Origin of the sequence: Nocardioides sp. GCM10027114, from assembly GCF_042659625.1 — a bacterium.
In the GTDB taxonomy this organism is placed as follows: Bacteria; Actinomycetota; Actinomycetes; order Propionibacteriales; family Nocardioidaceae; genus Nocardioides.
This window is the reverse complement of the sequence record NZ_JBHSSS010000010.1, coordinates 1-54,637: the sequence shown is the minus strand read 5'-3', so window position 1 is coordinate 54,637 and position 54,637 is coordinate 1. Positions and strand designations below refer to the sequence as shown.

Annotated in this window: 58 protein-coding genes and 1 pseudogene (1 of these 59 cut by a window edge); 28 read left to right on the top strand and 31 right to left on the bottom strand. The window is 74.2% G+C overall.

Features of this window, described 5'->3' with window-relative positions:
• Both ACFP2E_RS06130 and ACFP2E_RS06125 read left to right on the top strand, forming a co-directional pair.
• On the top strand, positions 1-427 hold the 3' portion of the coding sequence (locus ACFP2E_RS06130; RefSeq protein ID WP_378522557.1) for a GSU2403 family nucleotidyltransferase fold protein. 389 nt of this gene lie to the left of the window's left edge; the window shows 427 of its 816 coding nt (coding positions 390-816); its start codon lies off the left edge, out of view; it ends in the stop codon at positions 425-427.
• 19 nt (positions 428-446) lie between these two features.
• Positions 447-707, top strand: a complete 261-nt coding sequence (locus ACFP2E_RS06125; protein WP_378522558.1) for a Wadjet anti-phage system protein JetD domain-containing protein — start codon at positions 447-449, stop codon at positions 705-707.
• Positions 708-755: 48 nt separating this feature from the next.
• On the opposite strand, the pseudogene ACFP2E_RS06120 reads toward ACFP2E_RS06125, so the two are convergent.
• Both ACFP2E_RS06120 and ACFP2E_RS06115 read right to left on the bottom strand, forming a co-directional pair.
• Positions 756-917 (bottom strand): annotated as a pseudogene (locus tag ACFP2E_RS06120) (DUF255 domain-containing protein); the annotation flags it as partial.
• An 89-nt stretch (positions 918-1,006) separates the two neighbouring features.
• Complete coding sequence (locus ACFP2E_RS06115; protein ID WP_378522559.1) at positions 1,007-1,504, bottom strand: hypothetical protein; 498 nt, start codon at positions 1,502-1,504, stop codon at positions 1,007-1,009.
• Between the two features lie 328 nt (positions 1,505-1,832).
• Between ACFP2E_RS06115 and ACFP2E_RS06110 the strand changes: the two genes are divergently transcribed.
• Positions 1,833-2,915, top strand: coding sequence for a hypothetical protein (locus tag ACFP2E_RS06110; protein ID WP_378522560.1), 1,083 nt, complete (start codon positions 1,833-1,835; stop codon positions 2,913-2,915).
• A 40-nt stretch (positions 2,916-2,955) separates the two neighbouring features.
• Here the strand turns inward: ACFP2E_RS06110 and ACFP2E_RS06105 are convergent, their stop codons facing one another.
• From ACFP2E_RS06105 to ACFP2E_RS06085, 5 genes are all read right to left on the bottom strand, one after another.
• The gene (locus ACFP2E_RS06105) at positions 2,956-4,266 is read right to left on the bottom strand and encodes a hemolysin family protein (RefSeq protein ID WP_378522561.1); all 1,311 of its coding nucleotides are present in this window, start codon (positions 4,264-4,266) and stop codon (positions 2,956-2,958) included.
• Positions 4,267-4,335: 69 nt separating this feature from the next.
• Positions 4,336-5,610, bottom strand: coding sequence for an MFS transporter (locus ACFP2E_RS06100; protein ID WP_378522562.1), 1,275 nt, complete (start codon positions 5,608-5,610; stop codon positions 4,336-4,338).
• Between the two features lie 60 nt (positions 5,611-5,670).
• Positions 5,671-5,943 carry a Rho termination factor N-terminal domain-containing protein gene (locus ACFP2E_RS06095; RefSeq protein WP_378522563.1) on the bottom strand — a complete coding sequence of 91 codons (273 nt, stop codon included), beginning with the start codon at positions 5,941-5,943 and terminating at the stop codon, positions 5,671-5,673.
• Positions 5,944-6,065: 122 nt separating this feature from the next.
• Complete coding sequence (locus ACFP2E_RS06090; RefSeq protein ID WP_378522564.1) at positions 6,066-7,961, bottom strand: YhgE/Pip family protein; 1,896 nt, start codon at positions 7,959-7,961, stop codon at positions 6,066-6,068.
• On the bottom strand, positions 7,958-8,635 hold the full coding sequence (locus ACFP2E_RS06085; RefSeq protein ID WP_378522565.1) for a hypothetical protein: 678 nt from the start codon (positions 8,633-8,635) through the stop codon (positions 7,958-7,960). Before ACFP2E_RS06085 ends, ACFP2E_RS06090 begins: the two co-directional genes overlap by 4 nt.
• A 196-nt stretch (positions 8,636-8,831) precedes the next feature.
• Between ACFP2E_RS06085 and ACFP2E_RS06080 the strand changes: the two genes are divergently transcribed.
• Positions 8,832-9,371, top strand: coding sequence for a carboxymuconolactone decarboxylase family protein (locus tag ACFP2E_RS06080; protein ID WP_378522566.1), 540 nt, complete (start codon positions 8,832-8,834; stop codon positions 9,369-9,371).
• 27 nt (positions 9,372-9,398) lie between these two features.
• Here ACFP2E_RS06080 and ACFP2E_RS06075 read toward each other — a convergent pair whose 3' ends face one another.
• A complete protein-coding gene (locus tag ACFP2E_RS06075) occupies positions 9,399-10,049 on the bottom strand; it encodes a class I SAM-dependent methyltransferase (RefSeq protein ID WP_378522567.1) in 651 nt (216 codons plus the stop codon).
• A gap of 51 nt (positions 10,050-10,100) precedes the next feature.
• Between ACFP2E_RS06075 and ACFP2E_RS06070 the strand changes: the two genes are divergently transcribed.
• From ACFP2E_RS06070 to ACFP2E_RS06060, 3 genes are read left to right on the top strand one after another with little or no spacing between them, the layout of a single operon-like run.
• On the top strand, positions 10,101-10,730 hold the full coding sequence (locus tag ACFP2E_RS06070) for an RNA polymerase sigma factor (RefSeq protein WP_378522568.1): 630 nt from the start codon (positions 10,101-10,103) through the stop codon (positions 10,728-10,730).
• Complete coding sequence (locus ACFP2E_RS06065) at positions 10,727-10,996, top strand: zf-HC2 domain-containing protein (RefSeq protein WP_378522569.1); 270 nt, start codon at positions 10,727-10,729, stop codon at positions 10,994-10,996. The genes ACFP2E_RS06070 and ACFP2E_RS06065 overlap by 4 nt, the downstream gene beginning before the upstream one ends.
• The gene (locus ACFP2E_RS06060; RefSeq protein ID WP_378522570.1) at positions 10,993-12,528 is read left to right on the top strand and encodes a dihydrolipoyl dehydrogenase family protein; all 1,536 of its coding nucleotides are present in this window, start codon (positions 10,993-10,995) and stop codon (positions 12,526-12,528) included. Before ACFP2E_RS06065 ends, ACFP2E_RS06060 begins: the two co-directional genes overlap by 4 nt.
• Here the strand turns inward: ACFP2E_RS06060 and ACFP2E_RS06055 are convergent.
• Positions 12,525-13,193 (bottom strand): CDP-alcohol phosphatidyltransferase family protein, encoded by a 669-nt coding sequence (locus tag ACFP2E_RS06055; protein WP_378522571.1) that lies wholly within the window; start codon positions 13,191-13,193, stop codon positions 12,525-12,527. The genes ACFP2E_RS06060 and ACFP2E_RS06055 overlap by 4 nt on opposite strands.
• Before the next feature lie 215 nt (positions 13,194-13,408).
• Between ACFP2E_RS06055 and ACFP2E_RS06050 the strand changes: the two genes are divergently transcribed.
• From ACFP2E_RS06050 to ACFP2E_RS06025, 6 genes are read left to right on the top strand one after another with little or no spacing between them, the layout of a single operon-like run.
• A complete protein-coding gene (locus ACFP2E_RS06050; protein WP_378522572.1) occupies positions 13,409-14,617 on the top strand; it encodes an ABC transporter substrate-binding protein in 1,209 nt (402 codons plus the stop codon).
• Positions 14,614-15,522, top strand: a complete 909-nt coding sequence (locus ACFP2E_RS06045; RefSeq protein WP_378522573.1) for an ABC transporter permease subunit — start codon at positions 14,614-14,616, stop codon at positions 15,520-15,522. The genes ACFP2E_RS06050 and ACFP2E_RS06045 overlap by 4 nt, the downstream gene beginning before the upstream one ends.
• Positions 15,519-16,325: an ABC transporter permease gene (locus tag ACFP2E_RS06040; protein ID WP_378522574.1), complete on the top strand. Its 807-nt coding sequence runs from the start codon at positions 15,519-15,521 to the stop codon at positions 16,323-16,325. Before ACFP2E_RS06045 ends, ACFP2E_RS06040 begins: the two co-directional genes overlap by 4 nt.
• Entirely contained in the window at positions 16,322-17,497 is a 1,176-nt protein-coding gene (locus tag ACFP2E_RS06035; RefSeq protein WP_378522575.1) for an ABC transporter ATP-binding protein, read from the top strand. Before ACFP2E_RS06040 ends, ACFP2E_RS06035 begins: the two co-directional genes overlap by 4 nt.
• Positions 17,494-18,912, top strand: coding sequence for a dihydrolipoyl dehydrogenase family protein (locus ACFP2E_RS06030; RefSeq protein WP_378522576.1), 1,419 nt, complete (start codon positions 17,494-17,496; stop codon positions 18,910-18,912). The genes ACFP2E_RS06035 and ACFP2E_RS06030 overlap by 4 nt, the downstream gene beginning before the upstream one ends.
• A 30-nt stretch (positions 18,913-18,942) precedes the next feature.
• Positions 18,943-19,506: a carboxymuconolactone decarboxylase family protein gene (locus ACFP2E_RS06025; protein ID WP_378522577.1), complete on the top strand. Its 564-nt coding sequence runs from the start codon at positions 18,943-18,945 to the stop codon at positions 19,504-19,506.
• Here the strand turns inward: ACFP2E_RS06025 and ACFP2E_RS06020 are convergent.
• From ACFP2E_RS06020 to ACFP2E_RS06000, 5 genes are read right to left on the bottom strand one after another with little or no spacing between them, the layout of a single operon-like run.
• Positions 19,490-20,965 carry a radical SAM domain-containing protein gene (locus ACFP2E_RS06020; RefSeq protein WP_378522578.1) on the bottom strand — a complete coding sequence of 492 codons (1,476 nt, stop codon included), beginning with the start codon at positions 20,963-20,965 and terminating at the stop codon, positions 19,490-19,492. The genes ACFP2E_RS06025 and ACFP2E_RS06020 overlap by 17 nt on opposite strands.
• Before the next feature lie 27 nt (positions 20,966-20,992).
• Entirely contained in the window at positions 20,993-22,933 is a 1,941-nt protein-coding gene (locus tag ACFP2E_RS06015) for an ABC transporter permease subunit (protein ID WP_378522579.1), read from the bottom strand.
• Positions 22,934-22,964: 31 nt separating this feature from the next.
• Positions 22,965-24,488, bottom strand: a complete 1,524-nt coding sequence (locus ACFP2E_RS06010; protein ID WP_378522580.1) for an ABC transporter substrate-binding protein — start codon at positions 24,486-24,488, stop codon at positions 22,965-22,967.
• 34 nt (positions 24,489-24,522) lie between these two features.
• Complete coding sequence (locus tag ACFP2E_RS06005; RefSeq protein ID WP_378522581.1) at positions 24,523-25,815, bottom strand: MFS transporter; 1,293 nt, start codon at positions 25,813-25,815, stop codon at positions 24,523-24,525.
• Positions 25,812-26,714: a nicotianamine synthase family protein gene (locus tag ACFP2E_RS06000; RefSeq protein ID WP_378522582.1), complete on the bottom strand. Its 903-nt coding sequence runs from the start codon at positions 26,712-26,714 to the stop codon at positions 25,812-25,814. The genes ACFP2E_RS06005 and ACFP2E_RS06000 overlap by 4 nt, the downstream gene beginning before the upstream one ends.
• A gap of 107 nt (positions 26,715-26,821) precedes the next feature.
• On the opposite strand from ACFP2E_RS06000, the gene ACFP2E_RS05995 reads away from it, so the two are divergent.
• The 3 genes from ACFP2E_RS05995 to ACFP2E_RS05985 are packed head-to-tail and all read left to right on the top strand — an operon-like array spanning position 26,822 to position 29,478.
• Entirely contained in the window at positions 26,822-27,364 is a 543-nt protein-coding gene (locus ACFP2E_RS05995; RefSeq protein ID WP_378522583.1) for a TlpA family protein disulfide reductase, read from the top strand.
• 3 nt (positions 27,365-27,367) lie between these two features.
• On the top strand, positions 27,368-28,288 hold the full coding sequence (locus tag ACFP2E_RS05990) for a cytochrome c biogenesis CcdA family protein (protein ID WP_378522584.1): 921 nt from the start codon (positions 27,368-27,370) through the stop codon (positions 28,286-28,288).
• On the top strand, positions 28,285-29,478 hold the full coding sequence (locus ACFP2E_RS05985; RefSeq protein ID WP_378522585.1) for a DUF3179 domain-containing protein: 1,194 nt from the start codon (positions 28,285-28,287) through the stop codon (positions 29,476-29,478). The genes ACFP2E_RS05990 and ACFP2E_RS05985 overlap by 4 nt, the downstream gene beginning before the upstream one ends.
• 28 nt (positions 29,479-29,506) lie before the next feature.
• On the opposite strand, the gene ACFP2E_RS05980 is transcribed toward ACFP2E_RS05985, so the two are convergent.
• Entirely contained in the window at positions 29,507-29,896 is a 390-nt protein-coding gene (locus tag ACFP2E_RS05980) for a hypothetical protein (RefSeq protein ID WP_378522586.1), read from the bottom strand.
• Between the two features lie 137 nt (positions 29,897-30,033).
• Here ACFP2E_RS05980 and ACFP2E_RS05975 point away from each other — a divergent pair, with 137 nt between their 5' ends.
• Complete coding sequence (locus ACFP2E_RS05975; RefSeq protein WP_378522587.1) at positions 30,034-30,864, top strand: Crp/Fnr family transcriptional regulator; 831 nt, start codon at positions 30,034-30,036, stop codon at positions 30,862-30,864.
• A 25-nt stretch (positions 30,865-30,889) separates the two neighbouring features.
• Here the strand turns inward: ACFP2E_RS05975 and ACFP2E_RS05970 are convergent, their stop codons facing one another.
• The 3 genes from ACFP2E_RS05970 to ACFP2E_RS05960 form a co-directional block, all read right to left on the bottom strand.
• Entirely contained in the window at positions 30,890-32,077 is a 1,188-nt protein-coding gene (locus ACFP2E_RS05970; RefSeq protein WP_378522588.1) for a cysteine--tRNA ligase, read from the bottom strand.
• A 63-nt stretch (positions 32,078-32,140) separates the two neighbouring features.
• Positions 32,141-33,250: a hypothetical protein gene (locus tag ACFP2E_RS05965; RefSeq protein WP_378522589.1), complete on the bottom strand. Its 1,110-nt coding sequence runs from the start codon at positions 33,248-33,250 to the stop codon at positions 32,141-32,143.
• A 71-nt stretch (positions 33,251-33,321) separates the two neighbouring features.
• Positions 33,322-35,523: a multicopper oxidase family protein gene (locus tag ACFP2E_RS05960; protein WP_378522590.1), complete on the bottom strand. Its 2,202-nt coding sequence runs from the start codon at positions 35,521-35,523 to the stop codon at positions 33,322-33,324.
• A 186-nt stretch (positions 35,524-35,709) separates the two neighbouring features.
• Between ACFP2E_RS05960 and ACFP2E_RS05955 the strand changes: the two genes are divergently transcribed.
• Entirely contained in the window at positions 35,710-36,327 is a 618-nt protein-coding gene (locus ACFP2E_RS05955; protein WP_378522591.1) for a class I SAM-dependent methyltransferase, read from the top strand.
• 30 nt (positions 36,328-36,357) lie between these two features.
• Here ACFP2E_RS05955 and ACFP2E_RS05950 read toward each other — a convergent pair whose 3' ends face one another.
• Both ACFP2E_RS05950 and mca read right to left on the bottom strand, forming a co-directional pair.
• A complete protein-coding gene (locus ACFP2E_RS05950) occupies positions 36,358-36,624 on the bottom strand; it encodes a hypothetical protein (protein WP_378522592.1) in 267 nt (88 codons plus the stop codon).
• A gap of 12 nt (positions 36,625-36,636) precedes the next feature.
• Entirely contained in the window at positions 36,637-37,521 is an 885-nt protein-coding gene (gene mca, locus ACFP2E_RS05945) for a mycothiol conjugate amidase Mca (protein WP_378522593.1), read from the bottom strand.
• Between the two features lie 45 nt (positions 37,522-37,566).
• Here mca and ACFP2E_RS05940 point away from each other — a divergent pair, with 45 nt between their 5' ends.
• Both ACFP2E_RS05940 and greA read left to right on the top strand, forming a co-directional pair.
• Positions 37,567-37,980 carry a DUF4307 domain-containing protein gene (locus ACFP2E_RS05940; RefSeq protein ID WP_378522594.1) on the top strand — a complete coding sequence of 138 codons (414 nt, stop codon included), beginning with the start codon at positions 37,567-37,569 and terminating at the stop codon, positions 37,978-37,980.
• Between the two features lie 198 nt (positions 37,981-38,178).
• On the top strand, positions 38,179-38,682 hold the full coding sequence (gene greA, locus ACFP2E_RS05935; RefSeq protein WP_378522595.1) for a transcription elongation factor GreA: 504 nt from the start codon (positions 38,179-38,181) through the stop codon (positions 38,680-38,682).
• Positions 38,683-38,898: 216 nt separating this feature from the next.
• Here the strand turns inward: greA and ilvA are convergent, their stop codons facing one another.
• Genes ilvA through ACFP2E_RS05915 form a run of 4 tightly spaced genes read right to left on the bottom strand, consistent with a single transcriptional unit; the run spans position 38,899 to position 44,087 of the window.
• Positions 38,899-40,113 (bottom strand): threonine ammonia-lyase, encoded by a 1,215-nt coding sequence (gene ilvA, locus ACFP2E_RS05930; protein ID WP_378522596.1) that lies wholly within the window; start codon positions 40,111-40,113, stop codon positions 38,899-38,901.
• A complete protein-coding gene (locus tag ACFP2E_RS05925; protein WP_378522597.1) occupies positions 40,106-41,476 on the bottom strand; it encodes an AI-2E family transporter in 1,371 nt (456 codons plus the stop codon). The genes ilvA and ACFP2E_RS05925 overlap by 8 nt, the downstream gene beginning before the upstream one ends.
• A 9-nt stretch (positions 41,477-41,485) precedes the next feature.
• Entirely contained in the window at positions 41,486-42,928 is a 1,443-nt protein-coding gene (locus ACFP2E_RS05920) for a glutamate mutase L (protein WP_378522598.1), read from the bottom strand.
• Positions 42,921-44,087: a cystathionine gamma-synthase gene (locus tag ACFP2E_RS05915; protein WP_378522599.1), complete on the bottom strand. Its 1,167-nt coding sequence runs from the start codon at positions 44,085-44,087 to the stop codon at positions 42,921-42,923. The genes ACFP2E_RS05920 and ACFP2E_RS05915 overlap by 8 nt, the downstream gene beginning before the upstream one ends.
• A gap of 127 nt (positions 44,088-44,214) precedes the next feature.
• Between ACFP2E_RS05915 and msrA the strand changes: the two genes are divergently transcribed.
• Positions 44,215-44,865: a peptide-methionine (S)-S-oxide reductase MsrA gene (gene msrA, locus ACFP2E_RS05910; RefSeq protein ID WP_378522600.1), complete on the top strand. Its 651-nt coding sequence runs from the start codon at positions 44,215-44,217 to the stop codon at positions 44,863-44,865.
• 115 nt (positions 44,866-44,980) lie between these two features.
• Complete coding sequence (locus tag ACFP2E_RS05905) at positions 44,981-45,400, top strand: hypothetical protein (protein ID WP_378522601.1); 420 nt, start codon at positions 44,981-44,983, stop codon at positions 45,398-45,400.
• A 352-nt stretch (positions 45,401-45,752) separates the two neighbouring features.
• Here the strand turns inward: ACFP2E_RS05905 and ACFP2E_RS05900 are convergent, their stop codons facing one another.
• A complete protein-coding gene (locus ACFP2E_RS05900) occupies positions 45,753-46,046 on the bottom strand; it encodes a DUF1905 domain-containing protein (RefSeq protein WP_378522602.1) in 294 nt (97 codons plus the stop codon).
• A 129-nt stretch (positions 46,047-46,175) separates the two neighbouring features.
• Between ACFP2E_RS05900 and ACFP2E_RS05895 the strand changes: the two genes are divergently transcribed.
• From ACFP2E_RS05895 to ACFP2E_RS05875, 5 genes are all read left to right on the top strand, one after another.
• Positions 46,176-46,808 (top strand): DedA family protein, encoded by a 633-nt coding sequence (locus tag ACFP2E_RS05895; protein WP_378522603.1) that lies wholly within the window; start codon positions 46,176-46,178, stop codon positions 46,806-46,808.
• Positions 46,809-46,839: 31 nt separating this feature from the next.
• Complete coding sequence (locus ACFP2E_RS05890) at positions 46,840-47,190, top strand: cupin domain-containing protein (RefSeq protein ID WP_378522604.1); 351 nt, start codon at positions 46,840-46,842, stop codon at positions 47,188-47,190.
• A gap of 146 nt (positions 47,191-47,336) precedes the next feature.
• Positions 47,337-47,597 (top strand): GlsB/YeaQ/YmgE family stress response membrane protein, encoded by a 261-nt coding sequence (locus ACFP2E_RS05885; RefSeq protein ID WP_378522605.1) that lies wholly within the window; start codon positions 47,337-47,339, stop codon positions 47,595-47,597.
• Between the two features lie 133 nt (positions 47,598-47,730).
• Positions 47,731-48,150 (top strand): VOC family protein, encoded by a 420-nt coding sequence (locus tag ACFP2E_RS05880; protein ID WP_378522606.1) that lies wholly within the window; start codon positions 47,731-47,733, stop codon positions 48,148-48,150.
• Positions 48,151-48,226: 76 nt separating this feature from the next.
• Positions 48,227-49,564, top strand: a complete 1,338-nt coding sequence (locus ACFP2E_RS05875; protein ID WP_378522607.1) for an ABC1 kinase family protein — start codon at positions 48,227-48,229, stop codon at positions 49,562-49,564.
• 19 nt (positions 49,565-49,583) lie between these two features.
• Here ACFP2E_RS05875 and ACFP2E_RS05870 read toward each other — a convergent pair whose 3' ends face one another.
• Genes ACFP2E_RS05870 through ACFP2E_RS05845 form a run of 6 tightly spaced genes read right to left on the bottom strand, consistent with a single transcriptional unit; the run spans position 49,584 to position 53,203 of the window.
• Positions 49,584-50,102, bottom strand: coding sequence for a GNAT family N-acetyltransferase (locus tag ACFP2E_RS05870; protein WP_378522608.1), 519 nt, complete (start codon positions 50,100-50,102; stop codon positions 49,584-49,586).
• Positions 50,095-50,628 carry a DinB family protein gene (locus ACFP2E_RS05865; RefSeq protein ID WP_378522609.1) on the bottom strand — a complete coding sequence of 178 codons (534 nt, stop codon included), beginning with the start codon at positions 50,626-50,628 and terminating at the stop codon, positions 50,095-50,097. Before ACFP2E_RS05865 ends, ACFP2E_RS05870 begins: the two co-directional genes overlap by 8 nt.
• Positions 50,629-50,639: 11 nt before the next feature.
• On the bottom strand, positions 50,640-51,419 hold the full coding sequence (locus ACFP2E_RS05860) for a VOC family protein (RefSeq protein WP_378522610.1): 780 nt from the start codon (positions 51,417-51,419) through the stop codon (positions 50,640-50,642).
• Positions 51,416-51,790: a pyridoxamine 5'-phosphate oxidase family protein gene (locus ACFP2E_RS05855; RefSeq protein ID WP_378522611.1), complete on the bottom strand. Its 375-nt coding sequence runs from the start codon at positions 51,788-51,790 to the stop codon at positions 51,416-51,418. Before ACFP2E_RS05855 ends, ACFP2E_RS05860 begins: the two co-directional genes overlap by 4 nt.
• 10 nt (positions 51,791-51,800) lie before the next feature.
• The gene (locus tag ACFP2E_RS05850) at positions 51,801-52,430 is read right to left on the bottom strand and encodes a YigZ family protein (protein WP_378522612.1); all 630 of its coding nucleotides are present in this window, start codon (positions 52,428-52,430) and stop codon (positions 51,801-51,803) included.
• The gene (locus ACFP2E_RS05845; RefSeq protein WP_378522613.1) at positions 52,421-53,203 is read right to left on the bottom strand and encodes a TSUP family transporter; all 783 of its coding nucleotides are present in this window, start codon (positions 53,201-53,203) and stop codon (positions 52,421-52,423) included. The genes ACFP2E_RS05850 and ACFP2E_RS05845 overlap by 10 nt, the downstream gene beginning before the upstream one ends.
• Positions 53,204-53,620: 417 nt before the next feature.
• On the opposite strand from ACFP2E_RS05845, the gene ACFP2E_RS05840 reads away from it, so the two are divergent.
• Positions 53,621-54,637 (top strand): DUF222 domain-containing protein (locus tag ACFP2E_RS05840; RefSeq protein ID WP_378539291.1); only part of this gene is annotated, 1,017 nt, incomplete at its 3' end.

The following is a 54,637-nucleotide window of genomic DNA, read 5'->3' as shown; positions in this document are numbered from 1 at the left end:
CGGACTCGAAGCGGCAATCATCGACCAGTCCCCCATGAGGGTCGAATCCCTGGACGGCGACGGCCGCAGCGCCGTCATCAATGTGGCCGGACCCGCCGCGCTCGTGGTGGCAAAGCTCCACAAGCTCGGCGAGCGCGTCGACAAACCCGACCGCCTCAACGACAAGGACGCGCACGACATCTACCGCCTGCTCGTCGCGACCGAGACCTCCGAGCTCGCCGATACCATTCGGCAACTTCTCGCGGAGGAGCTTTCGCAGCGGGCCACGGCCCGGGCACTCGAGTTCGTCCAGCAGCTCTTTGCCGCGGGACCAGATGCGCTCGGATCGACAATGGCGGGGCGAGCCGAGGAGGGTGTCGGCCAGCCGGACACCGTCTCGGCCGCAGTCAGCTTCCTGGCCCAGGATCTGCTGTCGACGCTGGCTTGATCAGTCAAGCTGCTGAATCGTGTCGGACCTGATCCGGAGGCTTCGCGGGTGGACTACGAGGCGATCGACGCTCTGCGGGGAACTCGACCTCTACACCGATCTCGTCACCGACCGACTGGGCCGACGGGTTCGCCTTGAGCAAGAGCGAGTCGACTGGGCGGCTGCGACAACCGCCCTCGAGCAGGCCCAGCAAACGAGCCCGAGTGATGCACGAAGCCCCGGAGACGGTGTCCAACGGCGGCACTCGCCGATTCGGCACGAACCGCCACTAGGCCGCTGACATGCGGTTTCGCAGATCTCCGTCGACAGTCGCCAATCGAAGAGCCTCGTGGCACGAGTGGCACGCGGCGTAGCCAACGCTGAGCAGGACCGGGACGTTGCGCCGCCGCGCCTCGTCGAACGCGTCGGCCCCCCACTCCCACCAGTCGACGGGGTTGTCGGCGTGCTGGAGCAGGTACGGCGACGTCGCGGACGCCAGGCGGTTGGGCATGCGACTCCTTCGGTCTCGCTCGGGCCGGGTCGGCGCCGCCCCTGGTTGCCACCCCATCACAGGAGCCCAACCCGGGCGCCTAGGTGGGATCATGAGTCGCCGTAGCCCGAGGGCGCGTCCTGAGGGAATGGACAACGTCCGCGGATCTCGAGCCCGGCGTCGGTGCAGACGGCGATCGACGCCGGGAAGTCCACCTCGTAGACCGTCTCGCCGACGCGGTAGGTGACAGTCACCGACTCGCGCACCAGGTAGCCTTCGTCGGCGACGCGGAGGCCGAGCAGCAGCTCGTAGCCCATCGGGGCGCGGGAGAGCGGCTCGATCCGGGCGCCGACGGCCTCGACGAACGAGTCCTCGTCCAGAGCCTCGTCCCGGGGTGGCCAGCTCCGCATCAGCTGCACGGCGGCATTCAGACGTGGCGGTGGTGCGAGCAGTGCCCCGACCAGCTCGAGCCCGTCGTCGCCGGCGATGGTCACGTCCTCGATGACCGCCGGCTCGTCACCCGCAAGCTTGAGGATCTCGTACCCGTCGGTGAAGGTCGTGCCGGCCGGCAGGGTGATCGCGTAGCCGTGCTCGTCCGGAACCGACATGGGGCCGTCGGACTGTGCATCACCCGACACGGAGTCCCAGCTCAGCAGGACGAGCGCCGACGCGGCCACGGCCACCGCGGCACCCGTGATGACCTGAGGGGACCGTCCCGTGATCCACCTGAGCAAGGTCGTCGCCCCCTCGATGCACGACGCGACACCGTGTCGCCGCCTGGGGCGCGACCCTAGCGATCACTTCGCCCGGCCGTGACCAACGCGCCCACATCCGCCGCGTGTCCCGGGCCCGGCCGGCCCCGCCGGTGTCATCCTCGGACCGTCCGCGGGCCGCGATCCCGCCGGGCGTCGCGATCTCGGGAAGGGGCGGCAGGAGATGGTCGACCGGGTGGTCCTGCACATCGGCACCATGAAGACGGGGACGTCCTACCTCCAGCGGGTGCTGGACACCGGGATCCTCGAGAGCGTCGGCGGGTTCTACGCCGGCGGGTCGTTCCGCGGCCAGGCCAGGGCGGTCGACAGCCTGTTCCACGAGAAGCGTCGCGAGCCGAGACCCTGGCTCGCCCTCGCGGAGCGGGTGCGCGGCCGGGAGGGAACGGCCGTCTACTCCCACGAGTTCCTGTCCTTCGCCTCCGAGGAGAAGGTGCGCTGGATCGTCGAGTCGTTCGGCGGGGTGCCGGTCGAGGTCCTGCTCACCGTGCGCGACCAGCGGACGGCGATCCCCGCGCAGTGGCAGAGCTACGTGCGGAACCGGGGCACCGACTCCTGGGACTCCTACGTGCGCGCCCTCGACAGCCTGCGCGGCCGCCGGCGGGGCAGGCGGGCCGACCACTCGCAGGCCGCCCGCACCTTCCGCCGGAGCCAGGGCGTGCCCGGCATCATCCGTCGCTGGGCCGCCCAGCCCTCGGTGTCCGCCGTCGGCGTGGTGGTGATGCCCGTCCCGGGCTCTCCTCCCGAGCTGCTGTGGCAGCGATTCTGCGAGGCGGCGGACCTGCCGGCGCCCGCTCCGCCCGCGACGCTGGAACGACAGAACGAGTCGCTCGGCTACGCCTCCTGCGAGTTCCTGCGCCGGCTCAACCCGTGGCTGGCGGACCTGGGACGTCTGGAGTACGAACGGAGCCGGCGCGCACCGGTCCAGACGCTGCTCACGCTGCGCCACCGGGAAGCACGACCGGTGCTGGACCGGCACGGGAGCGCGCTGGCCGGTGAGCTCAACGCGAGGATCCTTCAGGCCGTCGACCGCCACGCCGCCCGCCTGGTCGGCTCGCCCACCGAGCTGCCCGCGGCCGACGACGGCGGAGAGCCCGCGACGATCCCCCCGGCCGACCCGGACCAGCTGCGGCGCGCCGCGCAGCTCGTCTGGGAGACCTGCGTCCCCGGGTCCGCAGCACCGTCGGGCGACGTCGAGGACCTGGTGCCCGAGCTGGGGCGCCGGCTCGCAGCACGCTTCGGACCCTGACCGTGCACAACCGCGGCTGACGCCCCCGACCCGGACAGGACTAGCCCTCGTCGGGCTCGTCCGTGGCGCCTCCATGGGGCCGGACGCAGAGCCAGGTCACCCGCATCCCGGTCATCTCGGTGACCTCGATCTCGCGGTCCTCCACCTGCACCCGGTCGCCCACCTCGGGGATGCGGCCGAGGTGCGCGATCACGTAGCCCGCCACGGTCTCGTAGCTGCCGTCCTCGAGCTCGAGCCCGGTGCGCTCGGCGAACTCCTCGATGGTGATGCCGGCGTCCACGAACGTCTCGCCGACCTCCGCGGGACGGTTCGGCTCCTTGGCCACCTCGTCGTACTCGTCGCGGATCTCGCCGACCAGCTCCTCCACGAGGTCCTCGAGGGTCACGATGCCGTCGGTGCCGCCGTACTCGTCGACGACGACGGCGAGGTGGACGCCGTCCTCACGCATGGTGGTCACCGTCGGCAGCACCCGGTTGGTGCTCGGCAGCATCGGCACCTCGCGGGCGATCTGGCCGACCTTGCGGGGGTCGCCGTTGGGGACCTCGAGCAGGTCGCGCACGTGGATGAAGCCGAGGACGTCGTCGAAGCCCTCGCCGATGACGGGGTACCGCGAGAAGGGGCGGGAGCGGACCTGCCGGGCGGCCTCGGCGAGCGGCAGGTCGGCCTGGAGGAACTCGACCTCGCCGCGCGGCTTCATGACCTCCTTGAGGCTGGTCCGGGAGGCGGCGAAGACGTCGCGCAGGATGCGCCGTTCCTGCTCACCGAGGCTCTCGTGGGTCTCGACGATGTCGCGGAGCTCCTCCTCGGTCAGCTCGTCCCCGGTCGCCGACGGGTCGCCGCCCAGCAGCCGGACCACGGCGTTCGTCGACACCGAAAGCAACCGGATGACCGGCCGCATGAGCGTGGCGAAGCGGTCCAGCGGCGGCGCCACCGCGAGCGAGAACGACGCCGACCGCTGCAGTGCGAGCCGCTTCGGCACCAGCTCACCGAGGACGAGCGAGAGGTAGGCGATCACCAGCGTCAGCGCCACCAGTGCCGTGGTGTCGGCGGCGCCGCCGGGGAGCCCCAGCCGCACGAGGTACGGCGCCAGGTCGGGCGCCAGCGTCGAGCCGCCGTACGCGGCGGAGAAGAAGCCGGCGACCGTGACGCCGATCTGCACCGCCGCGAGGAACCGGTTGGGGTCGCGGGCGACGGCGGCGACGCGCGCCCCGCGGGGGCCGGTGGCCTCGATCCGGACCAGCTGGCTGTCCCGCAGGGAGACCAGGGCGATCTCGGTCGCGGCGAAGACGCCGCCCACGAGGACGAACAGGACGACGAGACCGAAGTTCAGGAGGGTCTGCACGTCCATCATGCCCGTTCACCTCCGACCCGGGTCGCAGGCGAACGGCTGGTACTTCGGGACTCGTCCATGGCCGAGATCCTAGTGACGCGCCCCCAGCCCACGACGGGCTCCCGGCACCGAGGCACGCAGGGTCCACCAGAGCAGGCCGAGCGCAACCGCCTGCAGGCCCGCGACGATCACGGCGAGCAGGCCCGCGTGCCGGCCCGAGAGCCCGCCGGCCAGGGCCCCGCCCGCCAGCGCCCCGAGGCCCTGGAGCGCCGCGAAGACGCCGTACGCCGTGGCGCGCCGCCCGGCCGGGACGATGTGGGCGACGTAGGCCTTGACCGTGGAGTCCTGCAGTCCGGTCGCGGCACCCCAGACCACGACGCCCGCGAGCACGGGGGCGAGGCGGTCGGCGAACACCGCGAAGGGCACGACGGCGACGAGGACGGGCACCAGCAGCAGGGTCCCGGGCCCCCAGCGGTCGTAGGCGTCACCGGCGGCGAGGGCGGCGACGGCGCCGGCCGCCATCGCGAGGGCGTACACCAGGGGCACGACCGGCGCGGTGACCACGCCCGCCTCGACGAGGCGGTAGGAGATGATGCCGAACGTCATCAGCCCGACGGTGGACAGGGTGACCGCCCCCGAGAACAGGAAGAAGGCCCTGGGCAGCCCGACGCCGAGGGCCGCCACGACGCCGCGGGCGCCACGGCCACCCGGTGCCGGGTACGCCTCCTCCTGCTCCTCCTCGGGGTCCGGCTCGGCGACAGACGGCACGCGCCGGCGCAGCCGCGCGAGCAGCAGCAGCGACACGGCCCCCGGGACGGCGAGCAGCAGGAAGCCTGGCCAGTAGGCGCCCGTCAGGGCGAGCATCCCGGCGAGCAGCAGCGGCCCCGAGAACGCCCCCACCTGGTCGAGGGCCTTGTGGACGCCGAAGCCGCGTCCCCGGCCGGTGCCCGCCGCCATGCGGGCCAGCAACGTTGACTTCGCCGGGCTCCGGACGGCCTTGCCGGTCCGCTCGGCCAGGATCAGCGTCGTCGCGACGGCCACGCCTGCGACCCCGACGAAGGGGGCGACGGCCAGCAGCGGGACGCAGCCCGCGGTGAGCGCGTACCCCACCACCGTCAGGCGCCAGTGGAGGTGCCGCCGGTCCGCCCACGGGCCGGTGACCAGCCGGAGGACGAGGGCCACGGCCTCGCCGGCCCCGGTGACGAGGCCGACCGTGAGGGCGGACGCGCCGAGGGAGCCGAGGAAAGGTCCCGAGACCGCGCGCATGCCCTCGTAGACCATGTCCGCGGCCAGGCTGACGTAGCCGAACGTCAGCACCGCACGCCACGGCGACCACGAGGGCGGTTGGGGCCGCGACTCCGTCACGCCGACGATCCTGACAGGCCCGACCTGCCGCCGGTCATGATCTCCCCGTCGGCATGTTCCTCAGTGGTTGCGGAGCGCCTCGATGAGCTCGTCCTTGGTCATCGACGAGCGACCCTCCACGTCGAGCTCGGCGGCGCGGTCGCGCAGCTCGTCGACAGTCCAGTCCTCGTAGGAGCCGGACGAGCCGCCCCTGCTGCCGACGTCCTCGCGCGAGCTGTTGGCCGCGGCGTTGGCGATGCGGGCGGACTTCTCCTTGGAGTTGCCCTCGTCGCGGAGCCTCTCGTAGAGCTCGTCGTCCTTGACGCTGGGGCCGGGCTTGTCACTGCCGGGCATCTGCCTCTCCTCTCGTGAGTGCGGAGACCTGACCCCGGCGCCGTACCCACCGGGGGCAGGTGCATTCCGCCCGGGCCCGGCAGGTGACGATCGCCGGCCGCCGAAGAACCTTTCCGGGCCGGTCAGGCCGGCAGCTCGGGACGGACCGTCCGCAGCGTCCAGACCCGCTGGCGCCGCGCCGCGAGCGAGGTCGCCAGCAGGGCGGCCGCCAGCCACCCGAGCAGCACGGCCATGTCGTCGAAGGCGCGGGTCGGCTGGCCGCCGTACATCAGCTGCCGGAGGCCGTCGACGGCGTACGACATCGGCAGCACCCGGTGCAGCGGCAGGAGCGCCGAGGGCAGCGTCTGCCACGGGAACGTGCCTCCTGCGGTCACCAGCTGGGCGACCATCAGGACGAGGCCGAGGAACTGCCCGGCCCTGCCGAACCACGCCACGAGCGCATGGACGATCGCGACGAAGGTCCCCGAGGCGAGCATCAGGAACCCGACGGACGCGGGGATGTCGGACGGCACGATCCCGAGGCCCACGAAGACCACACCGGACAGCGCGGCCATCTGCAGCATCCCCAGCAGCGCGGGCGCGAGCCAGCCGCCCAGCGCGAGCCGGAACGGGTGCTGGTCGGCCACCAGGGCCCGCCGGGACAGGGGGCGCAGCACGAGGAACATGACGTAGCCGCCGATCCAGGCGGCGAGGCTGAGGAAGAAGGGGGCGAGGCCGGCACCGTAGCTGTCGGCCCGGGCCTCGGAGTGCGACGCCACGTGCAGCGGGTCCCCGATCATCTCGGCGAGCCGGTTGCGCGTGCCCGCGTCGACGTCGGGGACGTGCCGCGCGCCGGCGGCCAGGCCGTGCGCGAGGTCGTCGGCCCCGCGCTCCACCGTGCCCAGGCCCGCCTCGAGCTCCGCGGAGCCGTCGTCGAGGTCGCCGGCGCCGGAGGCGAGGCGGGACGCCCCGTCGTGCGCGTCGCGGGTGGCGTCGGCGAGGGCCGGCATGGCGTCGGCCAGCCGCCGGGTGCCGTCGGCGACCTGCTCCGCCCCGTCCGCGAGTTGGTCCAGCTCGTCGGCCCGTTGCTGCACCCGACTGTCCCCCAGGTCGATCCGCTGCCCGAGCTGGTCGTAGACCTCCAGCACGGCGTGGCGCTCGTCCGCCGTGACCCCCTCGGCGCGCATCCGCTCGACGAGCTCCTCGCGGAGCTCTGAGTGGTCCTGGCCCAGCAGACCGGTGGTCGACGCGACCTCGGCGGCGAGGTCGGCGACCTCCCGGTTGCCCTCGGCCACCCGGCGCGCCCCGTCGGCGAGGAGCCGCGTCTGCTCCGGCAGCGGCGCCGTCCGCCCGGCCAGCGTCGCCAGCCCCGACTCGAGCCGACCGGCCCCCGCCGCGAGGTCCGTCGCTCCCCGGTGCAGCCGGCCGGCACCGTCGTGGACGCGCCCGGCTCCCTCGGCCAGGCCGCTCGCACCCTCCCCGGCGTGGCCGAGCTGGGTCCGCACGTCGGCGAAGCCGGTGAGGAAGGTCCGCGCCGCCTCGGTGCCGACGCGGCGGGCGAGGGCGTCGCGGACCCCGTCGGTCAACCGGTCCGCGATCGTGGTCGAGACGGCCGAGTTCGCGTCATTGGTCAGCAGACTCAGCCGCGCCCGCTCCGGATCGAGGTCGGCGTTGCTGGCCAGCGAGGCCGAGAAGTCGGCCGGGATCCGCAGCGCGAAGGCGTAGCTGCCGTCGTCGACGCCGCGCCGGGCCTCCGCCATGTCCACGGAGTGCCAGTCGAAGCCGTGCTCCGCGACCAGGTCGTCGGCCACGTCGCGGCCAGCCGCCAGCTCCGTGCCGTCCGGCATCACGGCGCCGGTGTCCTCCACGACGAGGGCCGCGGGCAGCTGGTCCAGGTGGTCGTAGGGGTCGAGGTTGGCCCAGAGGTACAGGCCGCCGTAGATCGTCGGCACGAGCACGAGGGCCACCACGGCAGCGCGGCTGACCCGGTTCGCGGTGACGCGGCGCAGCTCGGTGAGCGCCATTCTCACGATGGTCACGGGGAGACCTCCGGTCTCGAGGGGTCGTCGTTGCCGAGGTGGACCGCGGCGGTGGGAAGGTGGGCGGCCACGGAGTGGCTCGCGGTGACCAGGACGCCGGCGCCGGAGTTGGCCGCGTCCTCGGCGACGGCCCACCAGGTCGCGGGATCACCGCCGTGCCGCTCGGGGAGCACGAGGAGCACGAAGCCGGGGTGACGGTGCAGCGCGAGCCGCGACAGCAGCCGCAGCCGGTCCGGTGTGGTGAGGTCCTCGACCCGCAGCCGTGCCACGCCCGCCAGCCCGCCACGGTCGAGCCAGCCGGCGACCCGGCGGCGACCTGCCGGCTCACCCATCAGGGCCAGGCCCTCCGCCACCACTGTCGCGACGCGCAGCTGCGGGTCCGGTTCGGTGACCCCCGGCACGTCCACGAGGGCAACCTCGCGCCGCAGGCCGGCCGGGTCCTCGTGCCCGCGCAGCAGGACGCGCCCGCCGTGGGCCCCGAACCGGCCGGCCAGCGCCAGGGCCAGGAGCGTGTGCCCGAGCTCGGGCTCCCCTGCGGCCAGCGTCACCTCGCCGGGAGCCAGCCCGAGCGTGGTCGCAGGCAGCGGGAGGCGGCGTCCCTCACGAACCTCGACGCCATGCCCGACGAGAACCGGGACCCGGGGTCCCGGGGCGGGCGCGCGACGGGCGCTCATCCGCCCACCTCCCGGTGTGGGACTGGGAACGAGAAGTTCACATACCGACGGTATGTGAAATCGCCTGATCCTCCCAACCGGCACGGCCAGAGGCTCGTCAGGCGCCCGCGTGAGCCCGCTCACGTCCGGAATGACACGCCGGGGCGGACGCCTTGCCCACCCGTACGCCACAACCGACCCACCAGGAGGCAGCTCCATGCCCCGCATCCCCGTCCACACCGTGAACAGTGCGCCCGGGGCCAGCCGCGACGCGCTGAAGGCGCTGGAGGAGAAGTACGGCAAGGTCCTGAACATCCACGGCGAGATGGCGCACTCCCCCGCCGTGCTGCACGCGTACGTCGCGCTGCAGGACGTGCTGCGCGAGCACAGCACCCTCGACGCCCCGACCCGCGAGGCGATCGCGCTCGCCGTCGGCAACGAGGACGACTGCACCTACTGCCAGTCCGCCCACACCGGCGGCGGCAAGGCCGTCGGCCTCACCGACGACCAGATGATCGCGATCCGCCGCGGCCGGGCCGAGGACCCCGAGCTCGACGCGCTGCTCCGCCTGGCCCGCGAGTTCACCGCGAAGGTCGGCAACACCTCCGACGAGGCGTGGCAGGCGGCGCTGGACGCCGGCTGGAGCGACGTGCAGCTGACCGAGCTGACGACCCACGTGACGCTCAACCTGCTGACCAACTACTTCAACCACCACGTCCACACCGAGCTGGACGTGCCCGAGGCACCCGAGGTCTGACGCGCGACGCGGCGCCCTCCTCCCCGGTCAGTCCCGGCGGGCGAGGGCGCCGACGCGCACCTGGACGTGCCCGCCGCGGCGGCTCCACGCCCGTACGCCGGTCAGGTCGCGCTCGACCGCCTCCCACGGCCGGGCGTGGATGTCGGCGCCCCCGAGCCGGCAGGCGAGGTGGGCAAGCGGCGAGGTGAGGGTGGCGAGCCCGGTGGGCGGCTGCATGTCGACCACGGCGACGGCCGCACCCTCGCGGAGCAGCCCCCGGACCCGTCGCCAGGCCTCGGTCGGGTCGGGCATGAGGGAGAGTGCGTACGTGAAGATCGCGCCGTCGAAGCCGCGTTCGGACGCGGCGCTCGTCCCCGACCCGGACCGCGCCAGGTCGGCCCGCGACAGCCGCATCACGTCGACCTCGAGGAACGCCGCCTGGCCCAGCCCGCGCCGCTCCGCCTTGCCGCGGGCCACGTCGAGCATGTCGCCGCTGCGGTCGAGGCCGAGCACCAGGCCGTCCGCCCCCACGGCGGCGGCCAGGCCGGGCAGGTTCAGCCCGGTGCCACAGCCGACGTCGAGGACCCGGTCGCCCGGTCGCAGCCCCATCGCCGGGATCGCCACCTGCCGGCCGGCGCGGTACACCGGCTCGGCCGAGATCAGGTCGTACCACCGGGCGGACGTCGTGTACTTCTCCACCAGGCCCATCCTGCCGGGAACACGGGGACGGGGTGAGGGGGTTTCCCCGGCATGAGCGCACCGCGAGGCCCTCGGGAGGCCGGCGAGCCCGGCCTCGGCCCGGTCGGCCGGGACGGGGTGGACGAGCAGGCCCAGCAGGCCGAGCAGCTCCGGGCCCACTCGTTCCGTGAGTTCGTCGAGCCCGAGATCGAGGTGATGCTGCGGGTCGCCCACAGCCTGACCGCGAGCGCAGCCGACGCCGAGGACCTGGTCCAGGAGGCGCTGCTGCGGGCGTACCGCGGCCTGCACCGGTTCGATGGCCGCCACCCGCGCGCCTGGCTGCTCACGATCCTGCGCAACACCAACGCCAACCTGCACCGCCGGCAGCGGCCCGTGGTCGTCGAGGACGCGGAGGTGCTGCGCTCCTCCAGGCCGGCGTTCGGCGGGGCCGAGCTGCCCAGCGCCGAGCAGGCCTTCCTCGACGAGGAGCTCGACGAGGAGCTGCACACCGCGGTCCACGCGCTCGACCCCCGCTTCCGCGAGGCGCTGGTCCTGGTCGACGTCCACGACCTGAGCTACGCGGAGGCCGCCGCCGTGATGGGCGTCCCCGTCGGCACCGTCATGTCGAGGCTCAGCCGCGCCCGCGAGCGCGTGCGCAAGGCGCTCGGCCCCCACTACCTGTCCCGAGGAGGGCTCTCATGATGCGGCAGATGCTGAGGTGCCACTGGTCCGCGCGACGGATCCAGCGCTACCTCGACCGCGACCCCGCCGCGCCCCTCACCCCCGGCGAGGTCGCCCGGCTGGAGGAGCACCTGGCCACCTGCGTGAAGTGCAGCCAGGTGGTGCGGGAGCACCGCGCGCTCCACCGCGCACTGACCCTGTGGTCGGGCCGCCCCGACGTGGACCCGGCGTCCGTCGCCCGGCTGCGCCGGTTCGTCGACGGCCTGACCGAGGAGCCTCGCGGATGAGCAGGGACACCTGGGACCCCTGGGACCTCGTGGTCGTCGGCGGCGGCACCGCCGGGATCGTCGGCGCCAAGACCGCGGCCCGGCTCGGCGCACGGGTGCTGCTCGTCGAGCGCGAGCGGACCGGCGGCGACTGCCTGTGGACCGGCTGCGTCCCGTCGAAGTCGCTGCTCGCCGCGGCCTCCGCCGCTGCCACGGCCCGCGGCAGCGCCCACCTGGGCGTCCGCACCGACGCCGTGTCGGTCGACTTCGGCGCGGTGATGCGCCACGTGCGCGGCGCCATCGAGCACATCGCCCCTGTCGACTCGCCGGAGGCGCTCGAGGACGAGGGCGTGACCGTGTGGCGCGGCGAGGCCCGCTTCCTCGACCGGCACCGGCTCGTCGTCAGTGCGCACGAGCGTGACCACCGCGAGGTGCGCTTCCACCAGGCGCTGCTCGCCACCGGGGCCGCGCCCGCCGTGCCCGCCATCCCGGGTCTCCACGAGGTCGACCACCTCACCACCGAGACCGTCTGGGACCTCACCGAGCTCCCGTCCCGGCTGGTCGTCCTCGGCGGCGGCAGCGTCGGCTGCGAGCTCGGCCAGGCCTTCGCGCGGCTGGGCGGCCCCGACGACCCCGACCACACCGTGGCCGTCGTCGAGGGCGCGGCGCGCCTCCTGCCCCGGGAGGAGGCCGACGCGGCCCGCGCCGTCACCGCCTCGCTCGAGGCCGACGGGGTCGACGTCGTCGTGGGTGCCGAGGTCACCAAGGTCGTGCCCGACGCCCCGGGGGCCGGGACCGGCGGCTGCCTCCAGCTCGCCGACGGCAGCACCGTCCCGTTCAGCCACCTGCTGGTGGCCGTGGGCCGCAGCCCGCGCACCTCGGACCTCGGGCTCGAGGCCGCGGGGGTCGAGGTCGACGAGCGCGGCTTCGTCCGGGTCGACGACCGGCTGCGCACCACCAACCCGCTCATCACGGCGGCCGGCGACCTGACCGGCCACCCGCAGTTCACCCACACGGCCGGCGTGCACGGCAGCCTCGCCGCCAGCAACGCCGTCCTCGGCGTGGCTCGCAAGGTCGACCTCACCGCGGTCCCGCGGGTCACCTACACCGACCCGGAGGTGGCGGCGGTCGGCGTCGACCGGGTCAGCGACCCGGGTGGCTCGGGTGGCCCGAGGGGCACGGACGGCGACGGGGACGCGCTGCGCGAGATCACCTGGCACCACGACCACGTGGACCGGGCCGTCGCGGAGGGCCGCACCGGCGGCTACACGCGGATCCGGATCGACAGGAGGGGCCGGGTCCTCGGCGCGACCGTCGTCGGGCCGCGGGCCGGGGAGACGATCGGCGAGCTGACGCTGGCGGTCAGCCAGGGGCTGCGCACCCGCGACCTCGCCGGGGTGATCCACCCCTACCCGACGTGGAACGACGGCGCCTGGAACGCCGCGATCTCCGACGTGCGCGACAGCCTCACCCGTCCCACCACCCGTCGTGCCCTCGGCGCCCTGGCCGCCGGCCGGCGCTGGTGGGTCGGCCGGCGCAGTGACCTGTCCTAGGGAGCGGCCTCCGGCGGCCGCGCGGGCGTCCGCAGGGTCCGGTAGCCGCCCACCATCCGCTGCAGCGCGCTGATCCCGACGACGACCGCCCACACCCAGGCGATGCCGCCGGCCCACACGGGCAGCAGCAGCCACAGCGAGTGGACTGCCACCGTCTCGGTGCCCTCGGCGAGGCCGCCGAGGAAGCTGAGCGAGCGGCCGTCGTCGATCCGGTGGCCGGTCCGCTCGGCGATCGAAGAGAACGCCAGGAACGCCGTGCCGTTGACGTAGTAGGCCAGCAGCACGGCGACGAACGGCGCCCACCCGGCGTACCCGGCCGACGTCACGCCCACGGCCACGCCCACCACGGTGGCGCCGTAGACGAGGAAGTCGGCGGTGATGTCGAGGAAGCCTCCGGCCTCGCTCGCGACGCCGCGGCCGGTGCGGGCCCGGCGGCGGGCCCGACGACGAGCAAGGGTGCCGTCGAGCCCGTCGAGGACGCGCGAGACCAGCCACAGCACCAGCGCCCAGGCCCACCACTGCGCCGCGGCCAGGCCGGCGCTGCAGAGCCCGGTGGCGAGCCCGGCCACCGTCAACCCGTCGGGGCTGACCCAGCGACGGTCGAGCAGCGCGGCCAGCCGGTCGAGGGGGCCGCTGATGACCGGACGCAGGACGCCGTCAAGCACCGTCGCCTCCTCCCGGCCGTAGCAATCCGTGGGCCTGCTCCGCGCCGAACGACGGGCCGAACAACAAGATGTCCAACGGGCGGTCGTCCACGGTCCGGGAAGTCCCGGCGGCGGTCGCCGTGTTCCCGGACTGGGCGCCGGTCGCCGCCGCGCCGCCAGCAGAGTCCCTCGATCCCTCCGGAGGCCCCGTGCGTCGTCCCACCCCCGCAACCTACGTGGCGACCGCAGCGGCACTGCTCGCGACAGCGTGCGCCGCGCCGGCGACAACCACCTCCGCCCCGGAGGACCGGCCGTGGGACGAGGTGCTCGCCGAGGCGCAGGGACAGACCGTCGACCTGTGGATGTGGGGTGGCGACGAGCGCGGCAACGCCTACGTCGACGACGTGCTGGCGCCCGCGGCCGCCGACCTGGGCGTGACCCTGCGCCGGGTGCCGGTCGCGGACACCCGCGACGCGCTGCGCCGGATGCTCGCCGAGCGCGCCGCCGGCGAGACCGAGGGCGACGTCGACCTCGTGTGGGTCAACGGCGACAACTTCGCGACCGGCCGGCAGGCCGACGCGTGGCTCTGCGGCTGGGCCGGCGACCTGCCGAGCATGCAGTACGTCGCCGAGGACGACCCGCTGGTCACCGAGGACTTCGGCGTCGCCGTCGACGGGTGCGAGGCGCCGTGGCACAAGGCGCAGTTCACTCTGGTGTACGACGCCGAGCGGGTGCCGGACCCGCCGACGACGTTCGACGGCCTGCTCGACTGGATCGAGGAGAACCCCGGTCGCTTCACCTACCCGGCGCCGCCCGACTTCACCGGCTCGGTCTTCGTCCGGCAGCTGCTGTACGCCGTCTCCGGCGGCCCCGACGAGGTGCCGGCGGAGTTCGACCAGGCGGCGTTCGACGAGCTCACCCCCGCCCTGTGGCGGACGCTCGAGGGCATCGAGCCGTCGCTGTGGCGCGGCGGGCAGACCTACCCGCGCGACGTCGGCTCGCTCGACCGGCTCTTCGCCGACGGGGAGGTCGACATGACCATGACCTACGGCCCGGCGACCCTCACCGATCTCGTCGCCGACGGCACGTTCCCGCGCACCACGCGCGTGCTGCAGCTGGAGGAGGGGACGGTCGGCAACGCCAGCTTCCTCGGCATCCCGGTGACCTCCCCCGACTCCCCCGGCGCGATGGTGGTCGCCGACCTGGCGCTCTCCCCCGAGCAGCAGGCCGCCAAGGCCGACCCCGACATGTGGGGGCAGTTCACGGTCCTCGACCTCGACCTGCTGCCCGACGCCGACCGCGATCGCTTCGACCGGCTCCCGGAGTCGCCCGTGGTCCCGCCGTACGACGTGCTGTCGCGCGGCGCCGACCCGGAGCTCTCCTCGGCCTGGGTCGGCCCACTGGACGACGGGTGGCGCCGCCAGGTCCTCGGGGCGGGCACGTGACCCCGTTCTCCCTGATGGTGGCCCGCCGTCTGCCCCGACCGCGTCGTCCGGGGCGGGCGACCCCCGCGGTGCTGCTGGTGCTGCTCGTCACCGGCACCGGCCTCGGTGCCGTGGTCGCGACCAGCGTCGGCCTGATGCCGCTCTTCGGGCAGCCGACGCCGGGGGTGGCGGGCTACGTCGACGCCTCCGCGGACCTGCTGCCGGCCGTCCGCGAGACCCTGCTCATCGCGACCGCCTCCACCGTGCTCGCGGCGGCGGTCGGCCTGGTCGTGGGGACCGCGCTGCTGGCGGAGGGACGGGGCAGCACGGTGGTCCGCGCCGCGGCGGTCTCCGTCGTCGCCGTCCCCCACCTCGTCGGGGCCGCCGCTGTCGGGCAGTGGCTCTCCGGCGCCGGACTGGGGTCGCGGCTGCTGTCGGTCGAGGGCGACGCGTGGCCGCGGCTCGTGGCCGGCCCGCTGCCGGTGGCGACGGTCCTGGAGTTCGCGTGGAAGGAGTCGGCGTTCGTGGCGCTGGTCGTGGCCGCGGCGCTGTCGCGCAGCCAGCGCGAGCGCACCGAGACCGCCTCGGTGCTGGGCGCCGGGCCCTGGCAGCGGTGGTCGCGGGTCTACCTGCCCAGCGCCGCCGTCCCGGCGGCCGCCGCCTCGCTGATCGTGTTCGTCTACACGGTCGGGTCCTACGAGGTCGCCTGGCTGCTCGGCCGCGCCTACCCCGAGCCGCTGCCGGTGATGGCCTACCGGCTCTTCGGCTCGACGGATCTGGAGGCCCGGCCCGCGGCCGCCGCCGCGGCGACCGTGGCGGCGGGCATCGCCGTGCTGGCCGCCGGCCTCGCCCTGCTGCTGGCGCACCGTGCCCGCCACCGGGGCGGGCTCGACGTCGACGCGGCTGTGCCGGGAGCGGTCCCGTGACCGCCCCGGTCGCCCGGGTCGCCCCCACCGGCCGCGCACCGCGCAGCCTGTCGGCGGTCGTGCTGCTGTGGCTGCTCCTGCCGGTGGTGCCGCTGGTCGTGTGGGCCGTCGCGGACCGCTGGTCCGCGCCCGCCGTGCTCCCGCAGGACTGGGGCCTCCGCGGCTGGGACGCCGCCGCGGACGCCGGCGTCGTCGGCGCGCTGGCCCGCTCCACGGCCCTCGGCCTCGTCGTGGCCGCGATTGCGACGCCGCTGGGCGCCATGGCCGGCCGCGCGCTCGGCTGGCGCGAGCTGCGCCACCCGGGACCGGTCGCGTGGGTGCTCGTGGCGCCGGTGGTCCTCCCGCCCTTCGCAGTCGCGATGGGGCTCGACGTGGTGCTGCTGCGCCTCGGCGTCCCCGAGCTCGTCGGCGTCGTGCTCGTGCTGGTGACGCTGGCGGTGCCGTACACCGCCTACACCCTCGGGGCGGCGTACGCCGCGCTCGACCCGCAGCTCGAGGAGCAGGCCCGCACCCTGGGCGCGACGGCGCGCCAGGCTCGACGGCGGGCGACGCTGCCGGCGGTCGCGCCCGGCCTGCTGACCGCGGCCGGGCTGGCCTTCCTCGTCGGCTGGAGCGACTACGTCGTCACGCTGCTGATCGGCGGCGGCCGGCTGGTCACAGCCCCGATCCTGCTCGGGTCGGCCGCCGCCGGCGCCGGGAACGAGCCGACGACCGCCGCGCTGGCGGTCGCCTCGACCCTGCCGCTGGCGCTCGCCGTCGCCACCGTCCTCCTCGTCCGCCACCGATACGGAGGCCGCCCATGAGCACGCTCGAGCTGAGCGGGATCGCCCACCGCTACCCGGGCGCCGCCCGGGACACCCTCACCGGCGTCGACCTCCGGGTGCCCGAGGGCGAGATGCTCGCCGTGGTCGGCCCGTCCGGCTCGGGCAAGACGACGCTGCTGCGGGTCGCCGCCGGGCTCGAGCCGGCGACGGCCGGGACGGTCTCGATCGACGGCCGCGAGGTCGGTCACCTGCCGCCCGAGGAGCGGGGGCTGACCGTGATGTTCCAGCAGCCGCACCTGTTCCGGCACCTCGACGTGCTCGACAACGTGGCGTTCGGGCAGCGGGTCCGCGGCCGGCCCCGGCGCGAGGCCCGCGAGGCCGCCGCCCGCTACCTCGACCTCGTCCACCTGGGCGCTCTCGCGCGCCGGCGGGTCCGCAACCTGTCCGGCGGCCAGCAGCAGCGGGTCGCGCTGGCCCGCGCGCTGGCCACCGAGCGCGACATCCTGCTCCTCGACGAGCCGTTCGCCTCGCTCGACCCCGGGCTGCGTCAGTCGATGCACCAGCTGCTCGACGAGGTCCGCGCCGCGCTCGCGCCGACGATCGTGATGGTCACCCACGACCTCGACGAGGCCGGGCTGGCCGAGCGGGTCGCGGTGGTCGGCGGCGGGGGCGTCGCGCAGGTCGGCACCGTCGCGGACCTCTACGCGCGGCCCCGGACGCTCGACGTCGCCCGACTCGTGGGCGGCTTCAACGAGCTCCCCGGGACCGCCGCGGGCGGCCGGCACCGCTCGGCGTGGGGCGAGCTGCGGCTGCCTGACGGCTGCGACGTCGCGGGTCCGGCGACCCTGCTGGTACGCCGGGAGCAGGTCCGGCTGGTCGACGACCCGGAGCCCGGCCCGCACGGTGGTGCGCTGGTCGCCTCCGGGCAGGTGGCCCGGGTGTCGCGCACCGGGATCCGCGAGGTCGCCACCGTCGACCTGGCGCCGGTCGCGGGCGGCCGCCGGCTCCGGCTCCAGGCCGAGCTCGACGTCGGTGAGACGGTCCACGCCGGCGACCGGGTGCGGGTGGTGGTCGAGTCCGGCCGCGGCCTCTGGGCGGTGGCGTCCGAGGGTGCTGTTCAGCGGGGGCAGCAGGGGCAGCCGGAGGCCGCGGCGCCGGAGCCCGCGACCAGCGACGACCCCGACCACGACACGATGGGAGTGGAGCGATGAGCGAGAGCACGCAGCCGGCCCGGGACCAGCAGCACGACAACGGCGTCCCGGACTCCGTCGACGTGGTGGTCGTGGGCATGGGTGTCGGCGGCGAGGCCGTCGCCGGACAGCTGCTCGACGCGGGCCTGTCGGTGGTCGGCATCGAGGACGGCCTCGTGGGAGGCGAGTGCCCCTACTGGGGCTGCATCCCCAGCAAGATGATGGTCCGCGCCGCCGATGCCATCGCCGAGACCCGGCGGGTCGGCGACCTCGCCGGCAGCGCCACCGTCGACCCCGACTGGTCACCCGTCGCCCGCCGGATCCGCGAGGAGGCCACCGACCACTGGGACGACCAGGTCGCCGTCGACCGGTTCACCGGTGCGGGCGGCCACTTCGTCCGCGGCCGTGGCCGGCTCGCCGGGCCCGGCCGGGTCGAGGTCGACGGGCCGGAGGGCGGGGTCACCGTGACCGCCACCCGCGGCGTCGTCGTCGCCACCGGCACAGTCCCGGCCGTGCCGCCCGTCGACGGGCTCGCGGACACGCCGTACTGGACGAACCGGCAGGCCGTCGAGGCCGAGACGCTGCCCGCGTCCATGCTCGTGCTCGGCGGCGGCGCCATCGGCCTCGAGCTCGCGCAGGCCTTCCACCGGTTCGGCGTCGACGTCACCGTCCTCGAGGCCGCGGACCGGCTGCTGGTCGCCGAGGAGCCGGAGGCCTCCGAGCTCGTCACCGGCGTCCTCCGCGACGAGGGCATCACGATCGAGACCCGCGCCGCCGCGTCGCATGTGAGCCACGACGACAGCGGCTTCACCGTCACGCTCGAGGACGGCCGCACGTTCACCGGCGAGCGGCTCCTCGTCGCGACCGGCCGTCGCGTGGACGTGTCGGGCCTCGGCCTCGACACCGTCGACCTCGAGGCGGACCGGGCGCTGGACACCGACGAGCGGATGCGCGCCGGCGACGGCGTGTGGGCCGTCGGCGACGTCACCGGCCGGGGCGCCTTCACCCACGTCGCGACGTACCAGGCGGCGGTCGCCGTCGCCGACATCCTCGGCCGCGACGGCCGCACCGCCGACTACGCGGCGGTCCCCCGCGTGACGTTCACCGACCCCGAGGTCGGCTCCGTCGGGCTGACCGAGCAGCAGGCCCGGGACCGCGGCCTGGACGTGCGCACCGGCACCGCGCAGGTGCCGTCGTCGGCCCGCGGCTGGATCCACAAGGCCGGGAACGAGGGGCTGGTGAAGCTCGTCGTCGACGGCGGCTCGGACCTGCTGGTGGGTGCCACGTCGGCCGGCCCGGCCGGCGGCGAGGTGCTCGGCGCGCTCTCGGTCGCCGTGCACGGGCGGGTGCCGGTGAGCCACCTGCGGCAGATGATCTACGCCTACCCGACCTTCCACCGTGCCATCGAGGACGCCCTCCGCGACCTGGGCGACTGAACCGCCCGCGAGAGGAGGCAGGATCGCCCCGTGACCTACCTGCCGTCGTTGCCCGCGGGCAGCACCCTGCTCGACGTGTTCCGGGCGTTCCCGGCGGCGTCGCGGCCGCTGCTCGACTTCCACGAGGCGGTGATGCGCGGCCCGTCGCCGCTCACCGTCGCCGAGCGCGAGCTCATCGCGGCCTACGTCTCCGGGCTCAACGCCTGCCTCTACTGCCACGGCGTGCACACCGAGACCGCCGCGTCGTTCGGGGTGCCGGCCGAGCTGCTGGGTGCCCTCGTCGCCGACCCGGACGCCGTGCCCGACGCGGCGCTCGAGGCGGCCGGCTCGCGGGCCGGGCTGCGCAGCCTGCTGCACTACGTCGCCGCGGTGACGCGGGATCCCGCACGGGTGACGCCGGCCGATGCGGCCGCGGTGCTCGCGGACGGCTGGGACGAGCAGGCGCTGCACGACGCCGTCGCGGTCTGCGGGCTGTTCAACCTCATGAACCGGCTGGTCGACGGCCTCGGCGTCGAGGCCGGCGCCGACTACCGCACGATGTCGGGCCGCCGGCTCGCCGAGGGCGGCTACGCCGCCCTCAAGGACCTGCTGTGACGCCTGCCCGCTGACGTACGCCGTCCCGGACGGTGGGCATCGGCAGGTCCACCACGAGCCGCCGGTTCTCGCCGGGGTCGAGCACGCCGTGCTGCACGCACGCCGGCACCAGCCGGCCGGTCCCGGGGTGCGCCATGTGGTAGCTGCACGCGGCGAGCCGCTCCTGGGCGGCACGCACCTCCGGGTCGGCAGCCACCTCCCCGCGCTCGCCGGCCTCGTACGCCGCCGTGACCACGGCGGCGTCCATGAAGGCGTGGACGACGACGGTGAGGGCACGCACCCGGCCGGTGGCCAGGCTCCACGCGAGGTGGGCGGGGCCGCCGGACCGGCGGACGGCGCGGCCCGCCCAGGCGAGGCCGGCCGCGCCGTGCCGGGGCCGGCGGAGCGTGGCGCGCACCAGCCGCGCCGCCACCAGGCCCGGCCGGTTGGCGTCGAGGTCGAGGGCGCCGTAGCGCCGCATGTAGAGGTCGCGGGCCGCGAGGTCGCGCGCCGAGCCGGGGTCGAGGAGCGGCACGTAGCGCTCCCCCACGAGGAAGCCGAACGCGGTGCGGTTGCAGCGCGGGTCGCCGAACTGCAGCGCCTGCCAGGGCAGCGGCTGGCCGAGGCCTCGCTCGATCTCCGCCCACACGTCGTCGACGGTCAGGTGCCGGTGGCCGCCCGGCCAGCGGCGGTCGTCCCCGATGAGCGCGGCCGGCTGGAACGACATCATCTGGTAGCCCATCCGGCTCACGGTCCGGGCGACGTGGGCGACCTCGGGGAGGTTGTCGGCGGTGACGGTCATGTTGTGGGCGAGGTAGGAGCGCAGGCCGGTCCGCGCCGCGAGATCGCGGAACATCTGGACGAACGCGCGCCGGTGGCCGTCGAGCTCGGCCTCCGACCGCGGCCGCACCGCCCCGCGCCGTCCCCGCATCAGCGAGTCGACGTGCGCGGCGAAGGAGACCCGCGGCAGCCGCAGCCGGCCGTCCGGCCCGGTCACGACCGCCTCGAGGTACGCCGGGTCGAAGTCGCCGTGGGTCATCGACATCGGCTCACGGCCCGCCGCCCGCATCAGCAGCAGCGCCTCGGCGTGGGTGTCGGGGTCGAGCAGCGAAACCTCCCCGCCGATGAGCTGGGCGTGCGCCCCCGGGCCCCGCACCCGGCGCAGGTAGGCCATCTGCGTCGCGACCTCGCGCAGGGTATGGGGGCCGTCGACGCGGACGTGGTTGGCGTCGGCGGAGTGGTAGCAGGGCTTGCACGTCAGGTTGCAGCGCGGGAAGACGCCGTGGGTCCCCTCGCACCCGATCGCGGCGCGGCCGAGCACCTGCGCCGGCGTGCGGGCCCGCTCCGGAAGCCCCTCCCAGCGTCGCCGCAGCGCCTCCCGGGTCTCGGGGTCGGCCAGCCGGGTGGCGCGCTCCGCGCCCCGGACGGCATCGAGGACCCGGCGCAGGCGCTGGCGTACGAGCGGGCGCGGGCCGGTCATGGGGCCTCCTCGGGTCTGCTTGCGACCCTAGACCGGCACCCGGTCACCGTGTGTGAGCGCGCTCACCGAGCGACTCCCCTTCGTGCCGGCCGGGGTGAAGGGCGGCGTGGCGGGCGGGCGGCTGCCCGCTCCGGGGAGCAGGTCCCGCCCGCGACGGGCCCGGGTGCGACGCCGCACCGCTGCCGCCCACGAGCCGCCGAGGTCGGCGGCCCCTGCCGACGCGAGGCCGACCAGCAGCAGGCCGGCGGCCGGCACCAGCACGGCGAGCGGCGCCCGGTCGACGTGCGGGAGCCCGTCGTGCAGGAGCAGTCCCCACTGCGCCGAGGGCGGCGCCGGGCCGAGGCCGAGGAAGGCCAGCGCGGTCAGGGCGAGGCCGGTGTGCGGGAACCGGGCGACCGCGTGGCGCACCACCGGTCCCACGACGCCCGGGAGGAGCTCGCGCCAGAACAGCCGGAGGGGCCCCATGCCCATGACCCTGGCGGCCTCGACGTGGCCGCTGCCCCGGGCCTCGGCCAGCAGGGACCTGCCGTGCACGGCGAGCGGGACCCAGGCGACCACGGCGACGGCGACCAGGGCGGTCCCGGCGCCGGGTCCGGCGGCGGCTGCCACGAGCAGGCCGACCACCACGGCCGGGAGCGCGTTGCCGACGAGGCCGAGGAACGGCATGCCGCCGCTGCCGAGGGCCGCCACGAGCAGCCCGAGCAGGACGGCGACCACCGTGACGGCCAGGGCCGGGAGCAGCGTCTCCACGGCGCCGTGCGCAGCACGGGCGAGCACGTCGCGACCGAGGTGGTCGGTGCCCAGCGGGTGCCTCCGCGACGGACCCTGCAGCCGGTCGGCCAGCGACACCCGCGCCGGGTCGCGCGGCAGGCCGGCCACGAGCAGCAGCCCGAGCCCGGCCGCGGCGAGCGGCGCGATCCACCCGGCCCACCCGTGGGCGTGGTCCCGGGCGGGGCCGACGCCGGCCGCGGCGCCGTCCCCGGGCCTCAGCACCCGCTGGGCGCGCAGCCCGACCAGACCCGCAGCGAGCCCGGCCAGCAGCACGACGGTGAGCGCTCCCTGGACGACAGGCAGGTCGCCGGACAGCACCGCGGACAGCGCCAGCCGACCCAGCCCCGGGATGCTGAAGACGTTCTCCACGAGCACGGTCCCGCCCACGAGACCGGCGACGACGAGGCCCAGCAGCGGGGCCGACACGGCGAGCGCTCGCCGGAGGACGGCAGCCCGCAGCGCCCGGGGTGACCGGCCGCCGGCCACCCAGGTCCGCACCCACGGCTCGCGCAGGGTGTCCCGGACGCTGGCCTGCATCACCACCGCGAGCACGCCGCCGAGCGGCAGCCCGGCGGCGAGCGACGGCAGCACCAGGTCGTCCGGACCCTCCCAGCCGGTGGTGTGCGGCCACGCCGGGCCGCGGGCCGCCCACCACAGCAGCGCCGCGGCGACCAGCAGCTCGGGCAGCGCCGCGATGCCGTGGGCGACACCGGAGGCGAGGCCCTGCCGGGCGGGGTCGGCGGCCCCGCCGGCCCCGGGACGGCTGAGCGAGAGCAGCGTCAGCAGCACGGCGACGGCGGTCGCCACGGCCGCGGCGGCGAGCGCCAGCGTCGCGCTCACGCTGAGCGCCCCGACCACCGCCGGTGCCACCGCCTCGCCGCTCACCCAGGAGCTGCCGAGGTCGCCGCGCAGCAGGCCCGAGACCCACTGCGTGGCGGCCTCGGCCGGCCCGCCCGGCAGCCCGAGCTCGTCGCGCAGCGCGGCGAGCGTCGCCGGGTCGGGGTCACGCTCGAACGTGCGGGCCCGCAGGATCGCCAGCGCCGGGTCCCGGCCCGCCGCCCACGGCAGCAGGCTCACGAGCGCGCCGACGACGACCGGGGCCGCCACCAAGGCGGCGAGCAGCCCCAGCCGACCGACCAGCCGGCCGACCAGCCGACCGACCAGCCGACCAACCACCCTGTCGGCCGGCCGGCTCACGCCGGTCTCCGAGCGGGCCCGCACGTCCCCGTCATCGCAGACTGGTCCCCGCGGTCACGAGCAGCCGCTCGAACGGGTCCGTGGCGAGGCCGCTCACGGAGTCGGACACGGCGTGGCGCGCCCGCTCGTGGACCACCGGGACGACCGCACCGGTCGCGAGCACCGCGTGCTCGGCCGCGAGCACGGCCTCGCGCCGCGACTCGATGTCGGGCTGGCCCTGCAGGTCCTCGAGCACCTTCTCGACGTCGCGGTCGCACAGGTGGGCGAGGTTGTAGCTGCCGCGGCAGCCGAAGTCGCTCAGCAGGTAGTCGACCGGCTCGCCGGTGTCGACGGCGTACGACCGGCTGCCGACGACCACGTCGAACTCGCCGGCGAGCAGCGCCGGCTCGAGACCGGTGTAGGGGCGCACGACCTGCTCGACCTCCACGCCCGCCTCCCGCAGCTCCGCGGCGACGGCGTCGGCGACGGGCGCGAGCTCGGGCCGCTCGGTATAGGTCGCGATCCGGACCGTCTCGTCGGGCTTGACGGAGGCCTCGGGCTCCGGCAGCGCCGGCCGCGACTGCGCCCACGGCGTGGCCGGGCCGAAGAGGCCGGTGGCGGGGTCCGCGTGGTCCTCGAAGACGGTCCCGGCGAGCAGCTCCTGGTCGACGGCGTCCGCGACGAACGCGCGCTCGCCCGGCTCGTCGAGGGCCTCGCGGTTGCTGTTCAGGTAGACGAGCACGCTGCGCGGCAGCGGCATCTCGAGCAGCTCACCCCCGAGGCCGGCGACGTCCGCGGCAGCCACGGTGTGCGCGACGTCGACCTCGCCGGCCTCGAAGGCCGCGACCCGGGCGGCGGCGTCCGGCGTGTAGCGGACCTCCAGCCCGTCCAGGGCCGGCTCGCCGTCCCAGTAGGCGTCGTGCGCCTCGAGCGTGGCGCCCTGGGCACCGCGGGTCGCGGTCACCGCGAACGGGCCGGTGCCGTGGCGGGCGGCCTCGACGTCCTTGCCGTCGAAGGCGGCGGCGGCGAGGACCGGCAGGTTCGGCGAGGAGAGGCGCTGCGGGAGCACGGGGTCCGCCACCGAGGTGACGATCTCGACGGTGTCCTCGTCGACGGCCGTGGTGGTGAGCTCGACGCTGCTGATCTCGCTCGGCACCGGGGTCGCGGCCGCGGCGGCGTCCAGCGAGCGGACGACGTCCTCGGCGGTCAGCGTCGTCCCGTCCTGGAAGGCGACGCCGGGGCGCAGCTCGAAGCGCCAGGTGCGGGCGTCGACCTGCTCCCACGACTCCGCGAGCACGGGCGCCGGGGCGCCGGACTCGTCCAGCCGGGTCAGCGACTCCGTGGCGCCGAGCCGGGAGAGCAGGACGCCGTCGTCGCTGTACGGCGAGTAGGCGGCGGCGGGTGCCCACGGCAGTGCGAGCCGCAGGGTGCCGCCGGCCCCGGAGCCCGGGCCGGCGCCCTCCTGGGCGGCGGCGAAGCAGCCGCTGGTGGACCCGGCGACGAGGCCGAGCAACGTCGCGAGGGTGACGCGCACCCCGGGCCGGCGACCGGCCTGGCGTGGGGAGATGGGGGTCATGCTCTCTCTTTCTCGTGGAGGGAAGGGTCAGCCGTCAGGAGCCGACGGCGGGTACGGGGGCCGGCCTGGGATCGGGCAGGCCACCCCGCAGGACGGCTGCGGTGCCGAGGCCCGACGCAGCGGCGACGACGGCGAGCAGCAGCCAGGGCAGGACGGGGTCCCCGGTGTCGAAGGCGGCGCCCGTGGCGACGCTGACCAGCAGCACGCCCACGCCACCGACGGTCGAGACCAGGCCGTAGTGCGTGGCGAGCATCCGCTCGCCCGCGAGCCGCGCGACCGCGTCGCGGGACGCCGGGAGCAGCACCATCTGGCCCAGGGTCACGAGGCCGGCGAACGCCACGACCGACGCCCAGCCCGACCACGGGGCGCCGGGCGCCGCCAGGGCGGCGGCGGCCACGCCTCCCGCGACCATCAGCGCGAACCCCAGGCCGAGGGCGCGGTCGACACGCAGGTGCCGGGCCCGGGCGGTGATCCGGAGCTGGGCGAGCAGGACGAGGACCGCGCAGCCGCTGAAGACCCAGCCGGCGCCGGCGCCGCTCCCGGTGTCGCGGAGGAGCTGCAGCGGCACGGCGAGGTACAGCTGGTTGTAGAGCGCCAGGTAGCCGGCGAAGGCGACGGCGAACAGCAGGAACCTGCGGTTGCCCAGGACGTGTCCCCAGTCCGGGCGCTCGCGGCCGACCGCAGCAGTCCGACGGGGCAGCGCCCGCCAGTGCACGAAGTACACCACCGCGAAGACGGCCGCGGCCACGAGGCAGGAGGTGGTGAAGCCGCCGAGCACCAGCAGCGCGCCGATCGCGGGACCGACCAGGCTGCCGGCCTGGCTGGCCAGCGAGTGCAGGGCGAAGACCTCGGTGCGGGAGACCCCGGTCTGCTCCGCGGTGGCCTCGGCCTCCTCGGCGACGAGGGCGTCGATGGCGGGGGTGAACAGGGCACCGGCCACCCCGAGGGCGACCACGCCGGCGATCACCCAGGGCAGCTCGGTCGCGGTGCCGAGCAGCAGGAAGGACGCCACCCGGAGCGCGATGCCGGCGAGGACCGTGGCCCGGACCCCGAGCGCGTCGGCGAGGATCCCGCCGGCGAGGAAGAGGCCCTGCTGGCTGAGCATCCGCAGGCCGAGGACGGTGCCGACGACGCCGGCGGCGACGCCGAGGTCGCCGGTCAGGTGCACGGCGAGGAACGGCACGACCATGTAGAAGCCGACGTTGAAGACCAGCAGAGTGCCGACGAGCAGCCGGATGCGGGGCGTGACCGCTGCGGCGAGGCCGAGGACCCGCCGCCGCGAGGGTGGGGCCGGGTCGGACGGGTTGGCGGGGGCGGCGGTGGTCACGCGGCGCTCCCGTCGCGACGCGCGACCAGCGCCGAGTTCACCACCTCGTGGTGCGGGTGGAGCTCGAGCTGCAGCGACAGGCAGGCCACGTCGTCCACGGAGGCGGGCGCGTAGAGCAGCTCGCGGAGCCCGGCCGCCGAGCGGACGACGACGTGGGCGCCGGGACGCATCGCCTCGGCGACCCGGCTCAGCGCCCGGTGCTTCTGCAGGCCGTCGGAGCCGACCAGGGCGGCGTGGACCACGAGGTCGGCGCCGGCGAGCGCGGCGAGGGCGGGGCCCGGGACCTCCCCGGACACGTCCGCGAGCCGGCTGGTGACCCCGGGGACGCCCAGCGCCGCCGCGACCCGGTCGCCCAGCGCGAGCGAGTCCGCGTCGCGGTCGACCAGGGTGACGTCGAGGCCGTGGTCGCGGGCGAGGACGAGGCCGGTGAGCGGCAGCGGCCCGGAGCCGACCACGACGGCCGTCCGGGGCTCCTCGCCCAGCCCGCGGACCGCGGCCAGCTCGAGCGCGACGAGGGCGCGGTAGTTCCCGAGGTAGGGGAAGCGGTCGAGCTCCGCGACCGGGTCGGCCGCGGCGAGGATCCGCTGCGCCCAGCAGGTCTCCAGCTCGGTCTCGCCACGGGCGCACAGGTCGCGGATCTCCGCCACGCGCGGCCCCAGCAGCCGCATCACCTCGGCGGCCTGGCCGGCCCGGACGACGCCGTGGTGAGGAGCCAGGCTCAGGCCCACCAGCTCGCCGAAGGCACGGTCCACCTCCGGGCCCGGGCGCAGGTCGGTCGCGCCGAGGAGGTCGGCGAGGTCGGTGAGCCGCTGGGCCAGCTCGAGGGGCGCCAGCTCGAGAGGTGCTGAGTCGAGGCCACCGGCAGGAGCCACCGGTGTTGCGAGGTCCGAGATCGTCATGCCCCAGACAGTATTTGATAACGATTATCATCGTCGTAATGGGGTCGTCACGGGTTGTGTGAGCGCGCTCACCGAGGGTCGCCTCGCGCCCCCCATACCGTGGAGGCATGCGGATCCTGACTGCCGTGGCAGCGTTCCTCGTCCTCGTGCTCGCGGGCTGTGGCACGGCCACCGACGCCCCGTCCGGGCAGTCCGGCCAGGGCAGCCAGGACGGCCGGGCCTCCGCGGCCGAGGCGCCCCCTGCCGGCGAGGTCCGCTCGGTGGACTTCGCCGCGGACACCGTGGCGGGCGAGCCGTTCGACGGAGCCTCCCTCGAGGGCAAGCCGGCGGTGCTGTGGTTCTGGGCGCCGTGGTGCCCCACCTGCCGCGCCCAGATCGACGGCGTGAGCGAGCTGGCGGCCGAGCACGGCGACGCGGTCAACGTGGTCGGCGTCGGCGCCCTCGACGACCCCGAGGCGATCGCGGGCTTCGCGGCCGAGGTCGGCGACGACGTCACTCTGCTGTCGGACCCGCGGGGCGACGTGTGGCGCCACTTCGGCGTGACTGGCCAGAGCACCTACCTCGTCCTCGACGCGGAGGGCCGCGAGCGCGCCTCCGGCTTCCTCGACGACCCCGAGCTCGCCTCCATCGTCGACGCACTGGCGGGCTGACCCGTGAACGAGGGCCTGCTCGCCGTCGCCCTCGGGGCGGGCATGCTCGCGGCGGTCAACCCGTGCGGCTTCGCGCTGCTGCCGGCCTACGTGTCGATGCTGGTCGCCGGCGAGCAGCACCGGTCCCGACCCGCCCGGGTGGGGCGCGCGCTGCTGCTGACCGCCGCGATGACCACCGGGTTCGCGGGCGTCTTCGCGCTGTTCGGGCTCGCCATCGCCCCGGTCGCCGCCGGCGTCCAGGAGCACCTGCCCTGGTTCACCGTCGTCTTCGGACTCACGCTGCTGCTGATGGGGCTCTGGCTGGCGGCCGGTCGCGACGTCCGCCTCCCCCGGCTCCCGGGACGGCTCGGCCGCCGGGGCCGCACCGGCACCGCCCGGCCGCTGTCCACCTCCGTGCCCTCGATGGCCGGCTTCGGCGCCGGCTACGCCGTGGCGTCACTGTCCTGCACCGTGGCGCCGTTCCTCGCCGTCGTGGTCGGCGGGTTCCGCACCGGGTCGGTCATCGAGGGCCTCGCACTCTTCCTCGCCTACGCGGCCGGGATGGGTCTCGTGGTCGGCACCCTCGCGGTCGCCGTCGCGCTGGCCTCGACCTCCACGGTCGGCCGGCTGCGACGCGCCGGCCAGTGGGCGCCGCGGGCGGCGGGCGGGCTGCTCGCCGTCGCCGGCGCGTACGTCGCCTACTACGGCTGGTGGGAGCTTCGCGTGCTCCGGGGTGGCGAGACCGCCGACCCCGTCATCGACGCCGCCGCGTCACTGCAGCGCTGGCTCTCCGAGACGGTCGCGGGCGTCGGCGCGTGGACCTGGCTGGCGGTCTGCGCCGGCCTGGTGCTGGTCACGGTGGCGGGGTCCCGGCTGCGGCGGCGCACTCGTGAGCCAGCCGACGAGCCGAGCACCGGCTCGCCGGAGGAGAGGAGCAGGGCATGAGGATCCGACTGCGGGGAGCCGCCGCGGCACTGGCGGGGTTGCTGGTGCTGACCGCCTGCTCCGGCGACATCGACAGCGGCGCCGCCACCGAGGGTGGCAACGGCTCTTCGTCCGAGACCTCCGGGGCCGGCGCGGAGCCCGACGACATCGTGTCGGCCCTCGACGACGTCGACCACGAGTCGTTCCCCGAGCCCCTCATCGACCTCGACGACCTGCTCTCCGGCGGCCCGCCGCCCGACGGGATCCCCTCGATCGACGACCCCCAGTTCCAGCGGGCCTCCGAGGTCGACTGGCTCGACGGCCGGGAGCCGGTGCTGAGCCTCACCGTCGGCGACGAGACGCGGGCCTACCCGGTCCGGATCCTGACCTGGCACGAGATCGTCAACGATACCGTCGACGGCGTCCCGGTCGCTGTCACCTACTGCCCGCTGTGCAACTCCGGCGTCGCGTTCGAGCGCACCGTCGACGGGCAGGAGACCACGTTCGGGGTGTCCGGGAAGCTCTACATCGACAACCTCGTCATGTACGACCGGCTCACCGAGTCGCTGTGGCCGCAGCTCACCGGCAAGGCCTCCGTCGGCCACCTCACCGGCGAGGAGCTCGAGTCGATCCCGATGGGCATCGTCGGCTGGGACCAGTTCCTCGCCGAGCACCCGGACGCGAAGGTGCTCACCCGCGACACCGGCCACGACCGCGACTACGGCCGCAACCCCTACCGCGAGTACGACGACCCCGACAGCGGCCCGTTCTTCCCGCTGCCCGAGGACCCCGACGACCGGCTCGCCGTGAAGGCGCGCGTCGTCGGCGTCAGCGTCGACGGCGAGTCGGTGGCGGTGGACCGCGAGCACCTCGCCGACCGCGGCGTGGTGCCGGTGACGGTCGGCGACAGCGACGTGGTCCTCTTCCACGCACAGGGCCAGGCCTCCGCGCTGGACACCGAGCAGATCGCCGACGGCAAGGAGGTCGGCACCGTCGCCGCCTTCCGGCCCCGCGCCGGCGGCCAGGACCTGGAGTTCACCCGCACCGACGGCCAGATCGTCGACACCACGACCGGGTCGACCTGGAGCATCCTCGGCAAGGCCACGTCCGGCCCGCTCGAGGGCAAGCGTCTGCAGGCCGTCGAGCACCTCGACACCTTCTGGTTCACCTGGGTGCTCTTCCAGCCCGAGACCGAGCTCGTCAGGGGCTGACCACCGGCTCGTCAGCGGCCGAATGCCCTCAGGCGAAGGTGCCCAGCCAGGTGGTGAGGGCGTAGAGCGCGACGTAGGTGACGACGGCGATCCCCAGGATCGTCAGCAGCCGGTAGCGGACGCTGCGGACGCCCTGGATCGAGCAGATCTGGCGGCGGCGCAGCGCCACCCACACGAGCAGCGCCATCACCAGCAGCCCGGCGAGGCGGAACCACCACTGGTAGTCGTCGTACAGGTCGGTGGCCCAGGCGACCGCCGTGCCCGCCGAGACGATGCCGAGCAGTGCGAGCACGGTCGGCCCGACGCAGCAGAGGATGCCGGTGAGGCCGCCGACCAGGCCGATCCGCCACACGCCGAGCGGGCGCTCCTGCACCGGTCCCTCCCGGTGCCGGACGCCGCGGGTCCCGGTGCCGGCCATGCCGCCATCCTCCCCCGGCCCCGGAAGGCCGCTCTGTGAGCGCGCTCACCGAGACGCGCGCGGGGACCGCCCTACGGTGGGGCTGCGGGCTCGCTCCGCACCGTTTTGTCGCCCAGTTGTTGCGCAGGTTGTCTCGCATGCAGCCCACTGCCACGATGGCCGGACCAGCACGTTGCGACTTCGTCGCCAGCGCCGAGTCGCTGGCGCCCGCGACGTTCCGGCCGTGGTCGCCCGCGTGCCGCGAGGACGAGAGGCGGAGGGAACGCATGTCGCTCGACCCGGAACGCACCTGGTGCCTCTCCGAGGTGGACATCTTCGCCGACCTCAGCGACGACGAGATGGAGCGGATGGCCGAGGCGGCCCCGATGCGGACCTACCCCGCGGGCGCCCTGCTCTACACCCCGCAGCAGCAGACCGAGACGCTCTTCATCCTCAAGCGCGGGCGGGTCCGGATCTTCCGGCTCTCCGCCGACGGCCGCGCGCTGACCACCGCGATCCTCGAGCCGGGCACGATCTTCGGCGAGATGGTCGTCGTCGGCCAGCTGATGCACGACAACTTCGCCGAGGCGCTCGACGAGACCGTGGTGTGCGTGATGGGCCGACGGGACGTGCAGCGGCTGCTGCTCGGCGACCCGCGCATCGCCACCCGGATCTCCGAGATCCTCGGCCGTCGGCTCGCCGAGCTCGAGCAGCGGCTCTCCGACGTGGTGTTCAAGACCGTCGCGCAGCGGGTGGCCGACGCCCTGGTGACCCTCTCTCGCGAGCGCACGCTGGTCCGGAGCCCGGTCGTGCGGGTGACCCACGAGCAGCTCGCGTCGCTGGCCGGCACGTCGCGGGAGACCGCCACCAAGGTGCTCGGCGACCTGGCCGAGCAGGGCCTCATCTCGCTCGGCCGGGGCCGCATCGCGGTCCTCGACCGGGACGGGCTGCGCCGGCTGGTCGACCGCCCCGACCCGGCCGCCCGCTGACCGGCCGCGGCCGGCTGCCGGGCCGTCAGGACAGCCGCAGCACCGTCATCAGTCGGCGGGCGACCTCGCCGCCCTCCGCCTCGGCGCGCGCCAGCGCCGCGGGCACGTCGAGGTCCTCGCGCAGCAGCCGCACCGCCGCGTCCGGGTCCTGGGCGGGCGCCGCCGACGTGGCCGCGGCGGCGTACAGCCGCTCGAGGGCGGCCTCCGCCTGGGGCAGCATCCCCGGGTCGTAGTCCCACGGCTCGTCGTAGCGCCGGTTGACGAGCATCAGCCGCACCGCCGCCGGCGTGCAGCCGGACAGCACCTCGTCGACGAGGACGAGGTTGCCGGTGGACTTGGCCATCTTCTGCCCGCCGAGCCGCACCTCGCCGACGTGGAGCTGGAAGCGGGCGAACGGTGCAACGCCGGTCACCGCCTCGACCATCGCGACCTGGTAGGCGTGGTGGGGGAAGACGAGGTCCTCCCCGCCGACCAGCACGTCGACCGATGCGCCGTGGGTCGCCAACGCCATCGCCGCGCACTCGGCGTGCCAGCCCGGGCGGCCCCAGCCCCACGGGCTGGGCCACGCAGGCTCGTCGCCCTCCGACGGCCGCCACACCGCGACGTCGAAGGGCTCGTCCTTCTCGGCGTGCTCCGGGTGGTCGCCGTAGGAGCGCGACAGGTCGAGGGCCTGCTCGCGGTCGAGACCGCTCGCCGCGGCCACCGCCTCACCGCGGAACCAGACCGCGCCGCCGCGCTCGTACGCCGCGCCGCTGTCGAGGAGCGCCTGGCCGAGCTGCTGCACGGCGTCGACGTGGTGCCGGGCCCGCGGCCGGGCCTCGGGGGTCGCCACCCGCAGTGCCCGCATGCTCTGGTCGAAGAGCGCCTCCTGCTCGAGGGCGAACTCGTCGTAGTACCAGCCGCGGTCCCGGGCGGCGTCGAGCAGCACGTCGTCGACGTCGGTGACGTTGCGGCAGACGTGGACGGCCGGCCCGCCCGCGTGGAGCACCGAGGCGAGCACGTCGGCCCACACGAACGTCGCGGCGTGCCCGAGGTGGGTCACGTCGTAGGGGGTGATGCCGCAGACGTAGAGCCGCGCCGCCCCCGCGACCGGCAGCAGGTTGCCACCGAGCGTCAGGAACTCGGGGCGCGCCGGCAGCGGACCCACCCGCTGTCGGGAGTCGAAGACGCCGGAGCCCATCCGGGAGCCGGGGCTCGTCGAGGAGGAGGTCATGCCTCATCGTGCCACCGGGCCGACAGCCGGTGCACGGTCCGTCGCCCGCGTCCGTGCCGGACGTCAGTGACTGTGGCTGTGACTGTGGCTGTGGGCGGGGTCCCCCGGGTCGTCGGAGGGGACCGTGACGTCGAGCCAGCCCACGCCGCTGCCGGCCAGCCCGACCGACATCGCGCACACGACGGCGACCACGGCCATGCTGCCCGCGTGTGGCGTGGTCGCGGGCCGACCCCGCAGCCGGCCGCCGTCCCGGGCGAGCGCCGCGACCAGCAGAAGCGCGAGACCTTCCAGGACGAAGGCCGCTGCGTCGGCGAGCCCCACCGCCTCGGGGATGCCCTGCCACGGCCCCAGCGGCAGGCCCGTCGTCCGCGAGACACCCCACACCAGCAGTGGCACCACCGACACGACGGCGGCGAGGACCAGCGCCGGCGTTCCGCATCGCAGGACGGCGGCAGCCCCGGCCGCGAGCTGGCCGACCGCCAGCAGGACGAAGAAGACCCCCGCCGCCTGCCACTCCGCCAGGTGCACCGGGGTCACGGCCGCATGGATGACGCCGCTGCCCAGCAGGCAGGCAGCCAGCACGATGCGCAGGTCCGCCTCACGCGACGTGCGCACCGGCCACCGGGCACGTCCCTGGCGGCCTCGCGGGTGCCGCGTCCTCCTCACCACCGAGGCGTCGAGCCGACCGCCGCCCAGGGCCCACAGCCAGGCGACCACCACTACGTTGCTGGCCAGCAGGATGGCGGCGCCGTACGCCACCGCCCGCACCTGCAGCGCAAGGGTCGCCTCTCTGTCGACATCGAGGCAGTCGACGCAGCCGCCCACCATCTCGCCCATCGCCCGGGCCGCGCTCCACTGCAGGTGGAAGTCGTACGCCGCGCTGGCGGCGAGCTGGGCGACCCCCACCGCGGTGCCCGCCGCGACCACCAGCAGGGCCGTCACCGTGGTCGTGCCCCGCCTGCGGGCGGCGCCCCGCCAGCGCACCGACAGCCCGAACGCCGCGAGCACGGCCAGCGCGAAGAACGGAAGCGTCAACGACGACTCCCGGAGCCATGCCTCGAACGGGGAGTCGGTGCGCTGGATCGCGCCGACCGCGCCTCGCAGCGACACGACCCAGAAGCCGGCGACGCAGGCCAGCAGGACGGCCAGCGGCAGCACCGTGGCCCATGGCACGGCCAGGTCTCCTCGGGCGTCCCGCGTACGCGATCGGTGCGGCGCCGTCGCCCGGCCGAGGGCCGGCGCACTCATGGGACGATCTCCCAGCCGAACATCATCGCGTGGTCCTCGTGCACCAGGTTGTGGCAGTGGGCGACGTACGGGCCGACGAAGCTGCGGAAGCCGCGGTAGACGATCACGGACTCGCCCGGGTCGAGCGCGATGGTGTCCTCGCGCGAGCGGTCGTCAGGGTGACCCGGTCGCGGGTTCACGGTGACGTCGCGGCCGTCTCGCATGACGGTGCGGTGCTCCTCCATGTGCAGGTGCATGGGGTGCACCCAGCCGCCGCCGCCGTTGCGGACCTCCCACAGCCCGAAGCTGTTCAGCCGCGGCCGGGCCAGGGGACGCCTGCGGGCGGGGTTCCGCAGGCTGCGCGCAACCTCGTCGGGGTCGAACGGCTTGCCGTTCACGAGCCACTCGATCTCGCCGTCGGAGCTGCCCCGCTTGACCTCGAAGATGAGCCGGTTGGGGAGCAGGGTCTTCCAGTTGCCCGGCAGCGGCGGCAGCGGGCGCAGGAACGGGGGCACCTCGCTGACGTCGGGGGCGTCGTCCCCGATGACGATCTTGAGCACCGGGACCAGGTACGCCGGGTCCGGGTTGGACCGCGACGAGGCCTCCCACATCCGCCCGTCCTCCATCTTCATGACGTTCGTCAGGTAGATGACGTCGCCCTTGGTGGTCGGCGAGCCGTCGAGGTACCGGGTGAAGTCGACGACGACCTCACGCCGCTTGGCCGGCCACAGCTCGAACGAGTCGCGCGTGAGCGGCGACGGCATGAGCCCGCCGTCGGTCGCGATCTGGGTGAAGCGCATGCACTGCTGGGCGTCGGGGATCCGGTACTGCCCGTCGAGCTCTTCGTCCTTGTAGCCCAGCGACGCCGCTGACCTCGGACCCTGTGTCGAGGACATCAGCTTGAACTCGTAGATCCGCGAGACCGACGCGTCGAGGAACCGGAAGCGGTACTTGCGACGCTTGACCTCGAGCACCGGGAAGGCGACCCCGTTGACCGTGAAGAGGTCGCCGACGAACCCGTGGTTGGGGAAGTGCTTGTAGAACGTCTTGCCCCACCACTCGGGGTGCTTGCGGGGGTTGCCGGCGGCCGGGTACTGGCCGTGCAGGTCGTGGATGTCGTGGTGCAGCGTCTCGCCGTCGTCGAGCCGGAAGTCGGCGAACGCGAGCGGGATGTCGTACTCCACGTCGAAGGAGCCGTCGGAGTGGTCGGTGCGGACCCCGGGCAGCCGCAGCCCCCGCCGCTCGTCGCCCATGTCCGTGCCGCCCTCGGGGTCGTAGATCGGGTAGAGCCCGAACATCCCCTTGTAGACGTTGGCACCGGTGTGGTCCATGGTGTGGTCGTGGAACCAGAAGAAGCTCTGCTTCTCGCGTGAGTCCCCACCGGCGGCCCAGTTGAGATACAGGTTGTCCACCCACATCCCGGGCGCGTAGCCGGGCTTCCTCGCCCCTCGCACCATGCTGTAGTGCGGGTTCCCGTCGCTCTCGGGCGCGGTGTGGGCGTTGTGCAGGTGGACCAGCGCTCCGTAGTTCGGGTCGCCGAAGTCCTGCCGGTCCAGGCCCAGCGGGTTCTCGTGGAGGCGGTTCCGGAAGCGGATCAGCACCGGCTTCCCGTACTCGGCGTTGATCATCGGGCCGGGCAGCGTCCCGTTGAACCCGTAGATCGTGCTCGGCGGCAGCGTCCGCTCGACGCCCTCGTCGTAGCGGCGGCCGGTCTCGTCCCAGGATCGGGTGGGCTCCCCGTCGCTGTCGATGGCGAGGACCTTGGACGTCGTGAACGAGTGGGTCCCCACCAGGTGGTCGATCTCGTAGACGATGGGATCCACAGTCCCGCCGGGAGGTTGCCACAGCTGGTGGCGCTCGTTGCGCAGCGAGTTCTGCTCGCCCTCGCCGGGGCCGGGCGGGTGCTCCCAGTCGCGGAACACCGAGTCGGCCACCGGTCGCAGCGCTCGCGGGATCGGCAGCTCCTGGTCGAACGGGCGGAGGATGAGGGGACTGGTCGGGAAGTCCTCGGTGTAGAAGAGGTTGTCGGCCAGCGCCGATGCGGTGGCCCCGAAGATCCCGTCCGCGGAGAGCCACCCCCGCTGCGCGAGGTACGGGCGTCCCAGACCACCCCCGACCGCCAGCGCCGCCCCCAACCCCGACGCGGCCCCCAGCCGCAGTGCTGTGCGACGGGTGACCCCGTCGTTGCTCGCCTGCCCTGACGACACTGCATCCGACATCACGTCACCACCTCGGCCTCGTGCGCGTCAGCCGGGACCCACCCCGTCCGCGCGCTCCGAGCCCCGAACAGCGACGACCGGGCGCGCCCCGAGCAGGGTCACCGCCGCCCTGCTCGCACCTCTCGCGATCAGACTGCCTGCCCTACCTTGGGAAAAAGTTGGGCGGGAGCCTGCTTCAATCGAGCCATGGACGCGGAGGCCTGGGACGAGCGGTACGCCGCTTCGGAGCTCGTGTGGTCGGCCGGGCCCAACCGGTTCGTCGAGCGGGAGTGCGCCGGCCTGCCACCCGGCGACGCGCTCGACCTCGCGGCGGGCGAGGGCCGCAACGCGATCTGGCTGTCCCGCCGCGGCTGGCGAGCGACGGCGGTCGACTTCTCCCGGGTCGCGCTGGACAAGGGCCGCACCCTCGCGGAGGACACCCCCGTGGAGTGGGTCGTCGGTGACGCCACCACGTGGCACCGGCCGGAAGGCTTCGACCTGGTCGTCGTCGCCTACCTGCAGCTGCGCCCGGCCCAGCGACAGGCTGCGATGCGCAACGCGCTCGTCTCGCTCCGACCGGGCGGCACGATGCTGGTGGTGGCGCACGACAGCAGCAACATCTCCGAGGGCACGGGCGGGCCGCAGGACCCGTCGGTGCTCTACACCGCCGAGGACGTCGTCGCCGACCTCGAGGGCGCGGCGCCCGGCGAGCTGGTGGTGGAGCGCGCCGAGCGGGTGACCCGCCCGGTCGAGCCGGGGCACGGGGGCGAGGCGACGCTCACGGCGTACGACTGCCTCGTGCGGGTCCGACGGACCCCGGGCTGAGTCCGGCTTCTCCGGCCGTGGGGTCGGGCGTCAGCCCTGCCGGCCGTCGGCGTCGTCGGCACCGTTCGCGGCCGGCTGGTCGCCGAACAGACCGGCGTCCTTGGCCGCCTCGGCCTTGCGGAGGTGCTTCACCAGGCTGAGCCCGAGCAGCGCGACGGCGACGATGAGCAGGATGAAGATCGCGAACGCACCCCAGCCGGCCTTGACGTCCTCGGGCTTCGGGGTCGGGTCGACCTGGAGCGCGACGACCAGCGGGAGAACGGCGTCGTACGCCGGGGCAAGCAGGGCGGGGAGCATGCTTCGATTCTCTCAGGCGGGGTCGGTGATGCCGGCGAACAGGTCGTCCTCCGGGGTCTGCGAAGGGACGTGGCTCACGACGAGCTCGTAGTCCTCGGTCGGCCAGACGGTCTCCTGGATCTCCCGAGGGCAGGCGAACCAGTGGCCGTCGGGGTCGATCTGGGTGGCGTGCGCCATCAGCGCCTGGTCGCGGACGCCGAAGTACTCGGCGCAGGGCACCCGGGTGGTGATCCGGGCGTCCCAGTCCGGCTCCGGCACCCACTCCTTGAGCCGCTCGGCCCACGGCGACTCGAGCCCGTGCTCGAGCATCGCGTCGTGCAGCGCCTGGGTGCGGGGGCGGTTGAAGGAGTGGTGGTAGTAGAGCTTCAGCGGCTGCCACGGCTCCCCCAGCTCGGGGTAGCGGTCGGGGTCGCCGGCCGCCTCGAACGCCGCGACGGTGACCTGGTGGCACATGATGTGGTCGGGGTGCGGGTAGCCGCCGCGCTCGTCGTACGTCGTCACGACGTGCGGCCGGAACTCCCGCATCAGGCGCACCAGCGGCGCCGCCGCCTCCTCGACCGGCAGCGACGCGAAGCAGCCCTCGGGCAGCGGCGGCTTCGGGTCGCCCTCCGGCCAGCCGGAGTCGACGAAGCCGAGCCAGTCCTGGCGCACGCCGAGGATGTCGCGGGCCCGCTCCATCTCCTGGCGGCGGACCTCGGTGATGTTCTCGAGGATCTCGGGCCGGTCCATCTTCGGGTTGAGGATGGAGCCCCGCTCGCCGCCGGTGCAGGTGACCACGTGGACGTCGACCCCCTCCGCGACGTAGCGCGCGGTCGACGCCGCCCCCTTGCTCGACTCGTCGTCGGGGTGGGCGTGCACGTGCATGAGCCGGTAACCGGCACGGGGTCCCTGCGGCATGCCCGTGATTGTAGGGAGCCACCACCAGCGTGGAACCATGGCACCGTGAGCGACGACGTCCTGAGCACCCGGTACGGCGCGCCGTCCCCGGTCCGTCGGCGGCTCCTGGTGACGGTCTCGACGGTGGTCGCGGGGGTCTTCCTCGGCTGGCTGGGCTGGACCGCGTTCTTCCACGGCGACCCCGACGTGTCGTCGAAGCTGGTGACCTACGCCGTGGAGGACGAGCACCGCGCGACGGCCAGCCTGAACGTCTCCCTCGGCGACGAAGACGTCATCGCCACCTGCCTGCTCCGCGCGATCGCCGAGGACCACACGGTGGTCGGGGAGCTCGCGTTCGAGGTCACCTCCGCCGACGTCGCGGGCGGGCCGACGCTGACCCGGGAGGTCCGCACCGAGCGGCGGGCGACCACGGTCTCGCTGGTGGGCTGCACCACACCGGGGCAGCCCCGCCCCCGCTGAGCCCACCCCTCCCGGCCCTGTGTGACGCGGTCGGCTCCGACCTGCCATTTGCGTCACGAGTTGCTACATTGGATGTTCTGCCTCACACGCAGAGCCGGATTCCCACGCGCTCGCCGGGCCCGCCGACCAGGCCCGAGGCAGCACTGACCACGATCACGCGGATGTCACCGCGACGTCCGCCGATGAGGAGTACGCACCATGACGCAGTCGACCGACCAGGGCACCGTGTGGCTGACCCAGGACGCCTTCGACAAGCTCCAGGCCGAGCTGGAGGACCTCAAGGGTCCTCGCCGGCAGGAGGTCATCGAGCGGATCAGCGCCGCCCGCGACGAGGGTGACCTGAAGGAGAACGGCGGCTACCACGCCGCCAAGGACGAGCAGGGCAAGATCGAGGCCCGTATCCGGCAGCTCGAGGACATGCTCCGTCGCGCCGAGGTCGGCGAGACCCCGGCCAACGACGGCGTCGTCGAGCCCGGCATGGTCGTCACCTACCGCTTCGTCGGGGACGACGAGACCGAGAAGTTCCTGCTCGGCGCCCGCGAGATCAAGCGCGAGGACGACCCGCTCGAGGTCTACTCGCCGCAGTCGGCCATGGGCGCCGCGATCAACGGCAAGACCAAGGGCGACACCGTCAGCTACACCGCGCCCAACGGCAAGGAGCTGTCGGTCGAGATCGTCGACGCGGTCCCCTACACGAACTGACGCCGGCCGCACACGCCTGATGACGGCGCCGCCATCCGGGGCGGCGCCGTTGGCGTTTCCGGGCGGCCTGCGCCAGCCGGGTGCTGCGGCTTCACCACGGTATGTCGCTGAACCCGCACATCCCCAGGGGTGTGCACCACGGGAGGCGCGGGTAGCCCGACATACCGTGGTGAAGCCGCTGCTCGCACCCCTGCCCGAGCAGCCGTCCGCCGGAGGTCACTCGTAGATGCGGTAGCCCCGCTCGCGCAGCCGGGTCATCACCTGCTCGGCGTGGGGCAGGCCGCGGGTCTCCATCTGCAGGCTGACCTCGACCTCGTCGAGGTGCAGCGACGCGGAGATCCGCTCGTGCGCGACCTCGAGGATGTTGGCGCCGGCGGCACCCACCTCGGTGAGCAGGGCGGCGAGTCCGCCGGGCACGTCGGGGATGCAGAGCCGGAGGTGGAGGTACCGGCCGGCCGCCGCCATGCCGTGCTGGATCACCTTGCCGAGCAGCAGCGGGTCGATGTTGCCACCGGAGAGCACCGCCACCGCGGGCGTCGCGAACGCGTCGGGGCGGTCGAGCATTGCGGCCACGGCGGCCGCCCCGGCCGGCTCGACCACCATCTTGGCCCGCTCCAGCAGCGCGAGCAGCGCGCGCGAGAGGGACTCCTCGGACACGGTGAGGATCTCGTCGACGTGGTCGGTGACCGCGATGAACGGGACCTCGCCGGGCAGCCCGACTGCGATGCCGTCGGCCATGGTCTGCATCGACTCGAGCTTGACCGGCTTGCCCTCGGTGAGCGAGCCGGGCCAGGCGGCGGCGCCCTCGGCCTGGACCCCGATCACCCGGACGTCCGGCCGCCTCGCCTTGATCGCGATGGCCATGCCGGCGATCAGGCCGCCGCCCCCGGTCGGGATCAGCACGGTCTTCGCCTCGGGCGCCTGCTCGAGCACCTCGAGCCCGGCAGTGCCCTGCCCCGCGACGATGTCGGGGTGGTCGAACGGGTGGATCAGCACCGCGCCGGTCCGCTCCGAGAAGGCCCGCGCCTCGGCGAGCGCGTCCTCGAGGTAGCGGCCGTGGAAGACCACGTCGGCGCCGTACGACCGGGTGGCGCGCTCCTTCGGGATCGGGGCGCCCTCGGGCATGAAGACCGTCGACTTGATGCCGAGCAGCGAGGCGGCGAGCGCGACACCCTGGGCGTGGTTGCCGGCCGAGGCCGCAACGACACCGTTGGCGCGCTCCTCCTCGGAGAGCCGGGAGATGCGGACGTAGGCGCCGCGGATCTTGAAGGAGCCGGTGCGCTGGAGGTTCTCGCACTTGAGCCACACCGGGCCGCCGGCCATCGAGGAGAGCCACCTGGACTCCTCCATGGGGGTCTCGATGGCGGTGCCCTCGAGCACCTTCCGGGCGGCCTCGATGTCGTCGAGGGACACCTTCGGCACGTCAGTCACGCGGGGAACCTTCCTCGTCAGGCACAGGGGGTACGTCGTCACCGTCGGCGATCTCGCCTTCCAGGACCTCGTCGGGATCGTCGTCGCCGACCTCGGTGTTGCTGGCGAGGTGCTGCACGACGGCGTTGGCGACCGCCACGACGGGGACCGCGATGAGCGCGCCGGCGATCCCGGCGACCAGCACGCCGCAGCCGATCGCGACGATCACGCCGAGCGGGTGCACCGAGACGAAGCGGCCCATCAGGAACGGCTGGAGCACGTGGCCCTCGACCTGCTGGACCAGGATGACGCCGCCCAGCATCAGCAGCGCGGTGACCGGGCCCTGGTCCACCAGGGCGACCAGCACCGCCACGGCGCCGGCGACGGTGGCGCCGACCATCGGCACGAAGGCGCCGAGGAAGACCAGCACGCCGATCGCGAAGACGAACGGCACCTGCAGGATCGCGGCCACGATCATGATGCCGATCGCGTCGACCGCCGCGACGATGACCGTGGCGCGGACGAACTGGGTGAGCGAGATCCAGGCGACCCGGCCCGAGGTGTCGACGTGCTCGCGGGCGGCCCGCGGCGCCAGCCGCACGGCCCACGCCCAGATCCGGCCGCCGTCGGCGAGGAAGAAGTAGGTCGCGAACAGCACGATGAAGAAGCCCGCGAGCAGGTGGCCCAGGGCGACACCGAACTCCGTCACCTGGGTCAGCGCCTCGCCACGCTGGCCCCAGTCGGCGATCGAGGCCTGGAGCTCGTTGAGGTAGCCGTCGATCTGGGAGTCGCTGGCGTTGAGCGGCCCCTCCTTCAGCCACGTGCGGATCTCGCCCAGGCCGCGCGCCACCTGGGCGGCGAGGTCGCTGATCCCGCTGGCGACCTGCTGCCCGGCCATCGTGAGCAGGAACGCCACCGTGGCGATGCCGCCCATGACCACGAGGACCGCTGACAACGGCCGCGGCAGCCCGATCCGGCTCAGTCCGTGCACGACGGGGGTGGCCAGGGCGCTGATCAGCATGGCGATGATGATCGGGATCGTGATCAGCGAGAAGAACCAGAGCACCCGCACGATCACGTAGCCGGCGACCGCGATCACCAGGAACCGCCAGGCCCACGCGGCGGCGAGGTCGACGCCCCACGGCACCTGGGCCCGGCTGAAGTTCGACGGGCCGGTGGCGATCTGCGGCGTCTCCGAGCGGCGTTCGCGCTCGGCGCGCAGCGCGGCCCACTGGTGCGCGATCCGCTCGGCCAGCCGCTCGTCGTCGGCCCCGGCGGAGCCCTTGGGCGGGACCACGCGACCGAACCGCTCGCGCAGTCCCGGGCGCTGGGGCACCGGGGCCCCGGCCGGCGCCTGCGCGGCGCGTTCCTGCTCGCTGCTCACGGCCACAGGCTAGCCCTCGCCCCGACCGCCCCCGGTGAGCCCCATCACCAGCCGGTACGCCGCGTCCGGGTGGGCGCCCGCCAGCAGACCGGCCGCGGCGAGCACGTAGTCGCGGTCCACCACCGTGCGGGGCGACCGCGGCAGCTGCCACCCCTCCTCCCCGGAGGCGTCCTCGCCGGTGCTCCCTGCGAGGACCCGGGCCGCCACCCCGGGCCGGCCGTTGCGCAGCACCCCGCCCGAGCCGACGAGCAGGTCGACCTCGCGCAGGTCCTTCCCGGACCGCTCGACCACCCGGCCGTCGGGCCCGACGACCACGCGGGACCGGCCGGCGTGCCGGCGCAGCGCGAGGCCGACCGCCGCCGCGGCGATGGCCTCGTCGACGGCAGCGTCCGCCTCGTCGGCCGGCAGGAACGCGGGATCGTCGTGCCGCCGGGCCGCCTCGTCGGCCAGGTCGAGGCCGGCGGCCTCGACGGTCGTGACGGCGGACCAGCGCATGCCGAGGTCGCCCTCGACGGTGCGGGTGACGGGGGTGGTCGCGACCACCTCGCGGGACAGTCCCGCGTCCTCGGGGTCGACCTCGACGACGCTGTGGACGTCGGTGGTGGCGCCGCCGACGTCGACGACGACCACGTCGCCGGCACCGGGACGCTCCTCGTCGAGGCCGTGCGCGAGCAGCTCCACGCCGGTGAGCACGACGTCGGGCGTGGCGCCGCGGACCAGCTCGGTGAAGGCCTCCCCGGCCGCGGTGGTGCGGCTGCTGAGGTGCTTGCCGCCGATGACGTGGCGCAGGAACATCTCGCGGATCGCGGCGCGCGCCGACTCCGGGGCGAGCACGCCGATCCGGGGCACGACGTTGTCGGCCAGCACGTACGGCGCCCCCGCGGCGTCGAGCACGGCGGCGGCATCGTCGCGGGCGTCGACGTTGCCGGCGACCACCACCGGGCCGCGCCAGCCGGCGTCGGCCAGCAGCCGGGCCCCGGTCACCAGCGGCTCGGGGTTGCCCCCGTCGGTGCCGCCGGTGAGCAGCACGACGTCGGGGCAGGCATCGGCCAGCGTCTTCGTGACGTCCTCGACGGTCGGCGTGCCGGCGCCGGTCCCGGCCGGCGACAGGGCGACCACGTCGACCACCTTGCCGCCGCTGGACAGCGCCACCCGGCGGCCTGCCTCGGCGGTGACGAGCTCCTCGTTTCCGACCACGGCCACCCGCAGCCCGCCCCCGGCGCTGGAGCAGGCCAGCACCTCTGCCGTGGCAGCACGGGCGTCCTGCGCGACCAGGTCGGCCAGGCAGGCGTCGTACCCGTCCAGGACGTCGGTGCCGATCGTCGTGGGGTGCGACGCGGAGGCGACGAGCCGTCCCTCGGCGAGGTCGACCAGCGCCGCCTTGGTGAAGGTCGACCCGAAGTCGACGCAGACGACGGTCCCGTCCCGGCCCGTCCCGGACCGGTCAGCCACCGAGGGCGCGGTTGAGGTCGGCGAGCAGGTCGTCGGCGGTCTCGATGCCGACGCTGAGCCGGACGAGGTCGGCGGGCACCTCGAGGTCGGTGCCGGCGACGCTGGCGTGGGTCATCCGGCCGGGGTGCTCGATGAGCGACTCGACGCCGCCCAGCGACTCGCCGAGCGTGAACACCTCGGCCCGCTCGCACACCGCCAGCGCCTGCTCCTCGCCGCCGGCGACGCGGAACGACACCATCCCGCCGAAGCGCCTCATCTGCCGCGACGCGACCGCGTGGCCGGGGTGCTCCTCGAGGCCGGGGTAGATCACCTGGGTGACCTGCGGGTGGCCGGTCAGGAACTCCACGACCTTCTCGGCGTTGTCGCAGTGGCGGTCCATCCGGACGCCGAGGGTCTTGAGCCCGCGTTGGGTCAGGAAGCAGTCGAACGGCCCGGGCACGGCGCCCATGGCGTTCTGGTGGAAGGTGACCTTCTCGGCCAGGTCGAGGTCGCGGACCACGATCGCGCCGCCGACGACGTCGGAGTGCCCGCCGGCGTACTTGGTGGTCGAGTGGAGCACCACGTCGGCGCCCAGCGTCAGCGGCTGCTGGAGGTACGGCGACGCGAAGGTGTTGTCGACGACGAGCAGCGCGCCGGCGTCGTGGGCGACGGAGGCGAGTGCCTCGATGTCGCCGATGTTGAGCAGCGGGTTGGTCGGCGTCTCGACCCACACCAGCTTCGTCTCCCCCGGCCGGATCGCGGCGCGGACGGCGTCGACGTCGGAGACCGGCGCCGGGCTGTGGTCGAGGCCCCAGACCTTCTCGACCTTGTCGAAGAGGCGGAAGGTGCCGCCGTAGGCGTCGTCGGGGATCACCGCGTGGTCGCCGGGCCGGCAGACGGCGCGAACCAGGGTGTCCTCGGCGGCGAGGCCGGAGGCGAACGCGAAGCCGCGCTCCCCCTCCTCGAGCGCGGCGAGCGCGCCCTCGAGGGCGGTGCGGGTCGGGTTCGCGGAGCGGCTGTACTCGTAGCCGCCGCGCAGGCCGCCGACGCCGTCCTGCTTGTAGGTCGAGGTGGCGTAGATCGGCGGGATCACGGCGCCCGTCGTGGGGTCCGGCTCGTAGCCGGCGTGGATGGCGCGGGTCTCGAACCCGGACTTGCTCCTGTGCTGCTGCTCGCTCACCCCGCCGACACTACTTCGGACCGCCGCCGTGCTCGTCTCGGGGAGCGCTCGGGAACGGATCGGCCACCACCGCTGTTGCAGACTGGTGAGTGCCCGTGCCGACCCCGGGCCCGAGACAGGAGTGATCGTGTCCCTCTTCGCCCGCCACAAGACCACCCTTCCCGCGCCCGGCGAGGCGCTGCCCGGCCGCCCGACGCGGGAGTTCCACCTCGCGACGAAGCACGCCGTCCTCGACGCGCCGGTCGTCACCGACGAGGTGCCCGAGGGTCTCGAGGTCGCTGTCTTCGGCCTCGGCTGCTTCTGGGGTGCCGAGGAGGTCTACTGGCAGCTGCCGGGCGTCTGGTCCACCTCGGTCGGGTACGCCGGCGGGCAGACGCCGAACCCGTCGTACGAGGAGGTCTGCACCGGCCGGACCGGCCACACCGAGGCCGTGCGGATCGTCTTCGACCCGTCGAAGGTCTCCTACGCCGACCTGGTCAAGACGTTCTTCGAGGTGCACGACCCCACGCAGGGCATGCGGCAGGGCAACGACATCGGCACCCAGTACCGCTCGGCCATCTACTTCACGACCCCCGAGCAGGAGCAGGTCGCCCGCGAGCTGACCGCGGTGTACGGCGCGGAGCTGCAGCGGCGCCGGCTCGGCGACATCACCACCGAGATCGCGCCGGCCCCGACGTACTACTACGCCGAGGACCCGCACCAGCAGTACCTCGCGAAGAACCCCTTCGGCTACCGCTGCCACGCGAACACGGGCGTGAAGTTCCCGGGAACCGCCTGAGCCACGGCTCCTGGCGAGGTCCCGCGAGGTCCTGAATTCTGGTCATGACCCGGCCTGCCTGCTGAACCAGCATGGGCACGGTCCGGGTCATGATCTCGACGGAGGGACCTCTCCCATGAAGACGCTCATCGCCACCGCAGCCGCCCTCGGCCTCGCCACGGCCGTCGCCGTCGCGGCCCCCGCGGCAGCCGACCCGAAGGGGCAGCTGATCCCGCTCAGCTGCGACAACGGGGTCGACTACGTGATCGCCGTCAACGGCAACGGCGACTTCACGCCCGGCCACGACGTCGCCAGCACCAGCGTCCTGGTGCCGACCGCCTTCGGCGAGTTCCACGCCGTCGTCACGGACGAGTCGGGAGCGGTGATCGACGAGTTCAGCGAGCCGGGCATCGCCAAGGGGAGGTCCACCAAGAACCGCCGCACCTCCACCACCTGCAGCTTCGCCTTCAGCGACCAGTTCATGGATCGCGACCTCGGCCTGCTGACCTTCACGGTCTCGGGCACCGTCAGCGGGTTCATCACGCCCGTGCGGTAGCCCGGGCCCGTCGCGATCCCCGGATATCCGGGGATGCGTGGTGCCCGTGTGCGCAAGCGCAGGTTCGGGGGGCCAGATGACCCGCGTTTGCGCACAACTCAGCGGGGCCGGCCTGCGCCGGCCTGCGAGGTCGGGCGCGCCAGGCTCCGCGCCGTGGACATCGACATCGTCGCGCTGGTCGTCGTCCTGCTCTTCCTGGCCCTCCTCGGCTTCGGCCGCAGCCTCCTCGCCGAGGCTCGAGCTCGCAGGTGGCCAACGGGGCCGCGGTGCTCGTGCTGGCGACCTTGCTGGGGATGCTCGCCCTCGGCCTGTTCTCCTGGCTCGACCCTGCGGGATCGGCGGCCGGCCGCACTCAGGGCTGTCGGCGCCCCACGCCCAGCCCGACCTTCACCACCTGGTCCGGCTCGATCCGGGCCTGGCGGCGTACGGCGGCCTTGAGTGGCAGCAGGTAGCAGCCGTCCTTGGGGAACAGCGCGGTCGTGAATTCGGTGGCGCCGACGCGCACGACCACCGGCACCTGCCCCCAGTACTCCACGCCCTGCGCGGCGACCTTGATGTCGGCGCTCTCCTCCTCGGGGATGCGCACGAACCAGAACGGCGCGGGGCCGCGCCACTCGACGACCCGCCCCTCGAACTCGAAGTCCATGGCCTCAGTGAACCCCGAGGCCGTCCCGACACCCGGCTGCGACCCGCGTGGACGGCACACGCCGCGGTACAGGAGACTCATGCCGGTGCCACGTTCATCCCGCTGCTCGACGCGCCCGCCGGAGGCGCCGTGATCCCCCTGCAGGAATGGATCGTCGAGTTCATGCGGGCCATCGGTGCGCCGGGGGTCGGTGTCGCGATCCTGCTGGAGACGGCGTTCCCGCCGATCCCCTCCGAGGTCGTCCTGCCGCTGGCCGGGTTCACCGCCAGCCAGGGGCACTACGGCGTCGTGGCCGCGATCGTGTGGGCGACCGCGGGCTCGCTGGCCGGCGCCCTGCTGCTCTACTGGGCCGGCGCGGTCTGGGGCGTCGAGCGGGTGTGCCGGGTCGCCGACCGGTTGCCGCTGGTGGACGGCGCCGACGTGCACCGGGCCGTCGCGTGGTTCGAGAGCCACGGCCGGACTGCGGTTCTCGTGGGACGGTTCGTGCCGGGGGTGCGCAGCCTGGTCTCCATCCCGGCGGGCATCCAGCGGATGCGGCTGGTGTCGTTCACGGTCCTCACCACCGTGGGGAGCCTCGTCTGGAACGCCGCGCTGATCCTCGCCGGCTACGAGCTGGGCGCGCAGTGGCGGCGCGTGGAGGCGTACGTCGGCGACGCGTCGTACGCCGTCTACGTCGTACTGGGCGCCGCACTGGCGGTGTTCGTGGTGCGCCGATGGCGGGCGCGGCGTTCCGACCGACCCGGCGGATCCGCGAACGACTGATTCCCGCCGCGGGGTCTGTCATCCTGCCCGCATGAGCCTCGATCCGGCGGTGACCAACCCGCAGCACTACAAGGTGCTCTTCGAGAACGAGCAGGTGCGCGTGCTGGAGTACACCGACCAGCCCGGCGACGTGACCACGCCGCACGCCCACCCCGACAGCGTCATGTACACGCTCTCGAGCTTCCGGCGCCGGCTGGTGTCCGGCGGGTCCCAGCGCGAGGTGGACATGGTGGCGGGCACCGTCGGCTGGCTGCCGTCCCAGACCCACCACGGCGAGAACATCGGCGACACCCCGACCCACGTGCTCTTCGTCGAGGTCAAGGGCTCCACCGGGCCCGGCGATGGCACCGGCGGGCCGGAGATCGAGCTCGGCCCCCGCTGACCTGCCGGTGGCGCGTCCGGGCCGGAGGTCACAGCAGCACCCTTGGTCCCAGTGGCACCAGCCACCTGTGCCACCGCGCTAGTTTCGAGGTAGCCGCTCTGAGGTACAGGAGCCCGGCAACAACCCCCGAACAAGGAGAGAGTCACATGATCGGCTTCATCGTCGCGGGACTCGTGATCGGCGCCCTGGCCCGTCTGATCAAGCCCGGCAAGCAGAACCTCAGCCTCCTCGCCACCCTGCTGCTCGGCCTCGTCGGCTCGGTCATCGGCGGCGTGGTCGCCAACCTGCTGGGCACGGGAAGCATCTGGGAGCTGAACATCCTCGGCTTCATCGTCGCCGTGATCGCCGCCGTCGCCCTGATCGGCGTCGCGGAGGGCATGAGCGCCCGCAAGACCACCAACGCCTGAGCGGACCGCGAGGTCCCTCAGCCGGGGAGACCGGGAAGGGCCCGGCGTACCAGCCGCGCCGGCTCTTCCCGCGTCGGTCCCCCGGCTCACCCGGACCGCCGGTTGTCGGGGCGGGCCGCTAGCGTCGCGGACCGTGACCACCACGAGCGACTCCCCGAGCAGCCCACTGTCCACCCGCGTCGGCCAGGTCTTCATCCCGGTGCGCGACATGCCGCGCGCCGTCGCCTGGTACGCCGACCTGCTCGGCTTCGCCCACGACGCCGACGCCCTCGGCCACGGCGACACCATCTACGACATCCCCACCACCGGGCAGCCCTACCTCTGCCTCGACGCCAACCGGCCCGACTTCGTGGCCAGCGGCCCGGCCCGGTTCTTCCTGTGGACCGACGACATGGCCGCCACCGTCGACCATCTGCACACCGTGGGCGCCACGAACGTCTCGGAGGTCGAGGACATCGGCAGCCTGTGCTTCGTCACCTTCGAGGACCCGGACGGCAACCTGCTCATGGCGGCCCAGACGGCAGCCGGGTCGACGGAGCCAGCGGACGCGTGACGGTGAGTCGCCGTCGTACGGCCGGCCGTGACACAAACCACTGGGGTCGCGACCAGCGCCCCGGCAGAATGGCCGGGTGACCGAGCTTCCCCGCAAGGCCGCCGCGCGCACCGCGCGGCTGGCAGCCCTGCCCCTCGGCTTCGCCGGGCGCAACGCGATCGGTCTGGGGAAGCGGCTGGGCGGCAAGCCCGCCGACGCGGTCATGTCGGAGATCCAGCAGCGCACGGCCGAGCAGCTGTTCCGCACGCTCGGCGAGCTCAAGGGCGGCGCGATGAAGTTCGGCCAGGCGCTGTCGGTGCTGGAGTCGGCGCTGCCGGAGGAGGTCACCGAGCCCTACCGCGAGCAGCTCACCAGGCTCCAGGACTCCGCGCCGCCGATGCCCACCCAGACGGTGCGCGACATCCTCGCCAAGGAGCTGGGTGACGACTGGCGCGAGCGGCTGGTGTGGCTCGACGGCGGTCCGAGCGCGGCGGCCTCCATCGGGCAGGTCCACAAGGGCCGCTGGCACGACGGCCGCGACGTCGCGGTGAAGGTGCAGTACCCCGGCGCCGGCGACGCCCTGCGCGCCGACCTCAAGCAGCTGGCCCGCCTGACCCGCACCATCGGCCCACTCGTGCCGGGGGTCGAGGTGAAGCCGCTCATCGAGGAGCTGCAGGCCCGTGCCGAGGAGGAGCTCGACTACCACCTCGAGGCCGAGGCGCAGCAGGCGTTCGCCGACGCGTTTCGCGACGACCCCGAGATCACCGTCCCCGACGTCGTAGGAGTCGGCAGCACCGTCCTGGTCAGCGAGTGGCTGGACAGCCCCGCCTCGCTGGCGTCCGTGATCGCCAACGGCAGCCAGGAGGAGCGCGACCACTACGGCGAGCTGCTGGTCCGCTTCCTCTTCGCCGGCCCGTCCCGCACCGGCATGCTGCACGCCGACCCGCACCCCGGCAACTACCGCATCCTGCCCCGCGAGGACGGCACCCCCGGGGGCATGGGCGTGCTCGACTACGGCGCGGTGGCCCGGCTCCCCGGCCAGGGGCTGCCCGAGGCGATGGGACGGCTCCTGCGGATCGCCGGCGAGAACGAGGGTCAGGAGCTGGTCGACGGGCTGCGGGCCGAGGGCTTCATCAAGCCGGGCATCAAGCTCGACCCCGGCCTGCTCCTCGACTACCTCGCACCCTTCGCGGAGCCGACCCGGGTCGAACGGTTCCGCTTCTCGCGGGAGTGGATGCGCGAGCAGTTCGCCCGCATCAACAACCCCAAGGAGCCGACGTACACGCTGGCGCTCAAGCTCAACCTGCCGCCGGCATACCTGCTGATCCACCGCACCTGGCTCGGCGGGATCGGCGTGCTCAGCCAGCTCGAGGCGGAGGCACCGTTCCGGGCGATCCTCGAGGAGTACCTCCCGGGGTTCGCCGAACCCGCCTGACGGCCCAGTCCGGCCCGGGTCAGTCCTGCGCCAGCGGGAGGTGCATCACGTGGAGGCCGACGTACCCGTGCGTCGGTGAGTGGAAGGCGCCGGGGACGGTGCCGACGATCTCGAACCCGAGCGCCTGCCACAGCGCCACGGCCGCGGTGTTGGTCTCGACGACGGCGTTGAACTGGATGCCGCGGTAGCCCTGGTCGCGGTGCCACTGCACCACCCACTCGCCCAGTCGACGGCCCACGCCGCGCCCCCGCGCCTCGGGCGTGACCATGAACGACGCGGTGCCAACGTGGCTCCCGGGGCCGGGCCGGTTCGGCCCCATCTTGGCGGTGCCGAGGACCCGGCCGTCCTCCTCGAGGACGACGGTCAGGCCCGGTGGCCGCTCGAGCCACAGCCCCCGCGCCGTCTCCGCGTCCAAGCCGGGCGGGTAGGCGTAGGTCTCCCCCGCCCGGACGGTCGCGTCGAAGATCGGCCAGATCCGCGGCCAGTCCTCCTCGGTGGCGGGTCGGATCGCCGGGTCGGGCGCGGGCTCGTCACTCACCGGTGCTCCCGTCGACGGACTCGCGGATCAGGTCGGCGTGCCCGTTGTGGCGGGCGTACTCCTCGATCATGTGGACCAGGATCCAGCGCAGGCTGACGGGCTTCCCGGTGCTTCGCTGCGGCCGCGCGGACCGCATGTCGAGGCCGCCCTCGGCGAGCGCCCGGTCGAGGTTGCGGTCCGAGGCGGCAACCGCGGCGTCGAACAGCCGGCGCAGCTCATCGGGAGTGTCGGCGGCGGCGCTGTGCCACTCCCAGTCGCCGTCCGCCTCCCAGTCGACCGACGTCCATGGCTCCGCGGCCTCGTTGCCCAGCAGCGCCACGCTGAACCACCAGTCCTCGACCAGCGCGAGGTGCTTGAGCATCCCGCCGAGGGTCATCGTCGAGGGCGGCAGCGTTGCGCTGAGCTGGTCGCTGGTGAGCCCCTCGGTCTTCCAGCGCAGGGTGTCGCGGTGGTAGTCGAGGAAGCCACGGAGCGTCTCGACCTCGGTGCCCTGCAGGGGCGGGTCGACACGGGTGTCGGTCGTCATGACCCCGGACGCTAGTGGTCGGCCGGCTCGTCCAGCACGCGGGTTTCCGGGGTGCGGTCGGTGATGCAGTACGCCGACCCCACGGGGTCGCGCAGCACCGTCCACCACTGTTGGGTCGCCACCACCTCCGCGCCGAGGGCCTCGTGGCGCGCCGTTTCCCTGAACCGGTCCGTCGTGGCGACGTCGAGGTGCGCCGTCGTCGCGCCGCGCGGCTCGTCGAGTCGCTGGAGCAGCAGGCCCACCGACTGCTCCGCCGGCCGGACGAGGCGGCGGAACTCCTCGCGGCTGGCCGGTGCCCGGAGCTCCCAGCCGGTCAGCGCCTGCCAGAACGCCACCTCCTCGTGGAAGCCGTCCGGGGCGACGTCGAGGCAGACCTGGTCGACCGCCGAGCTCAAGCCGTCTCCCCAGTCGGCAGGGCCGGCCGGGACCCGGGCGGGGTGGGTGACGAAGCAGAACGGGAAGCCACCGGGCGAGGCCATCACGACGTATCCGTCCGGGCCGTCGGGGCGCGCACTCTCGGTCGCGCCGAGCCCGGCGGCGGCCCGGGCGGCCGTGCCGGGGTCCGGGACGTGCAGGTCCAGGTGGAGCCGGGTCGGTCCGTCCGCCAGCTGCTGCACGCGCAGGTGGTCGTCGCCGCGGGGCGGGACGAGCGTCGCGAACTCCTCGTGCTCCCCCCGCAGCGGCGACAGCCCGTAGCCGGTCACGCCGCGCCAGAAGCCGACGCCCGGCTCGAACGCGTCGGCGGCGAGGTCGAGGAAGGCGGTGACCCAGAACGGGTGGGTGGCGCTCACTCGACCGGCTTGCAGTCGTGGCCGCAGCCGTCACCGGCGACCGGGCCGTCGGCGTGGGAGGCGGGCCGGTGCAGCACCGCCTTCGTCGGCCGGACGGACACCTCGTCGCCGGACGCGACCGACGCGTCGCCGTCGACGATGAGGCTGAAGCCCCGCGGCTCGGGTGGCGGGAACAGCAGCGTGGCCGCGGGGTTGGCGGTGGCGTTGGCGGCGCTGCCCCGGCTGGCGCCGCACGCCAGGGCGCCGTCGACGGGCGTCGGCTCGACGGTCACGACCTTGACCCGGCCGTCCGCGCCAGCGGTGAGCAGGTAGCCGGGGCCGAAGTCCTGCAGCGTCTCGGCGAGCCGGTCGATCGGGACGGGGATGCTCATGCCGTCGAGGCTACTGCCGTACGTCGACCCACGAGCTGCCCGCGGCCACCGGCTCGGCGCCGCCGCCGGTGAGCTCGGCGACCAGCGGCGCCAGGGACCCCGGCTCCCGGACCCCGAGGCGCAGCGTCACCGCCGCGGCGTACTCGGCGTCGAGCACCTCGACGTCGCGGGCGCGCAGGTCGCTCTCGACCCGGCCGGCGTCGGCGTGCGAGACCTGGAGGAGGTACTCGTGGACCCGGACCCGCTCCAGGGTGCCGGCCACGTCGAGCCCGGCGCGCACGGCGTCGCCGTACGCGCGGACGAGCCCGCCCGCCCCGAGCAGGGTGCCGCCGAACCAGCGGGTGACGACCGCGACGACGTCGCTGAGGCCCTGGCCGCGGAGCACCTCCAGCATGGGTGCGCCCGCGGTGCCGGCGGGCTCGCCGTCGTCGCTCGAGCGCTCGACCTCGCTGCCCGGGCCGAGCACGAACGCCGAGCAGTGGTGCCGGGCGTCCCAGTGCTGCTTGCGCAGCCGCTCGACCACGGCCCGCGCCGCAGCCTCGTCCTCGACGCGGACGAGGGTGCACAGGAACCGCGAGCGCTTGACCTCGATCTCGGCCTCCGCGTCGCGCGCAAGCGTCAGGTAGCGGTCTACCCCCACAGCCCCAGCACCTCGCCGCCGATCCGGACGATGAAGGCCGAGACGACCACGATGAAGAAGACCCGGACGAACCGGCTGCCGCGCGACACCGCCGTACGGGCGCCGAGGTAGCCGCCGACGAGGTTGCTCAGGCCCATCACGAGGCCGATCTTCCACAGCACCGCGCCCTGCGGCACGAAGACGCACAGGGCAGCGAGGTTGGTGGCCCAGTTGGCAAGTCGCGCCTTCGCGCTCGCCTCGAGGAAGTTGTAGCCGAGCAGGCCGACCAGCGTGAACACGAAGAAGCTGCCCGTGCCGGGGCCGAGCGCGCCGTCGTAGAAGCCGATCAGGAAGCCGGTGACCATCGCGGCCACCGTGTGGTGGTGGCCGGCGAACCGCAGCATGGTCACCTCGCCCAGCTTCGGCTTCGCCAGCACGTAGCCGCCCACCACGATCAGCGCGACCAGCACGATCGGGGCGAACGCGTCCTTGGGGATCAGGCTCGCCGCCCCTGCGCCCAGCGCCGACCCTGCGAAGGCGAGCAGCATCAGCGGGATGAACGTCCTCGGGTCCGGGCGCACCCGCCGGTAGTACGTCGCGCTGCTCACCGTCGTGCCGCAGATCGAGGCGAGCTTGTTGGTGGCGAGCACCTGCACCGGCGAGGCGTTCGGGAGGCCGAGCAGCAGCGCCGGCAGCTGGATCAGGCCTCCCCCGCCGACCACGGCGTCGACGAAGCCGGCCGCCAGCCCCGCCAGCGCCAGCAGCACCAGCACCGTCGTCGTCACGTCCTCCACCCGCGCGAGCCTAGGCCGAACCCACCCAGACCCCGGTACCGGCGCAGGCCGCCGGCCCCACGGAGGTCGAGCCCGTCGAGACCCCGGCACCGGTGGTTGAGGTGCGAGCGGAGCGAGACGGTGAAAACCCTGCAGCGTGCGCAGGGCGCTGAGGTACGCCGGTCGAGCCCGTCGAGACCCGGTGAGGTCGGCAGGGCGGCGATGAACGCGGGTCGAGCCCGTCGAGACCCAGCGACTTCAACGGTCGGCGCCCTGCGTCTCTTCTGGGGCTTCGAGGCTCGGCGCTGGGGCGCCTCGCACCTCAACCACCGGCTCGGGTTGCGGTCTGCGATTTCTTTACCTTCTTCTTTCCCCGGATGGCCTCAACGGCGGGCTTTTCGGGCCGGGACTGTCGGTGGTCGCTGCTTGAGTAGTCCCATGACAGCCACCGTGTGCGACAGCCTCGACTCCCCGGCCGGGGTGCTCGCTGCCGCCCGCGAATCACGGCGCGAGGCCAACGCCCAGGAGTCCCGGCTGCTCCAGCTCGCGGTCGAGTGGGCGGTCCAGCACCCCGCCGAGTCGCTGGTCGAAGCGGCGGGGTTCGAGCTCGACGGGTCCGAGACCGCGGTCCCGATCGCCGGCGAGGGCACACCGCTGATCACCGAGTTCTGCGTCGCCGAGTGGGCCGCGTCGCTCGGGATGTCCACGGAGGCCGGGAAGGCGTTCTTGGGTGAGGCGGTCGAGCTGCGCTACCGGTTGCCGCGGCTCTACCGCCGCGTCGTCGCCGGCGACCTGCCCGCGTGGCGGGCCCGGCACATCGCCCGCCACACCATCGCGCTCAACCCGGCCGCAGCTGAGTTCGTGGACCGTCACGTCGCGCACGTCGCCCACAAGATCGGCCCCACCCGGTTGAACGACCTGGTCGACGAGGCGATCGCCCGCCACGACCGGGACCTGGCCCAGGAACGCTTCGGCAGAGCGGCCGACCACCGGTCCTTCGACATCCACCTCGACCAGGCCACGCTGGACGGCACCGTCGACGTCCACGGCGTCCTCGACGCCGCCGACGCGATGGACCTCGAGCACGCGGTGGCCGACCTCGCCTCGCAGCTGCGGCAGCTCGGGTCCGAGGAGTCGCTGGACGTGCGGCGGTCCAAGGCTGTCGGAGAGCTCGCTCGCGGGGCGCAGACCCTCGACCTCACCGGCAGCGATGAGGAAGAGACGGAGTCAGGCTCTCCGCGGCGGTTGCACCGCCGCCCCACCCGCCGCCGCAGGATCAGCCTCGTGATCCACGTGTCCGAGGACGCCGTGGTCGGTGCCGGCCCGCTGGGCCGGGTCGAGGGACTGCGGTGCCCGGTGACGACCGACCAGATCCGGACCTGGCTCGCGGCATCCGACGCCCAGATCGTCGTGAAGCCGGTGGTCGATCCGTCCGGCTGCGCGCCCGTGGGGGCC

What these genes read in the sequence shown, in the direction of transcription:
- ACFP2E_RS06115 (WP_378522559.1), bottom strand. Translation starts at nt 1,504, where the DNA reads ATGTCGGTTCCGGACGAGCACGGCTACGCGATCACCCTGCCGGCCGGC.
- ACFP2E_RS06110 (WP_378522560.1), top strand. Translation starts at nt 1,833, where the DNA reads ATGGTCGACCGGGTGGTCCTGCACATCGGCACCATGAAGACGGGGACG.
- ACFP2E_RS06105 (WP_378522561.1), bottom strand. Translation starts at nt 4,266, where the DNA reads ATGATGGACGTGCAGACCCTCCTGAACTTCGGTCTCGTCGTCCTGTTC.
- ACFP2E_RS06095 (WP_378522563.1), bottom strand. Translation starts at nt 5,943, where the DNA reads ATGCCCGGCAGTGACAAGCCCGGCCCCAGCGTCAAGGACGACGAGCTC.
- ACFP2E_RS06085 (WP_378522565.1), bottom strand. Translation starts at nt 8,635, where the DNA reads ATGAGCGCCCGTCGCGCGCCCGCCCCGGGACCCCGGGTCCCGGTTCTC.
- ACFP2E_RS06080 (WP_378522566.1), top strand. Translation starts at nt 8,832, where the DNA reads ATGCCCCGCATCCCCGTCCACACCGTGAACAGTGCGCCCGGGGCCAGC.
- ACFP2E_RS06070 (WP_378522568.1), top strand. Translation starts at nt 10,101, where the DNA reads ATGAGCGCACCGCGAGGCCCTCGGGAGGCCGGCGAGCCCGGCCTCGGC.
- ACFP2E_RS06065 (WP_378522569.1), top strand. Translation starts at nt 10,727, where the DNA reads ATGATGCGGCAGATGCTGAGGTGCCACTGGTCCGCGCGACGGATCCAG.
- ACFP2E_RS06060 (WP_378522570.1), top strand. Translation starts at nt 10,993, where the DNA reads ATGAGCAGGGACACCTGGGACCCCTGGGACCTCGTGGTCGTCGGCGGC.
- ACFP2E_RS06035 (WP_378522575.1), top strand. Translation starts at nt 16,322, where the DNA reads ATGAGCACGCTCGAGCTGAGCGGGATCGCCCACCGCTACCCGGGCGCC.
- ACFP2E_RS06030 (WP_378522576.1), top strand. Translation starts at nt 17,494, where the DNA reads ATGAGCGAGAGCACGCAGCCGGCCCGGGACCAGCAGCACGACAACGGC.
- ACFP2E_RS06020 (WP_378522578.1), bottom strand. Translation starts at nt 20,965, where the DNA reads ATGACCGGCCCGCGCCCGCTCGTACGCCAGCGCCTGCGCCGGGTCCTC.
- ACFP2E_RS06010 (WP_378522580.1), bottom strand. Translation starts at nt 24,488, where the DNA reads ATGACCCCCATCTCCCCACGCCAGGCCGGTCGCCGGCCCGGGGTGCGC.
- ACFP2E_RS06000 (WP_378522582.1), bottom strand. Translation starts at nt 26,714, where the DNA reads ATGACGATCTCGGACCTCGCAACACCGGTGGCTCCTGCCGGTGGCCTC.
- ACFP2E_RS05995 (WP_378522583.1), top strand. Translation starts at nt 26,822, where the DNA reads ATGCGGATCCTGACTGCCGTGGCAGCGTTCCTCGTCCTCGTGCTCGCG.
- ACFP2E_RS05985 (WP_378522585.1), top strand. Translation starts at nt 28,285, where the DNA reads ATGAGGATCCGACTGCGGGGAGCCGCCGCGGCACTGGCGGGGTTGCTG.
- ACFP2E_RS05980 (WP_378522586.1), bottom strand. Translation starts at nt 29,896, where the DNA reads ATGGCCGGCACCGGGACCCGCGGCGTCCGGCACCGGGAGGGACCGGTG.
- ACFP2E_RS05975 (WP_378522587.1), top strand. Translation starts at nt 30,034, where the DNA reads ATGCAGCCCACTGCCACGATGGCCGGACCAGCACGTTGCGACTTCGTC.
- ACFP2E_RS05970 (WP_378522588.1), bottom strand. Translation starts at nt 32,077, where the DNA reads ATGACCTCCTCCTCGACGAGCCCCGGCTCCCGGATGGGCTCCGGCGTC.
- ACFP2E_RS05960 (WP_378522590.1), bottom strand. Translation starts at nt 35,523, where the DNA reads ATGTCGGATGCAGTGTCGTCAGGGCAGGCGAGCAACGACGGGGTCACC.
- ACFP2E_RS05955 (WP_378522591.1), top strand. Translation starts at nt 35,710, where the DNA reads ATGGACGCGGAGGCCTGGGACGAGCGGTACGCCGCTTCGGAGCTCGTG.
- ACFP2E_RS05950 (WP_378522592.1), bottom strand. Translation starts at nt 36,624, where the DNA reads ATGCTCCCCGCCCTGCTTGCCCCGGCGTACGACGCCGTTCTCCCGCTG.
- mca (WP_378522593.1), bottom strand. Translation starts at nt 37,521, where the DNA reads ATGCCGCAGGGACCCCGTGCCGGTTACCGGCTCATGCACGTGCACGCC.
- greA (WP_378522595.1), top strand. Translation starts at nt 38,179, where the DNA reads ATGACGCAGTCGACCGACCAGGGCACCGTGTGGCTGACCCAGGACGCC.
- ACFP2E_RS05905 (WP_378522601.1), top strand. Translation starts at nt 44,981, where the DNA reads ATGAAGACGCTCATCGCCACCGCAGCCGCCCTCGGCCTCGCCACGGCC.
- ACFP2E_RS05900 (WP_378522602.1), bottom strand. Translation starts at nt 46,046, where the DNA reads ATGGACTTCGAGTTCGAGGGGCGGGTCGTCGAGTGGCGCGGCCCCGCG.
- ACFP2E_RS05890 (WP_378522604.1), top strand. Translation starts at nt 46,840, where the DNA reads ATGAGCCTCGATCCGGCGGTGACCAACCCGCAGCACTACAAGGTGCTC.
- ACFP2E_RS05885 (WP_378522605.1), top strand. Translation starts at nt 47,337, where the DNA reads ATGATCGGCTTCATCGTCGCGGGACTCGTGATCGGCGCCCTGGCCCGT.
- ACFP2E_RS05865 (WP_378522609.1), bottom strand. Translation starts at nt 50,628, where the DNA reads ATGACGACCGACACCCGTGTCGACCCGCCCCTGCAGGGCACCGAGGTC.
- ACFP2E_RS05855 (WP_378522611.1), bottom strand. Translation starts at nt 51,790, where the DNA reads ATGAGCATCCCCGTCCCGATCGACCGGCTCGCCGAGACGCTGCAGGAC.